Consider the following 56963-nt stretch of genomic DNA (forward strand, 5'->3'; position numbering starts at 1 on the left):
TTCGCGGACAAGAGCAGCGCAGACGCCCACGCCCTGCTGGAAGCGGCCGGCGCGCCGAGCGAGATCGCCCGCGAAACAAGCTGGGTCCGCGAAGCGCTCTGGCAGGACTGGGCGACGGCCAGCAACCGCGTGATCGAGAATTTCGACTCCATGTATGGCCATGTCCGCCAGTTCGGCAGTTTCATGCATTTCAGCCGCACGCCCGGCAGCGCCAAAGGCTCCGCCCCGCGCCTTGGCGAACATACGCGGCAGATATTGGGCGAGATCGGCTATTCGGATGCGGAGATCGACGCGCTGATCGACAGCGGCAAGGCGATGCAGGCTGCGGATGTGAAGGGCCGCATCCAATCCCGCGTCTCCGCCGCCTGACACGATAAAGAGAGGAATCGCCAAGGTGCAACTCAACCTTCGCTACGACATGAACCGCCCGGATTTCGGCGCGCCGCATCCGCTGCTCTACCGCACCGCGATCGAGCAGGCGCAATGGGCCGACGGGCTGGGCTTCACCCAGGTCTTCCTGGCCGAACATCATGGCGCGGAGGGCGGCTATTGCCCGTCCTCCATGATCCAGGCCGCTTCGATCCTTGGCGCTACACAGAATATCGTCGCCCATCTTTCCGCTCTTGTGGTGACGATGCACGATCCGCTGCGCCTGGCCGAAGACCTCGCTGTGCTCGACAATATCGCGCCGGGCCGCATCTGGCTGACGGCAGGCATGGGCTATCGCCCGCATGAGTTCGAGATGTTCGACCGCGACATCGGCAAGCGGCTCGCCATCATGAATGAGGCGATGGCGACGCTGAAGAACGCTTGGACCGGTGAGCCCTTCGAATTTCGCGGCCGCACCGTCCGCGTGACGCCCGCGCCCGCCACGCCGGGCGGCCCGAAAATCTACATGGGCGGCTCGACCGACAAGTCCGCGATCCGCGCAGCCAAGGGCGGCTATCAATATTTCCCCGGCCATCCGGACCTCTTCACGCTCTACAAGGAGGAGCGGGCGAAGGCCGGCTTCGGACCGCCGGAGGAGCTGCGCAAGCCCGCCGCCAGCTTCCTCTACGTCTCGGACGATCCGGATCGCGACTGGCCGCTGGTGGCGCCACATGTCGCCTATGCGACCAACACCTATGCGCAATGGGCGCAGGAACGCGGCACCGGCCAGACCCGCTACAGCGCGGCCGAGACGATCGAAGGGCTGAAGGCCATGCCCAATATCAAGCTGCTGACGCCGGACGAATGTTTCGCTTATCTCAAGGATCTGGGACGCGGCACGGCGGTCACGTTCCACGCGCTGCTGGGCGGCCTGGACCCCGAAGTCTCCTGGCGCAGCCTGCGCCTGTTCGAGAAGGAAGTGCTGCCCCGGCTCAAGGCCGAGCCGGGCCTGCTGGAAATTCCGGGAGAATGAGCATGGAAGGACAGAACCGTCGCGGCACGCTGGCCGCCATGCTGGCCGTTCCTTTCGGACTGGCTGCGGTGGGTCAGGCTTCGGCCGCGCCCGTAAAAGGGAAAGGCAAGCCGATGAGCATGGCCGAGCGTCTGGATGTGATCGAATCCAGGCAGGCGATCACCGAATTGCTCCATGCCTATGCCCGATCCAACGACCGGGCGGACGAGGCTTTGCTGCGTTCGCTCTTCTGGCCGGAATCGACGCATAAACATGGGAAGTTCGAAGGCAAATCCTCCGATTTCGTGGGCTTCGCCTTCAAGATCATCTCGGGACTCAAATATGCCTGCCACCATATCTCGAACGTCTCGGTCGAGGTGAAGGGGGATAAGGCCTTCTCCGAATGCTATTATTTCGCGCAGCATCGCCGCGACCGGAAGGATGGCACGGGGGAGGAGGACGTCTTCTTCCAGGGCCGCTATCTCGACGATCTGGAACGGCGCAACGGCGTGTGGAAGATCATCCGCCGCCGCGGCCTGTCGGACTATACGTCACCCGCTTTCCCGTCGGAAATCCCCTATGCGCAATGGCCGGCGGGGCAGCATAGCGAGAAATATCCGAGCGACGATTATTACAAGATGCGCCAGCAGTTCCTGGGGAGCTGACCGATGCGGGCGCTGCTGTGCGAACATCATGGGCCGCCGGAAGAACTGCATTTCGCCGATGTACCCGTTCCGGAACCGAAGGCGGGCGAAGTCCGCTTCCGGGTGAAGGCCGCCAGCGTCAATTTCCCCGACGCGCTGATGATCCAGAACCTGTACCAGAGGCAGCCGCCCTTGCCCTTCATTCCGGGCAGCGAGGCGGCGGGCATCATCGATGCATTGGGTGAAGGCGTCACGGGCGTTCGCGTCGGTGACAGGGTGGCGACCATCCCCTTCGAAGGCGCCTTCGCGGAATTTGCGATAGCGCCTGCGTTCCGTACCGCCGTGATCCCGGAGGGGATGGGGTTCGACGTGGCGGCGGGCTTCACCATGGTCTATGCGACGGCGCTCCATGGCTTGCGCCAGCGCGGCCGGTTACAGCGGGGCGAGACGCTGCTGGTGCTGGGCGCTGCGGGCGGCGTCGGCCTCGCGGCGGTCGAGGTCGGCAAGCGGATGGGCGCGCATGTGATCGCCGCTGCCTCGACAGAGGAGAAACTGGCCCTTGCCCGCGCCCATGGCGCTGACGAGACGGTCAACTATGCCCAGAACGATCTCAAGCAGGCGGTGAAGGCCCTGGCGGGCGAACGCGGCGTCGATGTGATCTTCGATCCGGTCGGCGGCGCGCTGTCCGAACCGGCCTTTCGCACCATGGGCTGGGACGGGCGCTATCTGGTCGTGGGCTTCGCGGCGGGGACGATCCCGGCAATCCCGCTCAACCTGCCGCTGGTGAAGACGGCGGCCATCATCGGCGTGACCTGGGGCGTGCACAGCCGTGTCGAACCGGACATCCATGCGGAAAATATGGCGCAGCTCTATCGCTGGTATGAGGAGGGCGGCCTGCGCCCCGAAGTCAGCAAGCGCTTCTCCTTCGAGGAAAGCCGCGAGGCGATCCGCTGGATGATGGACCGGAAGGTGCAGGGCAAGATCGTGATCGAGCTGGCGAGCTGAGCTTCCCGACAGAGCGACGTGCTCCTGCCTTTGCGGAAGTATGTCGCTTTAACCCGCAGGCCAGTTCGCCAACGGCAGGCCCGCAATATCCGTCCGCGCCTTCACCACCACGCCGCTTGCCCGCGAGACGACGTAAAGGTCGCGCAAATCCGCCCCGCCCCAGCAAAGATTGGTCGGGCTGGAGAGCATCCTGCCTTCGGGATCATGGACAATATCCACCTTCCGTCCATCCGGCGTGATCGCAACGATCCGATTGGCGAAGGGCAGCGTCACCCAAAGATTGCCCGCCGCATCGAAAGCGATGCCGTCGCAATAACCCAGATCCGCGCGCTCAGCCGCCGCCATAGCGCGAATGTCCTTCGCCTGATGATCGGGGATCACCACGCCCAGTTGCGGCCCATAGTCCTGTGGATCGGCAAGCGAGCCATCCGCCCGCCTCCGCCAGCGCCGGATACGCCCTTCGGCCGTCAGCGAGGCATAGACATGGCGTTCCTCCCGATCCAGGCAGAGGCCGTTCACGCCGCGCAGACCGCGCGCGACGATGGAAGCCCTGCCATCCGGCGCGACCCTGTAGATGAAGCCGGCAGGCGTGGTCGTGCCGATATTCCCGATAGGCCCCCAACTGCTGTGCGTGCAGTAAATGTCGCCATTGCGCGCCGTCGCCGGACCGTTGGAGGCGACCAACTGCCGCCCCTCCAGTTCCGACACCAGCGTCTCGACCGTTCCCGTCGCGACATCGATCCGCTGCAATGGCCCCGGCCCCTTGTTGAGCAGGCCCATATTGGCGACGATGACGCAGCCCTCCCGGTCGACCGCCACGCCATTGGGCGCGAGAGCCTGACCGATCTGCCGCAATGCGCCATCCCGCTCCAGCACGCCGATGGCGCCACCGCCATTGGAGATGAACAGGCGGCCATCGGGGCTGCTCGCTATGCCTTCGGGAGCATCGAGGCCATCTCGGACGAGGGTGAAATCGGTGAGGGTGAAGGGCTTTGGCGGTGTGGCGCGTCCTATCCCAGTCGATGGCGCGCAACTGGCGAGAGTGATGCTTGCTCCGCCCAATAGAATTTCCCGCCGTGTCAGAGAGAGTTTGGATAATTTATCACCACCTCTCCCCGTTCGGGCTGAGCCTGTCGAAGCCCCTTTGTTTCGTGAAGAGAAGTGAAGCCCTTCGACAAACTCAGGGCGAACGGGGGAGAGGTCGGAGAATCGTTTCGTCATTCCTTCATCACCCCCACAGGCGCAAAGCCGGCGATCTTGTGATCCCCCGCCTGCACGGGCTGGAACCGCAACCGCATCCCGCAGCGCGGTTCCACGCCCTCAGCGCCAACCAGCAGCCCCGGCACGCGCACGCCCGGCGCATCGTCCGGCTCGAACAGAACGACGGTGAACGGCACCTCCGCCTTATGATCGCCCGGCAGCAGGCTGCGTATCACGGTGGTGAAGCTATAGGCGCTGCCCTCCGGCGAAACCGGACGCCATTCCAGCACGGCGTCGGGCTTTCCGGGGATGACCTCGGGCGGATACCATATCCATTCCCCCGTTTCGGCATCGGTGGTTATGCGCAGTTCGCCCGCTTCCAGCCCGTCATAATAGCCCTGGAACAGCGGGTCTTCGATCTTGGGAGGATGTATCGGAATGCCCATGGATCAGCTCCGCGCCAATATGGTGGTGGAATGATTGTTGCCGCCCAGCCCAGCAACTGCACAGAGCTTCGCGTCCGGCACCTGCCGTTCGCCCTCTTGCCCGCGCAACTGCCGAACGGCCTCGATCAGCAGGTTCATGCCCGGCACATAGCCGCCCGACATATGCCCGCCGCTGGTGTTGATCGGCATCCGCCCGCCCGGCATCCCATGCCCCGCCGCATAGAAGCGTGGCCCTTCGCCCCGCTCGCACAAGCCCAGCATCTCGGTCTGCACCAGCGCGGAGATGGTGAAGCCGTCATAAATCTGCGCGAGGTCCAAGTCCTTGGGATCACAACCCGCCATGGCATAAGCGAGCTTCGCGGAAACCTCGCCGGGGAAGTCATAGGTGCAGGGCGTCTGGGTGAACAGCACCCCCTGCGGCCAGTTGTTGAAGCCCAGGCCAAGCCCCTGCACGCTCACAACCGGATGCGGCATGTCCCGCGCTTCCTCGACGGCGCTCACCACATAGGCGCCGCCGCCATCGGTGGTGAGGCAGCAATCCGCCGCCCGCAAAGGCGTGGAGATCATGGGCGACTGGCGATAGGCTTCCAAATCCATCGGGTCACGCCGCTGCGCGCTCGGCGTCAGCACCGCCCAGGCGCGATAGGTCATGGGGATGGATGCCTGCTCCTCCTCCGTCATGCCATAGTCATGGGCATAGCGGTTAGCCATGGTCGCGAAATAAGTGGGCTGGCCGAAGAAGCCGACCGGCATTTCGATCCCCGCCTTTTGCGGTTCGCGCGCATGGAAGCCATAGACGCCGCCCGGCTTGGTCGACTGGATCGCATAGGGCACCAGCACATGCCGGGCCAGACCCGCCTCGATCGCCATCTGCGCCAGTTGCAGCGCCTGCCCCGACGTCGCCGTGCCGCCCACGCTGTCGGTGGTGGCGCAGAAACGCTTCTCGCCCGCGCCGATGGCAAAGGCGATCTCGTCCGACCCATGCCCCGCATATTTGTTGGAGATATAGCCGTCTATGTCCTTCGGCGTCAGGCCCGCATCGGCAATCGCCGCCAGACTGGCGCGGGTCATCATCTTCATGACGCCCTCCTCGCCCTTGCGCAGGAAGGGGGTTTCACCGACCCCGGTGATGGCGATGCGGTTGCCTCCAAGGCCCTTCTGAAGTGTCATGCGTCCTTGAACCCCTTGCCCTCAGCCACCAGCCGCTCGATCAGCGGGGAGGGGCTGAACGCCTCGCCATGCGCGGCCTCCAGCGCCTTCAGCTTTTCGAGAACGACCGGCAGACCCTGCAAATCAGCCCAGAACATCGGCCCGCCACGATATTTCGGCCAGCCATAACCCGTGATCCAGACAATATCGATGTCCGACGCTCGCGATGCGATGCCTTCGTCCAGAATCCGCGCCCCCTCATTCACCATGGCGAACAGGATGCGGTCATGGATTTCCTCGTCGCTCACGTCGCGCCGGGCAATGCCCTGTTTCGCGGCGAAATCCTCGATGACCTGCATGGCGACGGTGGAGGGCGTCTGCTTGCGGTTCTCGTCATAGTCATAATAGCCGCCCTTCGTCTTCTGCCCATGACGGCCCATCTCGTTGAGGATTTCCCGCACATTGGCGGAGCTGGTCGCCTCCCGGTTCCAGCCGACATCCAGCCCCACCAGATCGCGCATCTGGAAATGCCCCATGGCAAAGCCGAAGTCATACAGCACCTTGTCCACCGCCCAGGGCGTCGCGCCCTCCAGCACCAATCGGTCCGCCTGTGCATTCCGCGCCGCAAGGATGCGGTTCCCGACAAAGCCGAAACCATTGCCCACCAGCACGCCGATCTTGCCAATGGTCTTGGCGAGCTTCATCGCGGTCACGATGATCTCGGGCCTGGTGTCCTTGGTCCGCACCACTTCCAGCAGCTTCATCACATTGGCGGGCGAGAAGAAGTGCAGCCCGACCACGCTCTCCGGCCGGGAGGTGGCGGCGGCGATGTCGTCAATGTCGAGATAGCTGGTGTTGGTGGCGAGGATCGCGCCGGGCCTGGCGATCCTGTCGAGCTTGCCGAAAACCTCCCGCTTCACGTCGAGATTTTCGAACACCGCCTCGATGATGAGATCACAGTCAGCCAGATCCTCCATCGCCACCGATCCGGTCAGCAGGCCCATGCGGGTGTCGACATCCTCGGGCTTCATCTTGCCCTTCTTCGCGGTGGTTTCATAATTGCCGCGAATGATCTTGAGGCCGCGGTCGAGCGCTTCCTGCTTCGCCTCGACGATGGTCACGGGGATGCCCACATTGGCGAAGTTCATCGCAATGCCGCCGCCCATGGTGCCCGCGCCGATCACCCCCACCTTGGCGATGGGCAGGGTCGGCGTGTCGGCGGCAAGCCCCACGATCTTGGCCGCCTGCCGCTCCGCGAAAAAGACATGGCGCTGGGCGGCGGACTGGCTGTCGGCCTGAAGCTCATTGAACAGTTCGCGCTCATAGGCCATGCCTTCGTCAAAGGGCTTCTCCAGCGCGGCCTCGATGCAGCGGATGATATGCTCCGGCGCCTTGAAGCCCCGGAATTTCTTCGCATTGGCCTTGCGGAAGTCCGCGAAGATTTCCGGCTTGTCGCGCGCTTCGTCCAGTTTCTCGCTACGGTCCCGAACCTTGAGCAGCGGGCGCCCCTCGTCCAGAATGCGCTGGGCGAAACTAATGGCGTCGGCGCGCAGACTGCCCTCCGCCGCCAGTTCATCGACCAGCCCCATCTCCTTCACGGCCCTCGCATCGACCGGCGCACCGGACGTGATGAGGTCGAGCGCCTTTTCCACCCCCACAATGCGCGGCAGACGCTGCGTGCCGCCAGCACCGGGCAGCAGGCCCAGATTGACCTCCGGCAACCCGCATTTGGCCGAAGGCACGGCGATGCGATAATGCGCCACCAGCGCCAGCTCCAGCCCGCCGCCCAGCGCCGTGCCATGGATCGCGGCGATCACCGGCTTGGTCGCATTCTCCACGATCAGTTGCAGGTTGCGCAGCGATGGTTCGACCTGCGGCTTGCCGAATTCGGTGATGTCCGCCCCGGCGAAGAAGGTCCGCCCCTCGCAGATCAGCACCATGGCGCCCACGCCGCTATCCCCGATGGCCGTCTGCACCGCGCCCGCGACGCCCTGCCGCACGGCGTTGGAGAGCGCGTTCACCGGCGGCGAATTGACCGTGATGACCGCGATGGGACCGTCCACCTCATAGGTGACGACGTCATTGACCTTCATTCAAGCCTCTATGTGTCTGGGCGCCCGGCTTGCCTGCGGCTTGCGCAGCCAGCACTTCACGAGCGCGTTGGCGGAAATAATGTTGAAGACCTTCGATCTCTGCGTCGGTCAGTTCTTCGAAGCGCGGCATGCCCCGCTCGCGCAAAATGCCCTTGTGCAGCACCTCCTCGAAACTGCCCTTGTCGATCGGCACGCCCGATTGCAGCAGGTCAGGGGCTGCGCCGCCCGACACGGCATTGGCGCCATGGCAGATGGAACAACGCTGACCGAACACGCCCGCGCCGATGACGGCCTTGGCGGGATCGACGGCTAAATCCGGCATGTCGATCACCGGCGTTTCCACGGGCTGGACGGGCGGCAGGCTGGCCTTGCCATCGAGCGAGAAGGTCAGGACGCGCCATTGCTGCGTGCGATAATTCCATTCCCGCCCCATGCCGGTGGCGCTGGGGAAGCGGGAACCGGCGATCACCGTCACATATTGCCGCCCACGCGCCCTGTAGGTGATCGGCTGCGCCATCACCGCCGTCTGCGCGTCGAAGGACCAGAGCGGCCTGCCGCTGTTCGCCGCATAGGCGACGAACCTGCCCGCCGCATTGCCCTGGAACAGCAGATTGCCCGCCGTCGTCGCGGTGCCGCCGCCGCCTCTGATGCCGGACATGGGCACGCGCCATGCCTCGCTCTGCGTCACCGGATTCCAGGCCAGCAGGAAACTGGTCGTGGGCCGGTCGGGCGCCACGCCCGCAGGCGGCGCGCCCGTGCCGACACTGATCCGCTGGCCGTCCAGATGCTTCCAGCCCTGCAACGGCTCGGCCGGATCGATATAGACCCGTCCCTGATCCATGGCCGGGATGTAGACCAGCCCCGTCCCCGGATTGAACGACATCGCCTCGATATTATGCGCGCCGAAGGGGGAGGGGTAGACGATGGCCGGTTTCCCGCCGGGATAGCGCGCCGCCGGATTCTCGACCGGCCGCCCGCTCTTGACGTCGATGCCGCTCGCCCAGTTAACCGGCACGATATTGCGGGCGGAGATCAGCTTCCCCGTCTCCCGGTCGATCACATAAAAGAAGCCGTTCTTCGGCGCGTGCATCAGCACGTCGCGCTCTTTTCCGCCGATCTTGAGCCGGGCCAGCTCGATGTCCATCGCGCTGTTGAAGTCCCATGTCTCGCCGGGATTGGTCTGATAGTGCCAGACATATTCGCCCGTATCCGCGTCCAGCGCGACGATGGAACAGAGAAAGAGATTATCCCCGCCACCCGGCGAGCGGATCTTCTGGTTCCACGGAGAACCATTGCCGACCCCGATATAGATGCGATTATATTTGGGGTCATAGGCCATGGCGTTCCACGCGGTCCCGCCACCGCCATATTTCCACCACTGGCCGGTCCAAGTCCGGGCAGCCATCGCCATCGCCTTGTTCTCGAACCCCAGCTTGGGATCGCCCGGCACGGTATGGAAGCGCCAGAGCTGCTTCCCCGTCTTCTGGTCATAGGCGGTCACATAGCCCCGGATCGGCGCGAAGTCCGCGCCGCCATGGCCGATGATGACCTTCCCCTTGAACACCCAGGGCGCGCCGGTGACGTAACGCTCGTCATCCTTGCCGATGGTCTGCGCAGTCCAGACGGGATGGCCGGACCTGGCGTTGATCGCGATCAGCCGCCCGTCGATGGTCCCGGTGAAGACCATGCCATTATCATAGGCGATGCCGCGAATGCCCCAGGCGGCGCGCATCTTCTGCCCGGCGACCTTCCAGCTTTGCGGGTCGTAGGTCCATAATTCCCGCCCGGTCGAAGCATCCAGCGCATGAATGACGCTGTAGCCAGAGGCGTAATAGACTACGCCATCCACCGCGATGGGCGCTGAAAGGCTCGACCCGCCACCGCTGATGTCATGATACCAGGCGAGCTTCAGCTTGCCGACATTGCCGTCGTTGATCTCGGTAAGCGGACTATAGTGGTTCTCATCGATCCCGCCATAGCCCGGCCAATCGCTCCCATCGCGCCTCGCCTCATCCGAAGGCGCGCAGGCGGCGAGCAAGAGCAGCAGGGGCAGAACAAAACGCATGAAACTCAACCCCCGATGGTGCGGTCGGAAGGCCAGAAGCGCTGGCGCAGCGCCTTCTTGTTGACCTTGCCCATGACGGTGCGGCCGATGTCGTCGACCATCTCATAGCCGCGCGGGCATTTGTAACCGGCCAGGTTCGCCCGGCAGAAGGCGTTGAGTTCCTCAGCCGTCGGCGGATCGCCCGCGTCCTTGGGAATGACCAGCGCCCGCGCTTCCTCGCCCATTTCGGCGTTGGGCGCAGCGACCACGGCGACGTCCGCGACCTTGGGATGGCGCAGCAGCACATGCTCGGATTCGGCGGGATAGATATTCACCCCACCGCTCACGATCATGTCGGACACCCGGTCGGTGATGAAGAGATAGCCCTCCTCATCGACATAGCCCATCTCGCCCAGCGTGAAGACGCCCGGCGCGATATGCGCAGCAGCGGTTTTCTCATGATCGCCGCGATAGACGATGCCGTAACCGCTGGTGTCGCGGAAATAGACCTGCCCGACCTCATTGGGACCGAGTATCCGCCCATCCTCGCCATAGATCACCGTCTCGAACGGCGCGAGCGCCCTGCCGACGGAGCCCGGCCGCTCCAGCCATTCCTGAGAGGTGATGAAAGTGGTCGACCCTGCTTCGGTCCCGCCATAGGCTTCCACCAGCACCGGTCCGAACCAGTCGATCATCGCCTGCTTCACCGCGCGCGGGCAGGCTGCTCCTGTATGGGCAAGCCGCTGGACGCTCGACACGTCATATTTCGCCCGCACCTCTTCCGGCAGCGCCAGCATCCGCTGGAAATGCGTCGGCACCATCACGGAGCCTTTGACCTTATATTTCTCGATCAGCGCCAGCGTCCTTTCCGCATCGAAATGCTCGACGGTGATGAGGCTCATCCCGCCAAAGACGTTGCGCGCCATGCCCAGCGGCCCGGTATGATAAAGCGGCCCCACGGCAATGCCCGGCGAGGGCGTGATCTTCGGCCGGATCGCCTCGGCCAGCGCCTTCACGGTCGCGACGCGAGGGAAATATTGCGGCGGCGTCTCGGTCGCCTTGGGCCGTCCGGTCGTGCCCGAAGTATAGTGAAGATGCGGCAGCGGCGGCACATCATGGTCTGGCTCGTCAGTCGAAGCCGTCGCCAGCCACTCCTCCCAATGGATGACGCCTTCCCGTTCCGGACAGCGCCAGCCGATCACGGTCCCGACGCCCGCTTCCTCCGCGGCGGCAAGTCCCGCCTCCATCGTCTCCGGCCCGACGAGCAGCGCCACCGCGCCGCTGTCCTTCAAAATATAGGCCGCCTCCGAAGGCGTCAGGTGAAAGCTCACCGGCACGCTCGAAATGCCCGCCTCCAGACAGGCGACATAGGCGATCACCGTCTCCGCGCTGTTGGGCGCGAACACCGCCACCCGCCGTTCGGTCAGGTCCAGCCCGTTCAGCGCATTGGCCGCCCGGTTGAGCCGTTCGTCCAACTGGTGCCAGTCATAGGTCACCCGCTCGTCGGCAAGGGCAAGCTGGTCGCGGCGCGCGGGATCGACCCCGCCGATGGTCAAAGACATCAGACGTCCTTTCGGGAAGCAATGGCCGGCGCGAGGTATCTCAGCGCCATGCGGAAGGAGATGAGGGCAAGGATGGAACTGACCGTGACGACGACCGCCAGCGACCGGCCCAGCGCGCGCTCGTCACGGAACACATATTGGGTCAGCGCCGCGACGATGGCGGGTCCCGCGCCCTGACCCAATATGGTGAAGACGAACAGGAAGGACGCCAGCATCCGAGACCGGATCGTCGCCGGCGCGATCAGCCCCATGACCGAGGAAACATAGACCATGAAAGGCACGGTGATGAACTGCGCCACGCAATAGCAGGCCAGGAACACATAGGGGTTCGTCGCGAAGAACATGTAGGCGATCACCGGCAGGAAACCGAGGATCAGCCAGCCGTAGAAGCGCAGATGCGCGTCCTTCATGCCCCGCGCGAACAGCTTGTCCACGATCCAGCCGTTCACCACCAGCGACACGGCGGACACGATGTTCATCAGGCTAAGCGCAAAGCCATATTGCACCGGCTTCCACCCGAAATGCCGCTCGATATAGGCGGGAACCCAGTTGGTCATGGAATAGCCGCACATGGCGAGGGCGGACGTGCCAACCAGCATCAGCGCCAGCAGCTTCCAGTTCTGCGTGACGAAGGCTTTGATCAGTCCCTTCTGCTCCCCGTTCGCGGCGGTACCGGGCGTCCGGCGGCGGCCCGGATCGGGGAAGGTGAACAGCAGCAGCGCCAGCAATATGCCCGGCACGCCGACCATCATCATGACCAACTGCCAGGGCTGGGCGGGGCCATGGAAGGGAATATGGATGCCGCTATGCGCCGTCGCAAAGGCGATGGCGACGCCGCCCAGAGCAAAGGCGGTGGCCGATCCCACCTTGCCCGCCGTCTGGAAGGTCGATGTGGCGCGGGTCAACAGGTGCGAAGGAAAGGCGTCGGCAATCAGCGAATAGGCGGCGGGCAGCAATGCCGCCTCCCCGATCCCGACGAAGATGCGCCCGATCAGCAGCGCCTCATAGCTTTGCGCAAAGCCGCAGGCCGTGGTCGCGACCCCCCATATCACCACGCCGCCGAAGATGATCCAGCGCCGGGAAAACCGATCCGCCGCCCAACCCAAGGGCAGCCCGAAAATCGCATAGAAGATCGCGAAGGAGGTCGAGGTGATCATGCTGATCTGCACATCGGACAGCAGCAGATGCGCCTTGATCGGCGTCACCAGCATCGACACGATCAGCCGGTCGACCCAGCTCAGCACATAGAGCCCGAACAGAACCGCCACCATCCACCAGGCGCTGCCAAGGCCCGGATTGGTCCGGCTGTCATTCTGGTTCCGGGCGCTCATCAGCATGATCCTCGCCTTTCCGCTCAAAATCTTCAGCGCACCGGCAGTTCGTTCAGTTCAGCGATCTTGAGCTTGCCAAGCTGCGCCATATGCACCTCGTCCGGGCCGTCCGCGAAGCGCAGGTAGCGTGCATTCATGAAGGCGGCGGCGGGCGGGAAATCGCTGGAAATGCCGATGCCGCCGAACACCTGCATCGCGCGATCCGCCACCGTCTGGGTCATGCGCGGCGCGACGATCTTGATCGCGGCGATCAGGTCCTTGGCGACCTTGTTGCCATAGCGGTCCATCGCATCGGCGGCCTTCAACGTCAGCAACCGCGCCTGCTCGATCTCGCAGAAGGAGAGGGCGATGTCCTGCCGGATGCTGCCCTGATCGGCCAGCTTCCGCCCGAAGGCGACGCGGTTTTCCACCCGGCGCGCCATATATTCCAGCGCCCGCTGCGCCTGCCCGATCAGGCGCATGCAATGATGGATGCGCCCCGGCCCCAGGCGACCCTGCGCGATCTCGAACCCGCGCCCTTCGCCCAGGATCAGATTGGCCTTGGGCACGCGCACATCCTTGAAGACCATCTCCGCATGGCCGCTCGGTGAATGAACGGCATTCATGACGTCGAGCGGACGGACGATCTCTATGCCGGGCGTGCCGGCCGGGATCAGTATCTGCGAATGCTGCCTGTGGCGCGGCCCGTCATTGGGCGTCTTGCCCAGCAGGATGAATATCTTCGTATGGGGATCGAGCGCCCCCGAAATCCACCATTTGCGGCCATTGATGACATAATCGTCGCCGTCCGCGATGATGGTGGTGGCGACATTGGTGGCATCCGAGGAAGCGACCTCCGGCTCCGTCATCACATAGGAGGAGCGGATCGTGCCATCCAGCAGCGGCTTCAGCCACTTCTCCTGCTGCTCCGGCGTGCCATAGCGCGCCAACACCTCCATATTGCCCGTGTCCGGCGCGGAGCAGTTGAAATATTCCGAAGACCCGATCACCCGGCCCATGATCTCGGCCAGCGGCGCATATTCCAGATTGGTGAGGCCGGGGCTCCATTCGCCATATTCATGCGGCAGGAACAGGTTCCACAGGCCCGCTTCCTTCGCCTTCGCCTTGATCTCCTCCGTCCCCGGCCAGCGCTTCCAGAGGTTCGCGGGGTCATGGTGGAAATGGTCGCGCTCCTTCTCGATCGGATAGACATGGGCGTCCATGAAATCGATGAGCCGCTCCCGCAGCGCCTTCACCTTGTCGGAATATTCGAAATCCATCGCTCGATCCTTCTCGGATAAATTCAGGTGAGGGTGAGGCCGCCGTCCACGACCAGCGTCTGCCCGCAAATATAACCGGCAAGGGGGGAGGCGAGGAAAAGCGCCACCCCCGCCATTTCCTCCACCGATCCAAAGCGGCCCATGGGTATCCGGGCCAGGGCGCGCTTCCGCCGCTCGTCATTGTCCATCGTCACCTTGGTCATCTTGGTGTCGACCAGGCTGGGCGCGATGCCGTTGACGCGGATGCCGTCGCCCGCCCAGGCAATCGCCAGCGCCCGCACCAGATTGACCGCGCCCGCCTTCGACGCCGCATAGGCCGGATTGCCGAACGTCGCCTTGAACGCGCCGATGGAGCTGACGACGATGATCGTCCCTTTGGCGGCGGCCAGCGCCTCCCGGCAGAGGTTGGAAATATGCAGGATGGAGTCGAGATTGACCGCCATTACCTTGTTCCAGCCCTCGACCTCAAATTCCTGCCGCCGGTAGAGGACCGTGCCCTGCGAATGGATCAGCACGTCCAGCCTGTCGAAAGGCACCGGCGTCGCCGCAATCGCCGCCGCATCGCTGACGTCGACCTGCGTATAGCCGACGCCTTCAAGGTCCGACCCTTCCTCGCCCGCGTAGTCCGCCGCGCTCGCCCGCGTGCCCCAGACATGGACCTGCGCGCCCCGCTGGCGGAAGGCCTGCGCCATGCCGTTGCCGATGCCGCTCGATCCGCCGACCACCAGCACCGTCTTCCCGGTGAAGTCGAGTTCGTTGGTCAAAGGAATTGCCCTTTCATGCATGTCAGCGGATCAGCGCCTCAGCGCGTTCGAAAAGATGAATGGCCCGGCCGTGCAGCCTGTCGCCGGTCTCGCGTGGCGCCTTCCCGGCGCAGGCGCGGGCATGGGTGCCCTCCAGCAATATGCCGAGCTTGTAGCAGGCCAGCACATGATACCAGTCGACCGCAGACAGATCGCGCGCCGACCCTTCGGCATAGCGCGTCACCAGTTCCCCGGCGCTCGGAAAACCGTCCCACGGCCTGACCGATACGGTGCTTTCCGACTTCCCGTCCGGCCAAGTGGCCAGCACCCAACCCAGGTCCAGCAGCGGATCGCCAATGGTCGCCAGTTCCCAGTCGATGATCGCCGCCAGTTCCGGCCCATCCTTGCGATACATCACATTGGCCAGATGATAGTCGCCATGCATGATGCCGGGCGTGAACCGGTCCGGCCTATGCCGCTCCAGCCAGTCCCCGACCGCGCCGACCGAAGGCAGCGCTTGCGGCCCCGTCCACCCGTCAAACTCGCCATAGCCCGCAAGTTGCGACCGCCAGCGATCCACCTGCCGCCCGAGGAAATTCTCCGGCTTTCCGAAATCGCTCAATCCCAGCGCCTGATGATCCTGCGCGCCCAGCGCCGCGATGCCGTCCACCAGCGCCAGCCCCATGGCATGGCGCATCGCGGGGGAACCGGCATGCGGTTCCGGCAATTGCCCGACCGGATTGAAACCGTCCACCGGCTCCATCAGGTAAAAGGCGACGCCCATCACGCTCTCATCGCCGCAATCCGCGATCAGCCCCGGATGCGGCACGTTCGTCCCGGCCAAAGCGCGCAGCAGCCGCGCCTCCCGCCGCATCGTCTCATTGCTGTTCGGGCGGGGATGCGCAGGGGGGCGGCGGAACACATAGTCGCGCCCGTCGCGGCTGAAGCGAAGCAGGATATTCTGTGTCCCTCCCGCGAGCGGCGTCACGTCGGTCAGCGGGCCGGAGCCAAGTCCCCGGTCCGTCATCCACGCCGCCAGCGACTCGATGTCGACCGTCGGTCCCGATGCTGATTCCACGGACGATTTCACTAGGGCATCCCTCGCTTTTCTCGACTGTTCGACCGTCGATTAGATCAATTGGATAATGCACTTGACGAACGCACTTGGCAATGAGAAAAATGCACACATGGTCAGACTTCAACTTGCCAGGGCCGATGATGCCGCTCGCAGCGCCGCTGCCGGGCAGATCAAGAAAGTCGCGTTGCGCCTGTTCGCGGAACGGGGTGTCGACGGCGTCACCGTGCGGGAGATCGCAGCGGCGGCGGGGCAGAAGAATCACGGCGCGGTCGGCTATTATTTCGGCTCGAAGGAAGCCTTGGTCCGCGCCATCGTCATGGACGGCGCGGTGGCGCTGGATCGCGAACGCAATGCTGCGCTGGACTTGCTGGAGGAGCAGGGCGGCCCCCGCACCATCCGGCAGGTGGTGAACATCCTGATAGAGCCAGTGCTGGGCCTGTCGGACGATCATTATGTCCAGTTCATCGTAATCTTCGCCATGACGCACAGGGACATGATGCTGGACGCGATCGATCCGGCATGGAACCGCGCCTATGGCCGCTGTCTCGACCATCTGCGCCGACTGATGCCCCATCTGCCGCCCGCGCTTCAGAATCAGCGCTTCGTCTTCATGGGCGCCTATATCAGCGCCGTGCTTTCCGCGCGGCAGCGCGCCCTGGCCGACCGCAGCCGCGCGCATCCCATGTGGGGCAGCGAATCCAGCCTCGAACATTTCATGCAGTCGCTGGTCGCCCTGCTGGACGCGCCGGCCGATCTTCCGAAGGACATGCTGGCACGGATCGGTGGAGCAGGGGCCGCGATCCCGGAGCCGCCGGGGCCGGTCGGCTGAGAAGGGCGCAAGGACAAGATGATGGAGAGGATGATGACAGGCAGGGACGGAATGAGCGGACAGGCGGCGGCATTGCTGGACATGCCCTTGGCCGACCTGCTCGCCGCCGCTTCGGCGATGCGCGATTGGGGCCATGGCCGGGTGCAGAGCTGGTCGCGCAAGGTCTTCATTCCGCTGACCCAGCTTTGCCGCAATCTCTGCCATTATTGCACCTTCTCGCAGCCGCCCCGGCCCGGCGAGAACGCCTATATGACCCGCGATCAAGTGCTGGCCGTCGCCCGCGCGGGCAAGGCGGCGGGCTGCACCGAGGCGCTGTTCACGCTGGGCGACAAGCCGGAGTTGCGCTTCGCCGCCGCCCGCGCAGAACTGGCGCGGCTGGGCCATGCGACCACCATTTCCTATCTCATCGAAATGGCCGCGCTGGTGCGGGATGAAACCGGCCTGCTGCCGCATATCAATGCCGGGGTGATGACCCGCGAGGAAATGGCTGCGCTCCGCAGCGTATCCGTGTCGCAAGGCCTGATGCTGGAGTCCGTTTCCGACCGCCTCTGCCGGAAAGGCGGCGCGCATTACCGCTCGCCCGACAAGGAACCGGCGGCGCGGCTGGAGACGATCCGGCTGGCGGGCGAACTGCACATTCCCTTCACCACCGGCATATTGATCGGCATCGGTGAAACCCGCGCGGAGCGGATCGAAGCGCTGGACGCGATCCGCGACCTCCACCAGCGCTACGGCCATATCCAGGAAGTCATCGTCCAGAATTTCCGCGCCAAGGAACGCACGGTGATGGCCCATGCGCCCGAACCGGACATGGACGAACTGCTCTGGACCATCGCCGCCGCCCGCCTGATCCTGGGGCCGGATATGAACATCCAGGCGCCGCCGAACCTGTCGGCCGCCGATTTCCCGCGCCTGCTGTCGGCGGGGATCAACGATTGGGGCGGGGTCTCGCCGGTCACGCCCGACCATGTGAACCCCGAAGCGCCCTGGCCCGAAGTCGAACGCCTGCGCATGGCGACCGAAGGGGAGGGGCGGATGCTCGTGGCCCGCCTGCCGGTCTATCCCGCCTATGCGCAGGACAATGCGCACTGGCAGGACAAGGCGATGGTGCGCCATATTCTCGCCCATGCCGATGCGGAGGGCTTCGCTCGCGAGGACAGATGGTCGCCCGGCATAGCGCTGGAGCCCCGCATCACGCGCCCCTCGACCCTGCCGGTCGATCCCAGGATCGCCGCCATCGTCGACCGCGCCATGACTGGCGCGCTGCTGGAAGAGGAGGAGATCGCGACTCTCTTCTCCGCCCGCGAAACCGATCTCGAACATATTTGCGACAGCGCTGACGCCTTGCGCGAACAGGTGATGGGCGACGCCGTCACCTATGTCGTCAACCGCAACATCAACTATACCAATATCTGCCTTTATAAATGCAGCTTCTGCGCCTTCTCCAAGGGCGACAAGGCGGAGCAACTGCGCGGCAAGCCCTATGATCTGGACCTTGAGGAAGTCGTCCGCCGCACACGGGAGGCATGGGATCGCGGGGGCACGGAAGTCTGCCTGCAAGGCGGCATCCACCCCCATTATACCGGCGAGACCTACATCAATCTCGCCAAAGCCGTCCGCGCCGCCGTGCCGGAAATGCACATCCACGCCTTCTCGCCTCTGGAGGTATCGCAAGGCGCGGCGACATTGGGCCTGACGGTCGAACAATTCCTCATCCGCCTCAAGGAAGCGGGTCTCGATACGCTTCCCGGCACGGCCGCGGAGATATTGGACGATGAGGTCCGCGCCATCATCTGCCCCGACAAGCTCAACACCGATCAATGGCTGGACGTCATCGAAACCGCGCACAAAGTCGGTTTCCGCACCACAGCCACCATCATGTTCGGCCATGTCGACACGCCCCGCCACTGGGCGCGCCATCTGATCCGCATCCGCGACCTGCAACGCCGCAGCGGCGGCTTCACCGAATTCGTGCCGCTGCCCTTCGTCCACATGGAAGCGCCCATGGGCCTGCGCGGCGAGGCGCGCCACGGCCCGACCTTCCGCGAAGTCCGGCTGATGCACGCCGTCGCCCGCCTCGCGCTGCACCCGCATATCCGCTCGATCCAGACAAGCTGGGTCAAGCTGGGCGAGGAGGGGGTGAAGGCCTGCCTCACCTCCGGCGCAAACGATCTGGGCGGCACGCTGATGAACGAGAGCATCTCCCGCGCAGCAGGAACGCAGCATGGCCAGGAAATGCCGCCCGCCGCAATGGAGGCGCTGATCCGCTCGCTCGGCCGCACCCCGCGCCAGCGCAGCACCGCCTATGGCGCGGTCGCGCAGCATATTCACGACCGCGGCATGGATGCCGCGGAACTCACGCCCATGATTCTCACGCCTCCGCGCAGGCGTCAAAAAGAACAGGAGAGTATAGCCTATGCAGAATGAAGCTCTGGCGAGCATCGCCGTCCTCGGCGGCACCGGCAAGGAAGGCGGCGGCCTCGCGCTCCGCTGGGCGCATAAGGGCCACAAGGTCATCATCGGCAGCCGTACCGCCGAGCGCGCGCAGGAAGCCGCTGCCCAGATGAACGAAGTTCTGGGCGAGGGCGCCGTCACCGGCGCCGCCAACCCGGACGCCGCCGCGCAGGCCGACATCGTCGTCCTCGCGGTTCCCTATGCTGCGCAGCAATCGACGGTGAAGGACGTCGAACCGGCGCTGGCGGGCAAGATATTGATCGACGTGACCGTGCCTCTGGTCCCGCCGAAAGTCAGCCGCGTGCAACTGCCCGAGGGCGGCTCCGCCGTCGAAGCCGTCCAGAAAATGCTGGGCGAAGGAGTCCGCGTCGTCTCCGCCTTCCAGAATATCAGCGCCCATCACCTGACCAGGCTGGACGAGGAAATCGAATGCGACGTCCTGGTCTGCGCCGACGACAGCGAAGCCGCCGACACGGTGGTCGCGCTGGCGCAGGAAATCGGCCTGCGCGCCTGGAATGCAGGCCCGCTCTGCAATTCGGTCGTGGCGGAGGGGCTGACCTCCGTCCTGATCGCCCTCAACCGCAAATATAAAGTCCCCGGCTCCGGCATCCGCATCACCGGCGTCTGACAGGAGAAAGAATATGGCTGAAGCCTATATCGCCGCCGTCGCCCGCAGCGCCGGCGGCAAGCGGGGCGGCCGCCTCGCCGCCGTCCACCCCGCCGATCTCGCCGGCAAGGTCCTCGCAGGCCTTGTCGAACGATCCGGCATCGACCCCGCCGGCGTGGAAGATGTCATCATGGGCTGCGCCTGCCCCGGCGGCGAGCAGGGCGCGAACATCGCCCGCAACGCCGTCCTTGCGTCAGGCCTCCCCGAATCCGTCCCCGGCACCCATGTCGACCGCCAATGCGGCTCCTCGCAACAGGCGCTGCACTTCGCCGCCGCGACGGTGATGTCCGGCGTGCAGGATGTGGTGATCGCCGCCGGCGTTGAAAGCATGACCCGCGTGCCCATGGGCCTGCCCTGGACGCTTCCCGCCAAGCATGGCTTCGGCTCCTATCGCAGCCCCGGCATCGAGGCGCGCTACCCGAACCAGCCCTTCAGCCAGTTCGGCGGCGCGGAGATGCTGGCGAAGAAATATGGCCTGACCCGCGATGTGCTGGACGCCTATTCGCTCGAAAGCCATCGCCGCGCTGCCGTCGCGACGCAGGCGGGCAAGTTCGATGCAGAGATCATTCCCCTCGAAGTCGTCACCCCGGAAGGCGAAACGGTCGTCCACAAGGTCGACGAAGGCATACGCTTCGACGCCAGCCTGGACAGGATCGCCAGCGTCAAGCTGCTGGCCGAAGGCGGCGTGATCTCCGCCGCCAGCGCCAGCCAGATCTGCGACGGCGCCGCCGCGCTGCTGGTGGTGAACGAACGCGGCCTCAAGGCGCACGGCCTGACGCCGCTGGCCCGCGTGCACCAGATGACGGTGCTCGGCCACGATCCCGTCATCATGCTGGAAGCGCCCATTCCCGCGACCGAAAAGGCGCTTGCCCGGGCGGGGATGAAGCTTTCCGACATCGATCTCTATGAGGTCAACGAAGCCTTCGCCCCGGTGCCGCTCGCCTGGACGCAAGTGCTGGACGCCGATCCCGCCCGGCTCAATGTCCATGGCGGCGCGATCGCGCTTGGCCATCCGCTGGGCGGATCGGGCGCAAAGCTGATGGCGACGCTGGTCAGCGCCCTCCACGACCGGCGCGCCCGCTATGGGCTGCAAACCATGTGCGAAGCAGGCGGCATGGCCAATGTAACCATAGTGGAAAGGCTCTGACGAGGGGGCACGACGGAGTGCGGACGCCCTCCCCCACCCAAAATGCTGAACCGCGAGAGAAAGGCCCCGCATGGCGATGATCGCCAATGCGGTGAACCGAGGCCGTGCGTCGAAACGCTCCGGGAACCAGACGCACGGTTAAGCCGTTCATCTTCCAGAAAGAAATGGAGAGGGCAGATGGACGACGCTCTGAAGCCTGATGCCATGTTCGGCATTTTGTTCGGTCTGTTGGTTTCAATCGAAATATGGTGCTTCGCCGCACTCGTGATCAAGGCGGTCGAGTGACGCCGGATTGAAGCGGCGATCCCCACAGAGGCGGTGGTGAGCCCTGCTGGATTCGAACCAGCGACCTACTGATTAAAAGTCAGTTGCTCTACCGACTGAGCTAAGGGCCCTCATGTCCTGAGGTCCGCACGCACTAGAGGCGGCGATGCGGCTGGTCAACCTCCAGAAACCGCTTTTCGCAGGCGGAAATGCAAATGGCGGATCGAAAGTCGGGACACGGGGTCGCGCCAGCCCGGAGCAATGGCAAGCAGCGGCGTCAGTACGAAGTCCCGCTCGCAAAAAGCCGGGTGCGGAATGCGCAGCGAGCGGCTGTTCCAGCGACCCCCGGACCACAGGATGATGTCGATGTCCAGCCGCCTCGGCCCCCAGCGCCTGAACCGCTGGCGGCCCAGAGCGCGCTCTATCGCCTGCAAGCCGGAAAGCATCTCTTCGGGCGGCAGGGAACTCTCCATCAGCACCGCGCCATTGACGAAGATGCGCCGCGACGGCCCGATAGGCCGGGTCTGCATGACGGGAGCGACGCTGAGAACCGGGCCCAGTTCCGCGATCAGGCGAACCGCGCCGCTCAACAGGCATGCCGGGGTCATCCGCGCCGACAGCGGCCGGTTCGATCCCAGGGCAAGGGCGTAAACATGACGGGTGCTTGTCTTGACCATCGGACAGCGCCTATCCGGTAGCCATGACGCTGCAAAGTCCTATCCCGCACGGCGAAGCGCCGCATGATTGTCCGCTCTGCCCGCGTCTGGCCGCTTTTCGTGAGCAGAATCGCGCGGAACATCCCGGCTGGTGGAATGCGCCGGTTCCGGTTTTCGGTGATCCGCTGGGCCGAATCGCGATCGTCGGCCTTGCGCCGGGCAAGACGGGCGCGAACCGCACGGGCCGGCCCTTCACCGGGGATTATGCGGGCGATCTGCTGTTCGCCACGCTCGCCAAATTCGGCCTGACCCAGGGCGTCTATGAAGCGCGGCCCGACGACGGGCTCATGCTGCGCAACGTCATCATCCTCAACGCGGTCAAATGCCTGCCGCCGCAGAACAAGCCGCTGCCGGAGGAGATCCACAATTGCCGCGCCTTCCTGAAGCCTGCGGTCGCCGCCTTGCCCCATGCGCAGGTCTTCGTCGCGCTGGGCCAGATCGCGCATCAGTCGGCGGTGAAGGTGCTGGGCGGCAAGCTTCCCATGGCGCGCTTCGCCCATCTGGCGGAGCATCGCATGCCCAGCGGCCAGATCGTCATCGATAGCTATCACTGCTCGCGCTACAATCAGAGCACCGGCCGGCTCACCGCCGGGATGTTCGAAGCGGTGTTCGAGAGGGCGGTGGAACTGGCGACGCTTTAGCCGGCGCACAGGCTGGTCGCGCCTGCAGCTTTCGGACTGAACACCAGCCTGAAGCGCGCTGCGCCAAATCGCAGGTCGCGCGCTCTAGAGCGTTTTCCAAGCAGATGGAATCATCTGCTGACTCGGAAAACGCGACAAAACAAAAACTTAGAGCAGTCGAGCCGATGCAATCGGATCGGAATCTGCTCTAGATGTCCTGCGCGATCCGTGCATAAAGCTCCGGCCGCCGGTCGCGGAAGAAGCCCATGCCCGCCCGGTGCATCCTCGCCTGATCCAAATCCAGCGTCGCCACCAGCGCGCCATTGTCCTTGCCGTCGGCATCAGCGGCGAAATCGCCCCACTCATCGGTGATGAAGCTGTGGCCGTAGAATTTCTGGCCGTCCTCCTCGCCGATGCGGTTGGCGGCAATCACGGGCATGCAGTTGCTGACGGCATGGCCGATCATCGCCCGGCGCCACATGCGGCTGGTGTCGAGGTCCGCGTCATAGGGCTCGGACCCGATGGCGGTCGGATAGAAGAGCATCTCCGCGCCCATCAGCGCCATCACCCGCGCCGTTTCCGGATACCATTGGTCCCAGCATATGCCGACGCCGATGGTGCCATATTTCGTCTTCCACACCTTGAACCCGCTATTGCCGGGGCGGAAATAATATTTCTCCTCATATCCCGGCCCATCGGGAATGTGGCTCTTGCGATAGACGCCCATGATCTCGCCCTCATCGTCGATCATGGCGAGCGAGTTGTAATGATGATGGCCGTCGCGCTCGAAGAAGCTGGTCGGGATATAGACGCCCTCGGCCTTCGCCACCTTGCGCATTTCCTGCACGGCGGGATGCTCGTCCACGGGCAGGGCGTTGGCGAAGAGCTCCTCCTCCTCGACCTTGCAGAAATAGGGGCCCTCGAACAGCTCGGGCGGCAGGACGATCTTCGCGCCGCGCGCCGCCGCCTTCACCACATGGCCGGCGACCATTTCGATATTGTCCGCCCGATCGTCGGAAAAGGCGAGCTGGAGCGCGGCGACGGTAACTTTGGTCATCGATAACACCCTAGAGACGAATGCCCATGCGGGCGGCAATGGCGACGGTGAGGAGATAGAGCAGGATCGTGACCGCGCAACCCGCGATCAGCGCCGGCGCGAAGGAAACCCCACGGCGCAACAATATGGGGATCAGCAGGAACATGGGCAGGGAGGGGATGACATAATAGAATGTCGCCTCCGCATGGCGCGCCATGTTCTCCGCATCCGGCCTGTCGTTCCACAGCCAGATCATTCCCAGCACCGAAATCAGCGGCAATGACGCGATCAGCGCGCCCAGCCCCGGATACCGCCGCGACACCACCGACACGATGGCGATGATGATCCCGGAGATCAGCGCCCGCAACGCCAGCATCGCGCTCATTCAGGCGGACGGCATCTGCTGGCTGCAACAATGGAAGCTGCCGCCGCCAGACAGGATCGCGTCGCTGCGCAGCCCGACGATCTCCCGGCCGGGGAAGAAGGGCTTGAGCGCATCCAGAGCCGCCTGATCATTGGGCTGGCCATAGACGGGCACGATGACGGCGGCATTCCCGATGGCGAAATTCATGTAGCTCGCCGGAATGACCTCTCCATCCACGACCACGCGGCCGGGGGAGGGGACGGACGCGACCTCGACCCCGAACGCCCTGGCCCGCTCCCGCGCGTCGGCATAGACGGCCGCATTGGGATCATCGTCCGTGCTCGCCTCCGGCAGCGCCAGAACGCCCGGCGCCACGAAGCGGGCCAGATTGTCGACATGCCCGTCCGTATGATCGTTGAGCAGGCCATCGCCCAGCCACAACATGTCGGAAAGCCCCAGCGATCCCGCCAGCAATGTTTCGATCTTCCCCCGGTCCAGTTCGGGGTTGCGATTGGGATTGAGCAGGCATTGCTCCGTCGTCACGAACAGGCCGGTGCCGTCGGTGTCGACCGCTCCCCCTTCGAACACCCAGTTCTGGGTCGATGTCGGCAGTCCCGTCGTCGCCGCCAGCCGCGCGCCTATGTCCTCGTCGCCCGGCATCCGATATTTGCCGCCCCAGCCGTTGAAGCCGAAATCCACCAGCGCCCTTTCCCTGCCCCGCATCACCGCGATCGGCGCCGTATCGCGCAGCCAGACATCGCCCAGCTTCTGCACGAGGATGGTGACTCCCGGCGCCACCAGCGCCCGGGCGACGTCCGCATCGCCCTCGCTGGCGCAGACCAGCCGCACCTCCTCGCCCTTGCCGCCGGCATGCAGCGCGCTCGCGAACTGCGCGATCTGCCGCCGCGCATCTTCGAACGCGCCGGGCCACTCCTCGGCAGCGGTCGGAAAGCCGATCCATGTCCACTCGTGCGGCGCCCATTCGGCGGGCATACGGAAAGTCATGGGCTTGGCTCCTGATCGAGGGGTGTCCTCAGCGCCCTCTACAGGATCGGGTTGCGCATTCCAGAGGCATTATGACGGTTGACCGATTTGGGTGGGTGGCGGACATTCCCCCTCCCGCAGGCGGGAGGGGGTTAGGGGGTGGGCTGGCGCGACATCAGCGCTGTTTTGCAACGGCTAAGTCAGAAGCTCGCTACGCCCGCGCCCACCCCTAACCCCTCTCGTTTACGGGAGGGGAATGTCTTGTATTGGCCAATTTCAACCGAAGCACTATAGGCGGTGGATCAAAGTCAAAGTCGAGCGCCAAACTGGAAATAATACACCCGGTAAAAAATCATGCAGCCCGCGAGCATCAAGCGTGCAGTGATCAGGCCGGGACCATCGCTCACCCCTACTGCCAAGATGGAATAGTAGGCGGTGACGCCGCCTCCCGCGAATAATAGAAGACCGCACATCAACGACACCGTTGGGAACCGGTCTATCAGGCTCGGAACTTTTATCATCGGTAAACTGTGTCGGCTTTTGAGCTATAGGGCAAACCGTTTGAGCGGCAATTTCTGGTCGCCTCCACCCCAAACGGGACACCTCACGCGGTGCGTGTCCAATCGGCAACAGGTGCTTCCAAAAGCATCCTATTTCTAGATGAAGGCAATTCAGGTCTGTCCTATTCCGCGCCGCCCGGCCTATCTCCGCACCGCTCTTTGAAACGTCCTGCCAATCGCTTCGCCACGCCTACGCGCGCGCAGGCACGCGCGCGCATATGGTGTGAACTTCGGCGCAGGATTTTGCTCGAAATGGCGGAAATCCGTCATTTCGTCGCCCGGCTCCTGTCGCGGATCGCCCGGAACTCGTCGCCCGGCATCCAATTGGGCCAGTCGGTCGTGTTCGCCAGCGCCCGCCCTACATCATAATAGAGCTTCAGGTCGGCCTTCACTCCACTCCAGTCCCATTTGGGATCATATTCATCCTTGGGGCCGTGATAGCGATGCTCTTCATAGTCCTTGGCCGCCTTTGCGCCCGCGGCGGGCCCGCCCTTCACCAGATCCTGCCCCCCTTCGAAATAGAGCATCGGCACGCCATGCTTGGCGAAGCTGAAATGGTCTGAGCGGTAGTAAAAGCCTTTCTCCGGCGTCGGCTCCAGGCTGGCGACCCGCTTCTGCGCCGCCAGCGCGCGGTCGAGATAGGCGTCAAGCTGCGACTTGCCCTTGCCGATCACCACGACATTCTTCGCAGGGCCCGCCATGCTGAGTGCGTCCATGTTGACGCCGCCCACGGTCTGGCTGAGCGGAAAGACGGGATGGTTGCCATAATAGGCCGATCCCAGCAGGCCCGACTCCTCCGCCGTCACCGCGAGAAAGACCTGGCTGCGATCCGTCGCCCCAGCTTTCACATTCGCCTCCGCCAGCGCGACCAGCGCCGCCGTTCCCGTGGCATTGTCGATCGCGCCGTTGCAGATGTCGTCGCCGTCTGGGGCCGCCTCGCAATGGCCCAGATGGTCCCAATGCGCGGCATAGAGCACATATTCGTCAGGCCGCGTCCTGCCGGGAAGGAGGGCGACGACATTCTTCGAACTATGCCTGCGAATGGCGTTGTCGAAGGAGACGCTGGCCTTCACGCCCTTCAGCGGGACCGCCTTGAACCCGCGCTTCTTCGCCGCCGCCGTCAGCGCGTCGAGATTGAGGCCCGCACTCGCCACCAGCGCCGCGGCCTTGTCCTTCTGCATCCAGCCGATGGCCGCCGACTGGTCCGCATTGCCATTGGCGCTGTCCGCGACATGTTGCGCGCCGGTCCAGCTCGACTGCACGACGTTCCAGCCATAGGCGGCCGGCACCGTGTCGTGCACGATGATCGCCGCCGCCGCGCCCTGCCGCGCCGCTTCCTCGAACTTGTAGGTCCAGCGGCCATAATAGGTCATTGCCCGCCCGTTGAACGGGCCGCGGAGCGTGGGCGTCTGGTAATCCGGATCGTTCACCAGGATGAGGACCGTCTTGCCCTTCACATCGACGCCGGCATAGTCGTTCCACTTTTTCTCCGGCGCGTGGATGCCATAGCCGACAAAGACGACCGGACTGTCCTTCACCTCGATATGCGGCTGGCCGGTGCGGTAGGTGGCGATCACCATCTCAGGACCGTAACTGGCCGAAACCGCCGTCTTGCCGCCGGTGAAGCGGAGCGGCGACACATTCTTCGCGTCGATCTCGACCAGCGGCACGTCCTGGAACCAGCTTCCCTTGTTGCCGGGCTTCAGCCCCAGCGCCTCGAAACGCTGCACCAGATAGGCAAGGGTCTTCTCCTCCCCCGCCGTTCCGGGCGCGCGTCCTTCATAGGCGTCCGAGGAAATCTCCTTCACGACCTCCTTCATCGTATCGATCGAAGGACCGCCGTCGGTCGAAGCGGCAATCGCCGCGCCCCCGCTGGCAAGGGCGATGAGAGAGGTCAGGAAAAGCACGCGCATGGCAAGGCCTTTGAAAAGACTGCGAATGCTCCATTGATGCCAGTTGGCCTGCCGTCAAACAAGCCGAGCGGACAAACAAAAAAGGCGGCCCCGAAGGACCGCCTTCCTGAATGTCTCGCCGGAAGCGAAACCGGATCAGCGCGAATAGAATTCGACGACCAGATTGGGTTCCATCTTCACCGGATAGGGCACTTCATCCAGCGTCGGCACGCGGACATAGGTGACCTTGGCAGCGCCGTCCGCGACGACATAGTCGGGAATGTCGCGCTCGGGCAGGCCCTGAGCCTCCAGGACGAGCGCCATTTCCTGTGCCTTCTTGCCCAGCGTGATCTCATCGCCCGGCTTCACCAGACGCGACGCAATGTTGCACTTCACGCCGTTCACATAGATGTGGCCATGCGACACGAGCTGACGGGCCGACCAGATGGTCGGAGCGAACTTGGCGCGATAGACGACGGCGTCAAGGCGGCGCTCCAGCAGGCCGATCAGGTTCTGGCCGGTGTCGCCCTTCAGACGGGCGGCTTCGATATAGGCCTTCTTGAACTGCTTTTCGGTGACGTCGCCATAATAGCCCTTCAGCTTCTGCTTGGCGCGGAGCTGAATGCCATAGTCGGACATCTTGCCCTTGCGGCGCTGGCCATGCTGGCCGGGGCCATATTCACGCTTGTTGACCGGGCTCTTCGGGCGGCCCCAGATGTTCTCGCCCATGCGGCGGTCGAGTTTGTACTTGGCGCTTGAACGCTTCGACATGATATATTCCTAAGACAATTGCTTATAACGTTGTCCCCGGTATCGCCTGCGATCCATATTTCAGGGGCAGGGCCACCGCTTCACCGGGATGCGGAGCCAATCGCGAAGCGGCGCCTATGACGAAGGGCGGGGGGCATGTCAACCCTCGACAGGCCGGTGTTCCCGGCTTAGGTGAGCGGGCCATGAACCCCGAAAGCTACACGACCATGGCCGAAGTCCGCGCAGGCGTGGACGAACTCGACCGCCAGCTTGTCGCCCTTCTCGCCCAGCGTTTCGCCCATATGCGCGCCGCCGCCCGCATCAAGCCGGAGCGTGGCGCGGTCCGTGACGAAACGCGCAAGGCGGAAGTCATTGCAAATGCACGCGCCGAAGCGGAACGGCTGGGCTTGCCCGGGGAGGCGATCGCGAAGCTGTGGGATCAGTTGGTCGAAGCCTCGATCGCGTATGAGATGACTGAGTTCGATCGACGAAACGCTTGATGTGACCTGCGCCTGCCTTGGCAGGAACGGGCTGCGCTCAGCCTTCAGCGCGACCGTGGATTGCCCAATGCGGACAACACTCCGCGCAAAGTCCGCACCTCCAGATGGTTCCAGCCCGGCTTGGTCAGCAGGTTCCGCAAGGTCCGCTTGGTTGCGGGCGCACGGTCCGGCGGGAAGAAATAGCCTGCGCCTTCCAGCAGATTCTCGAACTGCGCGATCATTCCTTCCAGTTCCGACTGCGGCGCCGGTTCGCCCAGATCGACCACCGTCGGCTGCTCCAGGGAGGACTGCTTCGACCATTCATAGGCGCACAGGATCACCGCCTGCGCCAGATTGAGCGATCCGAATTCCGGATTGATCGGCACCGTCAAGATTTTCCGCGCCAGCGCCACATCCTCTGTCTCCAGTCCCGACCGCTCCGGCCCGAACACATAGGCGGAGCGCCCGGCAACGGCGTGGACCTCCCGCGCCGCCTCTTCGGGCGTCACCACCGGCTTGGTCACGCCGCGCTTGCGCACGGTCGTCGCATAGACATGCGCGCAATCGGCCACGGCGTCGGCCAGCGATTCGAACACTTCCGCCTTGTCCAGCACCACATCGGCGCCGGCCGCAGACGGCCCGGCATCCGGATTGGGCCAGCCGTCGCGGGGCGACACCAGCCGCATCTCGGTCAGGCCGAAATTCAGCATGGCCCGCGCCGCCTTGCCGATATTCTCGCCAAGTTGCGGGCGGACGAGCACGATAACGGGCGTGAGGGGCGTAATTTTTTCCATGTTACCGTTCGTCCTGAGTAGGGGCTGAGCTTGTCGAAGCCCCGTATCGAAGGACTTGCGCGCGAGCAGACTGATCATGTCCCAGTCGCCAGCGATCAGCGCTTCCTTTTTCTTCCGCGACCAGCCTTTGACCTGCTGCTCAGCGGACAGTGCTTCTTCGCGAGTTCCGAAATCCTGTTGCCAGACCAGAGACACTGGCCGTCGGTTCTGCGTATATCCTGCAATTTCGCCAGCTTGATGCTGAGCGATGCGGCTTTCCAGATTATCCGCGTGCCCCAGATAATAGCTGCCGTCCGAACAGCGCAGCATATAGGCGTGGAATGTCATGGCAAGGTCCTTCGATACGCCATTTCGACAGGCTCAATGGCTACTCAGGACGAACGGAGGTTGAGGGAGGCATGAGAGCCCTCAATCACTCCCGACCTCCTTCACCGTGGAGGCGAAATCCTCGAAATCCCGAGCATCGGTGAAGTCCTTGTACACGCTGGCGAAGCGGATATAGGCAACGCTGTCGAGGCGTTTCAGCCCTTCCATCACCATTTCCCCAATCGCCCGCGCTGGAACTTCGCCGTCGCCTGACGTCTCCAACTGCCGCTGGATGCCGGAGATCAGCTTCTCCAGCCGACTGGGATCGATCGGCCGCTTCCGGCAGGCGATGCCGATGGAGCGCGCCAGCTTGTCCCGGTCGAAGGCTTCCTTGCGTCCCTCGCTCTTCACCACCCAGATGTCGCGGAGCTGTATCCGTTCGAAGGTGGTGAAGCGCGCGCCGCAGGCTTCGCACTGACGCCGGCGGCGGATGGCGGCGCCATCCTCCGTCGGGCGGCTGTCCTTCACCTGGCTGTCGTCATGGGCGCAGAAGGGGCAACGCAAGGGCGCTTACCCTTCGTAGATCGGGAAACGGGCGCAGAGGGCGAAGACGCGGTCGCGCACATTGGCTTCCACGGCTGCGTCGCCATGCTCGCCATGATCGCGCAGCCCCTCCAGAACGTCCGCGATCATGTCGCCAATGGCCTCGAACTCCGCAACGCCGAACCCGCGCGTCGTTCCCGCAGGGGAACCAACCCGAATACCGCTGGTCTTGGTCGGCGGCAGCGGATCGCCCGGCACGCCATTCTTGTTGCAGGTGATGAAGCTGCGTTCCAGCGCCTCGTCCGCATCCTTGCCCGAAATGCCGTAGGGGCGCAGGTCGATCAGGGCGAGATGCGTGTCGGTGCCGCCGGAAACGACCGCAAGGCCGCGCTGCTCCAGCTTCGAAGCCAGCGCCTTTGCATTGGTGACGATCGCCTGCGCATAAGTCCTGAATTCAGGACGCAGCGCCTCGCCGAAGGCAACCGCCTTCGCCGCGATCACATGCATCAGCGGCCCGCCCTGAAGGCCGGGGAACACCGCCGAATTGATCTTCTTCGCAATGGCCTCGTCATCGGTCAGGATCATGCCGCCACGCGGACCGCGCAGGGTCTTGTGCGTGGTGGTGGTCACGACATGGGCATGGCCAAATGGCGTCGGATGCGCCCCGCCAGCCACCAGTCCGGCAAAATGCGCCATGTCCACCATCAGCAGCGCGCCGACCTTGTCCGCGATCGCGCGGAAGCGGGCGAAGTCGAGGTGGCGGGGATAGGCCGAACCGCCCGCGATGATCAGCGTGGGCTTTGCTTCGATCGCCTGCGCCTCCAGCGCGTCATAATCGATGAGGTGCGTATCCTCGCGCACGCCATATTGCACGGCATTGTACCATTTGCCCGACAGCGCGGGCTTCGCGCCATGGGTCAGGTGACCGCCTGCATCGAGCGACAGGCCCATGATGGTGTCGCCCGGCTTGGTCAGCGCCAGCATCACCGCGCCGTTCGCCTGCGCGCCCGAATGGGGCTGCACATTGACGAAGCCACAGTTGAAGATTTCCTTCGCGCGGTCGATGGCCAGCTGCTCGACCTCGTCCGACGGGGCGCAGCCCTGATAATAGCGCTTGCCGGGATAGCCTTCGGCATATTTGTTGGTGAAGACCGAACCCTGCGCCTCCAGCACCGCCCTGGATACGATATTTTCCGAAGCGATCAGCTCGATCTGGTTCTGCTCGCGCTTCAATTCCCTGGTGACGCCCGCGAACACCGCCGGATCGGCATCGGCCAGGCTGCGCGTGAAATAGCCTTCGGAGCGGATGTCCGACAGGTCGGGCTGGGTGAGGGTAGCGGTGCTCATAGGGCAGGCTCCTTAAAGCGCGGGATGGGAGAGCTTTTCAACGCGGCCGGCATGGCGGCCACCGCCGAAATCGGTGGAAAGGAAGGCGGAGACGCAGGCCTTGGCCATGTCGACGCCGGTCAGGCGCGCGCCCATGGCGAGGACATTGGCATCATTATGCTCGCGGCTGAGCGCGGCCGACAACGGCTCCGACACCAGAGCGCAGCGGCAGGCGGGGTTGCGGTTCACGGCGATGGAAATGCCGATGCCCGATCCGCAGAGCGCAATGCCGCGTTCGGCGGCGCCGGACGCCACCGCCTTCGCCAGCTTGTAACCGAAATCGGGATAATCCACGCGGTCGGCAGTCGCTGGACCCAGATCGTCGACCTCATGCCCTTCGCCGCGCAGCCAGTCGGCAAGTTCCGCCTTCAGATCGACGGCGGCATGGTCGGAAGCGATGGCGATTTTCACGATAAGGTTGTCCACTCACGCAAAAGGTGATTCGTTCCCGCGCCTCATAGGGGCAGCGCCGCGATATTGCCACAGTCCACCGGCCGACCTATGGCCTGCTTCATGGCTGGCACGATTTTATCCATATTGATGCTCGCAGGCATGGCGCTGACCGGCGGCGGCGCCTACGCCATCGTGAAGAAGGGCGACCGTAAACGGGGCACGCTGATGATCCTCGCCGGACTGGTGATGTTCGGCAATGTCGCCATCTCCGCGATTCCCGGGCCGGACCTGCCGGTGCTGGAAAACGCCCGCTAGGCCCGAAAGGCCATCGCCGTCAGCAGGTCGGTCTGGGTAACTAGGCCGCATAGCCGCCGATCGTCATCGACCACGATCGCCTCGCGCCGGGCACCGCTGGTCAATGGCCGCAGCAGAGCCGCCACGGGCGTATCCGCATGCACGATATAGGGCTCGGACGCGATGTCCTGCACCCGCCCGCCTTCTCTCGCCAGATCCAGCGGGCCCACCACGCCTTGAACACGGCCGGCATCGTCCAGCACGGGAAGCGACAGCAGCCGCCGATCGTGCAGCAATTGCCGCGCCGCGGCCACCGGCTGGCCCGCCCGCACGGTGACGACATCGCGCGACATGATCTCGCCGCACGTCAGCCTGCCATGCGCCCGCTCGGCCGCCCGCATTTCCGCATCGTGCAGCACCGCCTGCAAGTCGGCCGCATTCACGTCCAGCCTGTCGCCATAGGCGTTCAGCGCTTCCTCCACGTCCTGTTCGGACGGCGTGCGCAGGATCGGCGCGGGGTCGCTGGTGCCATGGGTGGTCGCCGCCTTGGCCGCGACATGGGGATAGCTGTGCCCGGCCAGCCGGTGGAAGAGGATTGCGACGGTCACGAGCAGCGCCGTGTTCACGCCGACAGGCACGATCGCGAACATATAGCTCGGCGCGCCATGCGTCGCGCCCAGTACGGCGGAGAGGGCGACGGCGCCTCCGGGCGGGTGGAGGCAGCGCAGCACCGACATGGCGCCGATCGCGCAGCCTACCGCCAGCGCGGCGGCGATGGTGGGATCGGGGATCAGCCGGACCACCATGACTCCGACCAGTGCCGATATGATATTGCCGCCCAATACCGGCCAGGGCTGGGCCAGTGGACTGGCGGGCACGGCAAAAAGCAGCACTGCCGATGCGCCCATGGGGGCGACCAGCAGTGGATGGGCGATCCCGTTTCCCAGCATCAGTCCGCAGAGCAGCCCGGTAACGGCGATGCCGCCAATGGCGCCGCTCGCCGCCTTCAGCCGGTCCAGGAAGCCGGGACCGGCGGGAGCGGGGACGAAGGCGCTGTAATAGCGGCTCCAGATCAGGCGGACGTCGTTCTTCGGATCGGTCATGGGGCGCTGCCGCTAAAGCCCGCATGCCGACGGGCCAAGCGCAAAATTCCTCAGCCGCCTCAACCGCAGCTTCCATTCCCTTGCCGGAGGACCATGTACGATGGGCCAAAAAGAAAAGGGGCCGCCGCAGCAGCCCCTCCACCTCGAACAGCGGCAATCGCCTTATCGGATCGGAGAATCCGGCGACAGGCGCATGTCGAGATAATTGTCGACCGACTTCATAAGCTGGTCCAGTTCATGCTCGAAAAAATGGTTCGCGCCACGGATTTCGTCATGGTGGATGGTGATGCCCTTCTGCGTGCGCAGCTTGTCCACCAGCTTCTGCACGGCGCTTGCCGTCACGACCTCGTCCGCCGTCCCCTGCACGATGATGCCGGAGGAGGGGCAGGGCGCCAGGAAGGAGAAGTCATACATGTTCGCCGGCGGCGCCACCGAGATGAAGCCCCGGATTTCCGGACGGCGCATCAAAAGCTGCATGCCGATCCACGCACCGAAGGAGAAGCCGGCGATCCAGGTTGTCTGCGCCTCCGGATGGAAGCTCTGCACCCAGTCGAGCGCAGCGGCGGCATCCGACAGTTCGCCAATGCCGTTGTCGAACGTGCCCTGGCTGCGCCCGACGCCCCGGAAGTTGAAGCGCAAGGTGGCGAAGCCGCGCCGCACGAAGGTCTTGTAGAGCGCCTGGGTGATGCGGTCGTTCATCGTGCCGCCGCCCTGCGGGTGCGGATGCAGGATCATCGCGACGGGCGCGCGGGGGCGGGGCGGCGGGCTGAAGCGGCCTTCGAGGCGACCTTCGGGTCCGGGGAAAATAACGTCGGGCATGGCACCTGTTATGGTTCTGGGCGGCCCAACCCGAAACCGGGCGAGCCGCGAATGGAGAGGGCGCAGCAGCCAGTGCTGGCGCTGCGCGACAGACCGCCTATATAGAAGTCGCCACCATTTCCGCAATCAATGAGTCTTCCCAAATCCGTGGCTTCCGACCGTCTCTATCTGGATCACGCCGCCACCACGCCGATCCTGCCCCAGGCAAGGGCAGCGATGGTCGAGGCGATGGAGAACTGGTCCAACCCGTCCAGCCCCCATGGCGACGGCCGCGCCGCCCGCGCCCTGCTGGAGGATGCCCGGCGGCGCATCGGCGCGGCGCTGGGATGGGGCGGGCAGATCATCTTCACCTCCGGCGCGAGCGAAGCCATCGCCATCGCGCTGGGCCGCGCCAGCTTTGACCGCATCCTGACCTCTCCCGTCGAACATGATTCGGTCCTGCGCGTCACGCCCCAGGCCGAGCGGCTTCAGGTGGACGCAAATGGCCTTCTCCTTGGTCCTTCCCCCCTTTGCGAGGAGGAGGGGCATGAGACCATCCTTGCCATCCAGCATGTCAACAACGAAACCGGGGTCATCCAGCCTCTCGACGCGATAGACCGCAAGGGTGCCGTCCTTTTCGCGGACTGCGCCCAGAGTGCAGGCAAACTCCCCCTCCCGGATGCCGACATGATCGCGATCAGCGCGCATAAATTCGGCGGTCCTCCGGGCACGGGCGCGCTTCTGATCAAGGATCTTGCGCTGATCCGCCCGAGCGGCGGTCAGGAGCAGGGCTATCGCCCCGGCACCGAAAACCTGCCCGCCATCCTCGCCATGGCGGCGGCGCTCGACGCGCGCACGGACTGGCTTTCCAAAGCCGCGATCCTTCGCGCGCGGCTCGACGCCGCCATCGAAGCGGCCGGCGGAGAGATCGTCGCCCGCAATGCCCCGCGCATCCCGACCATCGCCAGCTATCGCATGCCCGGCCTTTCCGCCCGCGCCCAGCTTATCCAGTTCGACCTCGCCGGCATTTCCGTTTCCGCCGGCAGCGCCTGTTCTTCGGGTTCGCTCAAGACCAGCCATGTCCTCCATGCCATGGGCTGGGACGATGCGCGGGCGGGCGAAGTCGTCCGGGTCAGCTTCGGCCCGGATACGAGCGAGAAGGATCTGGATCGCTTCGCCGCGGCCTGGACCCGGATGGCGGGGCGGGCCCGGTGACGATCTATCTCGATTATCAGGCGACGACGCCTCTCGCGCCCGAAGCCTTCGATGCGATGGTCCCCCTGCTCCGCGACCAGTTCGCCAATCCGCACAGTGCCCACAGGCTGGGCCGCGCCGCCACCGCGCAGGTCGATCTTGCCCGCGCGGAAATCCTGAAGCTGCTGCCCGATGGCGGCCGCCTGATCTTCACCTCCGGCGCGACCGAGGCGCTCAACATGGCGATCCAGGGCGCTCCGCCGGGCGGCATCGTCACCATCGCCACCGAACATGCCGCCGTCCTCGACACGGTCGACGCGCTGCGCCGGACGGGTCGGGACGTCACGATCCTGCCGGTCGGTCCCGACGGGATCGTCGACCTTGAAGAAGCCGCCAGGGCGATCCGTCCCGGCACGGCGCTCGTCGCGGCCATGCTGGTCAATAACGAGATCGGCGTCATCCAGCCTGTTGCGGAGCTGGCCGACCTTGCGCACAGCGCAGGCGCGCTGTTCCTCTGCGACGCCGTGCAGGGCTATGGCCGCGTGCCCATCGCGCCCCGCTGCGACATGATCGCGATCAGCGCCCACAAGATCCATGGGCCGAAAGGCATCGGGGCGCTCTGGCTGCGCGAGGACGTGACTCTCACGCCGATCATCCACGGCGGCGGCCAGGAGGGCGGCCTGCGTTCGGGCACCCTTTCGCCGGCTCTGTGCGCGGGTTTCGGGGCCGCCGCCCGGCTGATGCGCGAACGCGCGGAAAGCGACCGCCTGCATGTGGAAGCGCTCTGGAGCGCCGCCCATGGCCTCTTCTCCCAATGGACGGTCAACGGCAGCGAGGATTTGCGCTATCATGGCAATCTGAACCTCCGAAGGGCAGGAGTCGACGGCGCGCGGTTGTTGTCGGAATGCCGCGATGTCGCTTTTTCGCTCGGCAGCGCTTGCGCAAGTGGGTCCGGGCGGCCTAGCCATGTGCTGCGCGCACTCGGCCTTTCAGACGCGGAGGCGCGCGGATCGGTGCGGATCGGCTTCGGCCGGTACACGACACTGGCCGAATTGGGGGATGCGGCGGAGGCAGTGAACAGGGCAGCCCAAATATGGGCGCCATGAAGCGTCGTGCGAAAGAGCGGAAGACCGTTTTTCGCATCATGCGGCAACAGAGAGCGGGGAACGCATATCATGACCAGGGTCGTCTTCATCAGCGCCGATGGAGAACATAAGCAGGAGGTCGAAGCGCCGACAGGCGCCGTGTTGCTGGAGGTCGCGCAGGCAGCGGGCCAGCCGCTCGAGGGAACCTGCGAGGGGCAGATGGCCTGCTCCACCTGCCATGTCATCGTCGATGCCGCCGACTTCCCGAAGCTGAAGCGGGCGAGCGAGGATGAGGAGGACATGCTGGACCTTGCCGCCGCCGCGACCCGAACCAGCCGCCTGTCCTGCCAGATCGTGCTGGACGAAAAGCTGGACAGCCTGACGGTCCGCATTCCGGGCGAATCCTATAATATGCAGGGAATGTAGGCTTGTCGAAGCGCCTGATCCTTGCGGCCCTGCTGCTCGCCGCGCCGGCTTTCGCGCAGCAGGAGGCGCCGCGACCTTCGCTCCTGCCGCCAGCGCCCCGCTACATGGTGAGCGAATCCGCTTTGGCATCCGTGCGCAATCCCAAGGAGATAGAGAGCGCGACCGGCGGCCGGCTGGGCGTCGCGCTGGTCGACAGCAAGGGCGTTTTGATGCTGGGCTTCAACCGGGACGAGCGCTTCGCCATGTGTTCGACCTTCAAGGCCCCGCTCGCCGCCGCCGTGCTGACCGGTGCGGAAGGCGGCAAGTTCGGGTTGGAGGGGCAGATCAGCTTCACCAGGTCCGATCTCCTGGACTATGCTCCGGTCGTCAGGAAGAATGTGAAGCGCGGCCGCATGTCGATGGAGGAACTGGCGGCGGCAGCCGTGGAGGTCAGCGACAACAGCGCCGCCAACCTGCTGCTGCCGATGGTCGGCGGGCCGGAGGGCCTGACCCGCTTCATCCGCGCCCATGGCGACATGGTGACGCGGCTCGACCGCAATGAGCCCTCGCTCAACGAGAATGTCGAGGGCGACGAGCGCGACACCACCAGCCCCGCCGCCATGGCCGGCCTGATGGGCCGCCTGGTCTTCCGCGACCTCGCGCCGGAAAGCGCCGAAAAGCTGCGCGGCTGGCTCAATGCCAGCACAACCGGCGCCAACCGGATCAAGGCGGGCCTGCCCAAGGGCTGGACATCGGGCAGCAAGACCGGAAGCTGCGGCACTGCCTATAATGACGTGGCGCTTGTAAAGGCCCCGTCAGGCGAGGAATATATCCTCGCCATCTATCTCGACCGCCCGACCATCGACGCCAGGGCCGCCGAAGCCGCCATAGCCGAAACCGCCCGCGCGGCGCTGGATTTCGTCGGGAAGGCGCAGAAGACGGGGCTGGAATAAAGCCGCGACCTTGCAGGGAATACAGCTCTCTTCTGGCGATCCCTCTCCTTGGCCCCTTGCCATAACCGCCACCTTTCGCCATATGCCGCGCCGGGAGTCGGGCGGACGTAGTCGTCGCGAACCTGGTCAGGTCCTGACGGAAGCAGCCACAGTGATTTCGCTGCGGGTCGTTCCGGCTCCCACCTCCAAACAGCATCCGTTCGGACCGGGCCTGACGGCGTCCACTTCTTCTTTCGATGTTGGAACGATGAAGGCTGCCCTTCGGGTCGCCAAGCCCCGTACGAACGGCTAGAAGATTCGCATGTCCGATTCCCCCCAGCCCTATCGCGTGCTCGCGCGCAAATATCGCCCGCGCAATTTCCGGGAACTGATCGGGCAGGACGCGATGGTCCAGACGCTGGGCAATGCGATCCGCCGGGGACGCCTGGCCCATGCCTTCCTGATGACCGGCGTGCGCGGCGTGGGAAAAACCTCAACCGCGCGCCTCATCGCCAAGGCGCTGAACTGCATCGGCCCGGACGGGCAGGGCGGTCCCACCATCGATCCCTGCGGCGTCTGCGAACCCTGCATGGCCATTGCCGAGGGACGCCATATCGACGTGGTCGAAATGGACGCCGCCAGCCATACCGGCGTCGACGATGTGCGGGAAATCATAGAGGCGGTGCGCTACGCCGCCGTTTCGGCCCGCTACAAGATCTATATCATCGACGAAGTTCACATGCTGTCCAAGAACGCCTTCAACGCGCTTCTGAAGACGCTGGAGGAGCCGCCGGCGCATGTGAAATTCCTCTTCGCCACGACGGAAGTGAACAAGGTGCCGGTGACGGTGCTGTCGCGCTGCCAGCGCTTCGACCTGCGCCGCATCCACGCCGAACTGCTCGCCGCCCATTTCGCCCATGTGGTGGAGGCGGAATCGGTCGCCGCCGAAGCCGATGCGCTGGCGCTGATCGCCCAGGCCGCCGAGGGTTCGGCCCGCGACGGGCTGTCCATCCTGGACCAGGCCATAGCGCATGCGGAAATGGGCGAAGGCGCCCCGCTCGTCACCGCCATGCAGGTTCGCGACATGCTGGGCCTCTCCGACAGGGGCGCCACACGCCGCCTGCTGGGCCTGCTGCTCGAAGGCGACACCGGCGCGCTGCTTGGCGCGGTGCGCGATCAATATGCGCTTGGCGTGGAGCCGCTCTCGCTGATGCGTGGCCTGCTGGAACTGGTCCATGCGGTGACGCTAGTGAAGGCGGGCCGCGACATCGCCAATCCCGGCCAGTCGGCGGAGGAGCGCGAGGCTCTGGCGGATTGGGCCTCGCAACTCGGCTTCGCGCCGCTGCACCGGCTATGGCAATTGCTGCTGAAAGGCCATGAAGAGGTTGCCAGCGCGGCATTGCCGATCGAAAGCTGCGAAATGGCGCTGCTGCGCGTGATGCACGCCGCGACCATGCCCGACCCCGGCGAGATCGCCCGCCTGCTGCGCGAAGGCGCGCCTGCGGCCGCCGCTCCGGGGCAGGCGCCCGCCGCCATACCCTCCGGATCACCTGCCGCGAAACTTCCGGCCAGCTTCGAAGAGCTGATCGAAGCCTTCTGGCAGCGCGGCAAGGGGCAACTTGCGCAGGAAATGCATGATTGCATCGGCCTTGTCCGCTATGCCGCGCCGGAACTGGACTATGCCCCGACGTCTTCCCTGTCGTCCGATTTCCTTGCCCGCCTGAACCCGGCGCTGCGCGAGGTGACCGGCACGGCCTGGCGCGTCAGCGCCGTCGACGGTCCTGCTGCGCCGACCCTGCTGGAACAGGAAATGCGCAAGGCGGCGGATGCCCGTGCGGAAATCATGGAAACCCCGGTGGTCAAGGCGGCGTTGGCTGCTTTCCCCGATGCCGAGCTTGGCGACGAGCTCGAACAATGGAGTGCAGAGCGATGAAGGATCTGAACGAAATATTGGGCATGGCGAGCCGCGTGCAGGAGGAACTGCAACGCGCCCAGGAAAATCTCGACAAGCTGGAGGTGGAGGGCAGCGCTGGCGGCGGACTGGTCAAGGTCCGCGCCTCGGCCAAGGGGCGCATATTGGGCGTCGCCATCGACGACAGCCTGCTCGCCGTGTCGGAAAAGCAGATGCTGGAGGACCTTATCACCGCCGCGTTCAACGATGCGCGCAAGAAGGCGGATGAAGTGTCCAGCGCCGAAATGGGCAAGATGACCGCCGGCCTGCCGCTGCCGCCCGGCTTCAAACTGCCTTTCTGATCGTGAGCGTGCCGGGGATCAGCCTTTATTCATCATTGCGATCCCATAACGCATGATTGAACCATGCGGCGACCATCCCCATAAAGGCGATGAACCGCATGACTGGGTGGAATGTCACCCCGGAGAGTGAATGACTACGCAATATCCCCTGCTTCCTTTGCGCGACATCGTCGTCTTCCCGCAGATGATCGTGCCGCTGTTCGTGGGCCGCGACAAGAGCGTGGCCGCGCTCGAATCGGCGATGGAAGGCGACAAGGAAATCTTCCTCGTGTCGCAGCTCGACCCGGCGGAGGATGATCCGGGCCAGGATTCGCTCTACGACACCGGCGTCATTGCCGTGGTGCTGCAATTGCTGAAGCTGCCCGACGGCACCGTTCGCGTGCTGGTGGAGGGCAAGCAGCGCGCCCGGCTGGACGGCATCGGACAGGCCGACGGCCATATGGTCGCGGATGTGACGGCGGTCGAGGAAATCGACGCCGAAGGGCCGGAGGCCGCCGCGCTGATGCGTTCGGTGGCGGAGCAGTTCGAAAATTACGCCAAGCTCAACAAGAAGCTGCCGGCGGAAACCCCCGTGCAGTTGCGCGAGATCGAGGATGCGGGGCGTCTGGCCGATGCCGTCGCCGCCAACATCAACGTCAAGGTCGCCGACAAGCAGTCGCTGCTGGTCGAAGCCGACCCGGTCAAGCGCCTCGAAATGGTCTTCGCCTTCATGGAGGGCGAATTGGGCGTGCTCCAGGTGGAGAAGAAGATTCGCGGCCGCGTGAAGCGGCAGATGGAGAAGACTCAGCGCGAATATTATCTCAATGAGCAGTTGAAGGCGATCCAGCGCGAACTGGGCAATGGCGATGGCGAAGAAGGCGACGAACTCGCTGAACTCACCGAGAAGATCGCGAAGGCCAAGCTGAGCAAGGAAGCCCGCGCCAAGGCGACGGCGGAGCTGAAGAAGCTCAAGGGCATGCAGCCCATGTCCGCCGAAGCCACGGTGGTGCGCAACTATCTCGACGTGCTGCTGGGCCTGCCCTGGGGCAAGAAGGGCAAGGTCAAGACCGACCTCAAAAAGGCGCAGGCGATCCTCGATGAGGATCATTTTGCGCTGGAAAAGGTCAAGGACCGGATCATCGAATATCTCGCGGTGCAGGCGCGCACCAACAAGCTGAAGGGCCCCATCCTGTGCCTCGTCGGGCCTCCGGGCGTCGGCAAGACCTCGCTCGGCCGTTCGATCGCCAAGGCGACCGGGCGGGACTTCGTGCGCCAGTCGCTGGGCGGCGTGCGCGACGAAGCGGAGATCCGGGGGCACCGCCGCACCTATATCGGTTCGTTGCCGGGCAAGATCGTGACCAACCTCAAGAAAGCCGGGACGATGAACCCGCTCTTCCTGCTGGACGAAATCGACAAGCTGGGACAGGATTTTCGCGGCGACCCCGCCTCTGCGCTGCTGGAGGTGCTGGACCCCGAACAGAACAGCAAGTTCCAGGATCATTATCTGGAGATCGACGTCGACCTTTCAGACGTCATGTTCGTGACCACCGCCAACTCTTTGAATTTGCCGCAGCCTTTGCTCGACCGCATGGAGATCATCCGGCTCGAAGGCTATACGGAGGATGAAAAGGTCGAGATCGCCCAGCGGCATCTGCTGCCTAAGCAGATCGACGCCCACGGCCTCAAGGAAGGCGAACTCGACGTCACGGAGGAGGCGGTTCGCGATCTGATCCGCTACTACACCCGCGAAGCCGGCGTCCGCACGCTGGAGCGCGAAGTGGCGCGCCTCGCCCGCAAGGCGCTGCGCAAGATCCTCGAAGGCGCCTATGACAAGGTGACGATCACGCCGGATAATCTGGCCGACTATGCCGGCGTGCGTAAATTCCGCCACGGCGTGGGTGAGGAAGAGCATCAGATCGGCGCGGTGACGGGCTTGGCGTGGACCGAGGTGGGCGGCGAACTGCTGACCATCGAAGCGGTGACCGTGCCCGGCAAGGGCGCGATCAAGACCACCGGCAAGCTGGGCGAGGTCATGAACGAGTCGGTCCAGGCCGCCTTCTCCTATGTGAAGGCGCGCTCGCCCGGCTATGGGATCAAGCCCAGCATTTTCACCCGCAAGGACATCCACATCCACCTTCCCGAAGGCGCGGTGCCCAAGGATGGCCCCTCGGCAGGCATCGGCATGGTGACGACCATCGTGTCGACCCTGACCGGCATTCCGGTGCACAAGGATGTGGCGATGACCGGTGAAGTCACGCTGCGGGGCCGCGTCCTTCCTATCGGCGGCCTCAAGGAAAAGCTGCTTGCGGCGCTGCGGGGCGGCATCAAGACGGTGTTGATCCCCGCGGAAAACGAGAAGGATCTGGCGGAGATTCCGGCCAATATCAAGGAAGGGCTGGAGATCGTTCCCGTGTCCCATGTCGATGAGGTGCTGGCCCGCGCACTGATGAGCAAGCCGGAAGCGATCGCGTGGACCGAGGAGGATGACCTTGCCGCCCAGCCGAACCCGGCGCAGGGGCGGGACGGGGAAGCGTCCATTCGGCACTGAGCTGACTAATGAAAGCGGCGTCGCACGGCTATTCAGCAAGCTTTTACCATAAAATCTTGCTTGACCGGCCGCCGACGCCGCTTTCCCTTTGACAAGGCCCGAAAGCTGGGCCTTATTGCGCCGCCTACGCCGCGATTCCTAAACTATCCAAACAGCTAGAAGGGGGTTCCCAAGGCATGAACAAGCAGGATCTTATCAGCGCAGTCGCTGAAAGCAGCGGCCTTTCCAAGAGCGACGCCAGCAAGGCCGTCGAGGGTGTTTTCGACGCCATCACCGGAGCCCTGAAGAAGGGGGATGAGGTTCGTCTGGTCGGTTTCGGCACTTTCTCCGTTTCGCAGCGCAAGGCCTCGACCGGCCGCAACCCGCGCACGGGCGAGACGATGACGATCAAGGCTTCGGCCCAGCCCAAGTTCAAGGCCGGCAAGGGCCTGAAGGACTCGGTCAACTAAGGATTTTCAAGGGGCGCTCCCCGGCGGAGCGCCTCGGTCCGTTTTCGAGCCGGCATCGCGGTTGGCGGAATTTTTATCGGAGAGAGACTGCCGGATTTGAGCGCGGCAGCAGGGAGCGGGGCTCTCATGCGCGCTGATCTTCCAGGGCATGAAAAGGGGTGGGGGCATCACGCTTCTCACCCCTTTTCTTTTTATTTCGGCATTGCGGCTTTTTCCGCATCAGGCCGCTTGACGGCGCGGGAAGGGCCGCATATGTGGCCCTTCTCTCAAGGGGCACAGCCCCTGTGGCGATCGTAGCTCAGTTGGTTAGAGCGCCGGTTTGTGGTACCGGAGGTCGCGGGTTCGGATCCCGTCGATCGCCCCATTTTCCTTCTTCGCTGGATGAATTTGCGTGAGGGGCGCCCGGTCGCCTTCGAACTTGGTTCGCGCTCAGCCAGTCGAAACTGCTCTCCTTCTTTCCCGCGACGGCTCTTCATCATTCAGGGCTTCGCATGAGCGCCACCGCCCTCTATAGCCGCCTTCATGGACGAAGCACGTGACCGGGGCCTGACCCTCAATCCCAAATATGACAAGGACGGCCTGATCACAGCCGTCGTGACCGATGTGGACAGCGGGGAACTGCTGATGGTCGCGCATATGAATGCGGAGGCGCTTCGGCTTACCCGCGATACCGGCCTTGCGCATTTCTGGTCGCGCAGCCGCCAGTCGCTCTGGAAGAAGGGCGAGACGTCCGGCCATATGTTGCAGGTGCGCGATCTTCGCATCGATTGCGATCAGGACGCTGTCTGGGTGAAGGCTCTACCCGCCGGTCCCACCTGTCACACCGGCGCGCGCTCCTGCTTCTTCCGCCGCATCGGCCCGGAAGGCCTGACAGCTGTCGATGCGGCCGACTAGCCTTGCCGCATTGCTGTTGCTCGCGGCGTGCCAGCGTGAGGCTGCGCCCACGCAGGGGCCGCGCGAAACCGGCATGCAGATCAGTTCCGGCCTCGAACGCGCAGCGATCGAAACCGGCGTGATCGCTGATGCGGCCAAGGTGCCTGCCATCGGCCTCTACCAGCGCAATCACGAAGCCGGTCGCGATGCGCTTTGCGTGATCCCGGCCAAAAACGGTGACTATCGCTTCGGCCTGGAGGCGACCTTCGGGGAGGATCAGAGCTGTGCGGGCAGGGGCTCCGCGCGGCCAGCGGGCGACAAGCTGATCCTCAGCTTCTCCCATAGCGATCATTGCATCGTGGTGGCCCAATATGACGGCGATCAACTATCGCTGCCGGGCGTTGTCGACATGAATTGCGCGAATGTCTGCAAGGGAAGGGGCTCCCTCGAAGGCGTCAGCTTCCCCCGCGTGGCGAGCGACGCCGCATCGGCTTTCCAGGCCCGCGACAGTGGTGGCGGGCTGCTATGCGAGTCGGACTAGACGCTTCGGACCCTGTCATGCTCCGGCGAACGGCGGAACGCGGGATGTTGAAGGACTTACTCGCAGGCTACCGCCGCCAAGCGCAAGGACCTTTGGCGCAGGTTCAAGGCCAGCAGGAAGACCGCCAAGCCACCCAAGGCCAATCCCGCGCCGATCCACCCGGTCGATGTCAGGCCGTAGCCGGCCGAGATCGCGAGCCCGCCAAGCCATGGTCCCAGCGCATTGGCGACATTGAAGGCGCCGTTATGCGCCGCCGCCGCCAGCGTCTGCGCATCGCCCGCCACGTCCATCAGCCGGGTCTGCAACACGCTGCCCAGGCCCCCGCCGCAGCCGATCAGGAAGATCACCAGCGACAGGCTCCAGATATTGCCGGCCATCAGCGGGAACAACGCCAGCGACGCCGCGCTCCACAGCAGCACGCCGATAGCGGTCCGATTCGGCGCCCGGTCCGCTGCCGATGCCGCAACCAGATTGCCGATCGTCAGGCCTATGCCGAAGATCGCCAGCACCACCGGCACCAACTCCTCGGACACATGGGTCACGGAAATCATCGTCGAGGCGACATAGGTGTAAACCGCGAACAGGCCGCCGAAGCCGATAGCGCCGGTCAGCAGCGTCAGCAGCACCTGCGGTTCGCGCAACGCGCCCAGTTCGCGCATCGGGCTGGCCTCCGGATCGCCGGCGTCGCGCGGCGCATAGATCGCCACCAGCGTCACCGTGATCACCGCCAGCAACGCCACGATGCCAAAGCCCCAGCGCCACCCCAGCGCCTGCCCCGTCCAGTTCGCCACCGGCACGCCGACGACGGTGGCGACCGTCAGGCCCGTCATCACCTGCGCCACCGCCAGCGCGCGCCGGTCATTCGGCACCAGGGACGCCGCCACCAGCGCCGCGACGCCGAAATAGGCGCCATGGGGCAGACCGCTCAGGAAGCGGAACAACAGCATGGTCGTATAGTCGGGCGACAGGGCGCTGAGCGCATTGCCTATCGCGAACCATGCCATCAGCCCGATCAGCAGCTTCCGCCGGGGCAGCCGCGCGCCCAGCACGGCGATCAGCGGTGCGCCCACCACCACGCCCAGCGCATAGGCGCTGATGGCATGGCCCGCCATGGGTTCGCTGATACGCAGATCGCCCGCGAAAAAGGGCAGCAGGCTCATCGCCGCGAATTCGGTCGTGCCGATGGCGAAGGCGCCCATGGAGAGCGCGAGAATGACGAGAGCGGGGTGAACCGCGCGGCTGGCCTGCGCCATCGGTTGCTCCATGTTGCGATGCGATAGGAATGCCGTCCGCACATGATAGAGTTGCGGATTGAAATCAAGTTATGTTCACATGACTTTATTGCAATTACGCCAATAAGTTGCGCAACTCACATGGCTTGTCGGGCCTGGCTGGTGTCCAGCATCCTGCCATTGGTGATGACGACCAGGTCGCCCACCTTGGTCACGCCGAACAGCTTTTTCGCGAACGGCTTTGGCACGCCGATGCAGCCATGGGTGGCATTGCCCCACTGGACGTCGCTGCCGTGGATCGCCACGCCGTCGCTGGTCAGGCGCAGCGTGTAGGGCATGGGCGCGTTGTTGTAGGTCCGCGAATAATGATCGGCGTCCTTTTCCGTGATCGGGAACGCGCCAAGGGGACTGGGCTTGTCGTCCGCGCCATAGAGGATGACCGCCGATCCGATCTCATAACCGGCGCGGAATACCGACAATGTCTGCGCCTTGAGGTCAACGGTGATGATGACCCGTCCGGTCGCCGGCGCGCCGCTTTCGTCCCAGACATAATCGCCATGGCGGAAGGGGCCTTCGATGGGGAGCACCCGCCTGACCATCAGGGCGTGCGGATCGACCGCGAGGGGCTGGGCGCGGGTGCGCTCGACCTGTGGGGATGACCTGGCCGGCTTCGGCGCTTCACTCCTTTGAGCGCTTGTCCTGCCCTGCGGAGGGAGATCGCGCCCGCGGCCGAACGACAGGCCCAGCAACAGCATCACCGCCGCCGCACCGCCGCCGATCGCCAGCTTCACCCGCGTCGAAACCCGTCCCGCCATGAACCGTCCGTTACCTCAGATCGTCGTCATCCGCGCGGAGGCGGGGATGACGACCAGTAGCAGCCCAAGCCATTGCAGAAAAAGGTTAAGGCTTCAGCCTTCCCGTTCCACCTCCGCCGCGGCTATGGCGGTAAGGTTCAGGATGCCGCGCGCCGTCACGCCGGGCGTCAGCACATGGATCGGCTGCGCCAGACCGACCAGCATCGGCCCGACCGTGGGCGAACTGGAGGAAGCCGACAACGCCGTCAGCGTGATGTTCGCCGCGTCGAGATTGGGCATGACCAGCAGGTTGGCCGGCCCCTCGAACCGCGAATCCGGGATCAGCCGCTCGCGCAATCCCTGGCTGAGCGCTGCATCGGCATGCATCTCGCCATCGACCATCAGTTCCGGCGCGGCCTTCTTCACCAGCTTGAGCGCCTCCCGCATCTTGCGGGCGCTGGGGGAATGGGACGCGCCGAAATTGGAATGCGACAGCAGCGCCACGCGCGGCGTCAGCCCGAAATGCTTGAGTTCAGTCGCGCCGAGCAGCGCCATTTCCGCAATCTGGTCGGGCGTGGGATCGGGCACCATATGGGTGTCGGTGATGAACAGCGCGCCCGCGTCCAGGATAAGGCCGGAAAGCGCATAGACCCGGCTGTTGCCCGGGGTGCGGTCGATGATGCGCAGCACATGCTCGACCTCGCCCCAATATTCGCTGTTGCCGCCCACCAGCGCCGCATCGACCCGTCCGGTGCGCAGCAGCATGGCCGCGGTGACGCTGGGCCGGCGGTAGACATGGCGCACGACCTCTGCCGAGGAAACGCCGCGCCGCGCGGCGACGGCGCGATACGCCTCGACCAGTTCGCCCATCAGCAGATGGTCCGTTTCGGGATCGACCACCTCGACATCGCGATCCAGCGCGAAGCTGAGGCCGAGGTCGGGCAGTTTCTGGTTCAATATGCGCCGGCGCGCCACGATGATCGGGCGGACGATGCCTTCGTCCAGCGCATCCTGAATGGCGCGCAGCACGCGCTCATCCTCGCCCTCGCCATAGGCGATGCGCCGCTGCGTTCCCCGCGCTGCCTCGAACACCGGCAGCATCAACTGGGCCGACCGCGTATTCTGCTGCGTGAGCTGTCGCTTATAGGCTTCCAGGTCGAGCTGCCGCTTGGCGACGCCGCTGTCCATGGCCGCCTTTGCCACGGCGCAGGCGATCTCCGCGATCAGGCGCGGGTCGAAGGGGGTGGGGATGATATAGTCCGGCCCGAACACCAGCTTGCGCCCGCCATAGGCCTGGGCGACGCTGTCATGGGCGGGCATGCGGGCGAGATTGGCGATGGCGTCGGCGGCGGCGACCTTCATCGCCTCGTTGATCTCGGTCGCCCGCGCATCCAGCGCGCCCCGGAAGATATAGGGGAAGCACAGGACGTTGTTGACCTGATTGGGATAATCCGACCGCCCAGTGGCGATGATCGCGTCGGGCCGCGCCTCCCGCGCCACTTCGGGGCGGATTTCCGGCTCCGGATTGGCGAGCGCGAAGATCAGCGGATTGGGGGCCATCAGCGGCAGCCATTCGGGCTTCAGCACGCCGGGCGCGGAAAGGCCCAGGAACAGGTTCGCCCCCGGCAGCACGTCGGGCAGGGTCCGCGCATTGGTGGTGCGGGCATAGCGGGCCATGTTCGGCAACATGCCCTCGCGCTCCGAATGGATGACGCCGTCCTTGTCGGTCAGCGTGACATTCTCTTGTCGAAGGCCCATCGACACCAGCAGGTCGACGCAGGCCAGCGCCGCCGCGCCCGCGCCGGAGGTGACGAGCTTGGCATCCGCCAGCGTCTTGCCCTGCAACACCAGTGCATTGCGCACCGCCGCCGCTACCACGATGGCGGTGCCATGCTGGTCGTCGTGGAAGACCGGAATGTTCATCCGCTTCTTCAACTCCGCCTCTATGGCGAAGCATTCCGGCGCCTTGATGTCCTCCAGATTGATGCCGCCGAAGGTCGGTTCCAGCAGGGCGACGGCGTCTACGAATTTCTCGGGATCGGTGGTGTCGACTTCGATGTCGAATACGTCGATGTCTGCGAATTTCTTGAAGAGGACGGCCTTGCCCTCCATCACCGGCTTGGAGGCCAGCGCACCGATGGAGCCCAGGCCCAGCACTGCCGTTCCGTTGGAGATCACCGCGACCAGATTGCCCCGCGCGGTATAGTCCATCGCCTTTTCGGGATCTGCGGCAATGTCGACGCAGGGCGCGGCGACGCCGGGCGAATAGGCCAGCGCCAGGTCGCGCTGGTTGACCATGCGCTTGGTCGGTTCGATCCTCAGCTTTCCGGGTTGCGGATAGCGGTGATAGTCTAGGGCGGCGCGCCGGGTGTTTTCGTCCATGAAATGGCCCTTAAAGCCGCTTTTCCGCGCGGGCAATGCCCGACCGCTCCCATGGCGGGCTGGGGGCATATAGTCCGACAAGAAAATCAATGAAGGCGGTGATGGCGAGTGGCGGATTATTCTGTGGCAGATGAACGGCATAGAGGCCGACATCCGCCGATCCCTCATGATCCGGCATGATCTGCCGAATATCGCCCCGCTCCAGGGCGTCGCTCACGTCCCAGAGCGAGCGCAGGGCGACGCCCACCCCGGAAAGCGCCAGTTCCCGGACCATTTCGCTGCTATTGGTGCGGACATGGCTGTCGCCCTCGATCAGGACCGGGCCCCTGGGTCCGAGCAGGCGCCAGGGCAACTGTCCCTCCGCCGCCAGCAGGCGGTGCTTGCGAAGATCGGCGGCGGTCTGCGGCATGCCGAAGCGCGTCAGATAATCGGGGGCAGCGCATAGCACGCGCCGGTTGGTCGCCAGCCGATGAGCGGCAAGGCCCTGGCCTGGATCGGCCGTGATGCGGATGGCCAGGTCCGCGCGGGTCGCCAGCAGGTCGGCATAGTCGTCCGACAAATCTATCTGCATCCGGACTTTGGGGTGCGCCTCCAGAAACCGGCCCAGATAGGGTGCGACGTGCATGCGCCCGAAGGATGTCGGCGCGGATACCCGTAGCGTCCCTGTCGCCTCCGCCGAAGCGCCGGAGACGCGCCGCTCCGCCGCGTCCAGCGCGGCCATGATCGCGCGCAGGTCTTCATGCAGCCGTTCGCCGGCCGGAGTCAGCGCCAGCCGCCGCGTCGTCCGGTGGATCAGCCGGGTGCCCAGCCGATCCTCCAGCCGGACCAGCCGCTTCGACACCATGGCGGGCGAGACATGCAATCTTCGTCCCGCCGCCGCCATGCCGCCTTCGTCCACGATCGTCGCGAAAAGATCATAATCCGGGTCCATCATTTGTTTCACCAGAGGAAAATCTGAATTCGAATAATATCATCTACCGCGCATAATGCGCCCCGTCTATGGTCCCGCCCAAAGGAGACCATCCCATGACCAGCATGACCGATCGCGCGGGCCTCAAGGTCGCGCAGCAACTCGCCACCTTCATCGAGGAGCGCGCGCTTCCCGGCACGGGCATCGATGCCGGTGCTTTCTGGCGTGGCGCCGCCGCGATCTTCGCGCAATTCGCGCCGGAAAATGCGGCGCTGCTGGCCAAGCGCGACGCGATCCAGGCGCAGATCGACGGCTGGCATCGGGAAAGGGCGGGCCAGCCTGTTGACGCTGCCGCCTATCAGGCATTCCTGCGCGACATCGGCTATCTCGTCCCCGAACCTGCGCCGTTTCAGATCGGCAGCGAAAATGTCGATGAGGAAATAGGGCGCCTCGCCGGACCGCAGCTGGTCGTTCCCATCCTCAACGCCCGTTTCCTGCTGAACGCCGCCAATGCGCGCTGGGGCAGCCTCTACGACGCGCTCTACGGCACCGACGCGATTCCCGGCGCGGCGGCCGGCAAGGGCTATGACGCGCAGCGCGGCGCGCAGGTCATCGCCTGGGCGAAGGCTTTCCTGGATGAAGCGATACCGCTCGCCAACGGCTCCTGGGCCAAGCTTGCCAGCGACGACATTCAGCTTGCCGATCCCGGCCAATATCTCGGACGGAGCGAGAAGGGCCGACTCTTCCGCCATAACGGCCTGCACATCGAAGTGGTCTTCGATCGCGCGCACCCCATCGGCAAGGACGATCCAGCGGGCATAGCCGACGTCATCCTCGAATCCGCGCTCACCACCATCTGCGATCTCGAGGATTCCGTCGCCGCCGTCGACGCGGAGGACAAGGTCGCCGCCTATTCCAACTGGCTCGGCCTGATGCAGGGCGATCTTACCGACACGTTCGAGAAGAACGGCGCCATGATGACCCGCGCCCTCAACCCCGACCGCGGCTATACCGCGCCCGACGGCGGCACCTTCACCCTGCCGGGCCGCAGCCTGCTGTTCGTCCGCAATGTCGGCCATCTGATGACCACGCCCGCCGTCCTGCTCGCCAACGGGCAGGAAGCGCCCGAAGGCATTCTCGACGGCATCGTCACCACGCTGATCGCCCTGCATGATCTGAAGCGTGAAGGCGGCAACAGCCGCACCGGCAGCGTCTATATCGTCAAGCCGAAGATGCACGGTCCCGAAGAAGTCGGCTTCACCAACCGCCTGTTCGACGCCATCGAAGACCTTCTGGGCCTCAGCCGCCACACCCTGAAGGTCGGCGTCATGGATGAGGAGCGCCGCACCTCCGCCAATCTGGCCGCCTGCATCGAGGCGGTGAGGAACCGCATCGTCTTCATCAACACCGGCTTCCTGGACCGCACCGGGGACGAGATGCACACATCGATGCGCGCCGGCCCGATGATCCGCAAGGGCGAGATGAAGACCAGCGACTGGATCACGGCTTACGAGGACCGCAACGTCCAGATCGGCCTCGCCTGCGGCCTGTCGGGCCGCGCCCAGATCGGCAAGGGCATGTGGGCCGCGCCGGATCGCATGGCCGACATGCTGGACCAGAAGGTCGGCCATCCCAGGAGCGGCGCCAACACGGCCTGGGTTCCGTCCCCCACGGCGGCGACGCTGCACGCGACTCATTATCACCGCATCGACGTCTTCGCCCGCCAGGCGGAACGCAAGGCCGAGGCCATCGCACCCCTCGACAAGCTGCTGGCCATTCCGGTCGCGCAGCCGGGCCGCAACTGGTCGGAAGAGGAAATCGCCCAGGAACTGGACAATAATGCGCAAGGCATCCTTGGCTATGTCGTCCGCTGGATCGATCAGGGCGTCGGCTGCTCCAAGGTTCCCGACATCCATGACATCGGCCTGATGGAGGACCGCGCCACGCTGCGCATCTCCTCGCAGCATATGGCGAACTGGCTGCTTCACGGCGTCTGCACGACGGAACAGGTCGACGCCGCCTTCACCCGCATGGCCGCCAAGGTCGACGCCCAGAATGCGGGCGACCCGCTCTACCGGCCGATGAGCGGCAACCCGGACAGCCTTGCCTGGCAGGCGGCCCGCGCCCTGGTCTTCGAGGGCGTGGCGCAGCCCAACGGCTACACCGAACCGCTGCTCCACAAATATCGGGCATTGGCCAAGGCGACGGCTTGAGGCTGTGGGATTGAGGCGGATGGCTCATCGCGCCGCCCGTCCTGCCAGCAGCACATAGCCCTTTTCAGAATTTCCTGCCCAGCTATGTTGGGCAGGAGCCGGCGGCGTTCTATCAAGTCATTTTCATCCAACCCTGCCTGGTGGGACGCCGATCTGCTCATGGACTTGCCCGCGATCATTGCCGACATCGTCGCTCATGCTGCGAGCCGGGAAGATCGCGGCACGGTCGCCAGCTATATTCCGGAACTGGCCAAGGTCGATCCCGGCCAGTTCGGCATCGCTGTCGCAACCGCCGATGGCCGGTTGATCGAGGGAGGCGACTGCGCCACCGGCTTTTCGATCCAGTCCATCTCCAAGGTGTTCGCCCTGACGCTCGCGCTCGGCAAGATAGGCGATCAGCTTTGGCAGCGGGTAGGGCGGGAACCGTCCGGCAACGCCTTCAATTCCATCGTTCAGTTGGAGCAGGAACAGGGCATACCGCGAAATCCCTTCATCAACGCGGGCGCCGTCGTCGTCGCGGACGTCAATCTGGGCGGTCATCAACCCCGCGTCGCGATTGGAGAAATGCTGCGCTTCGTCCGCTATCTGGCGGGCGACGACGGCATCGCCATCAATGAAACCGTCGCGGCGTCGGAAACGGCGACCGGCTTTCGCAATATGGCGCTGGCCAATTACATGCGCGCCTTCGGCAATATCCGTCATTCGGTCGATCTGGTGCTTGGCACCTATTTTCACCAATGCGCGATCGAGATGAGTTGCCGTCAACTCGCACTTGCGGGCCGCTATCTGATGCTCGATGGCCGGCATCCCGAGGGCGGACGGGTCGTTTCATCCAGCCGGGCCAAGCGGATCAACGCCCTGATGTTGACCTGCGGCCATTATGACGCTTCGGGCGATTTCGCCTTCCGCGTCGGCATTCCGGGCAAGTCGGGGGTAGGCGGCGGCATATTGGCGATCGTGCCGGGTCGCGCGTCCATTGCCGTCTGGTCGCCTGGCCTGAACGAAAATGGCAATAGCCAGCTTGGCACGCTGGCGCTCGAAGAACTGGCCCATCGCACCGGCTGGTCGGTTTTCAGCCCACCGCAAGGTCCGTCCTAAGGCACCTCATCGGCCCGCAGCCGCCGCAGCTTGGGCGCGGTTTCGAGCTGCGCGGCATCCTTGATGCCCATGCGCAGATCCTCCCGCGTCTGGTGGATGGAGGCGATCACCGGTCCCATCGCCACGCCCAGGTCGACCAGCGCGGTCTCCGCCAGTTGGAGCGAACTTTCGAGCGTCTCCGGAACCGCATCGCTGGCCCCGGCGCGATAGAGCTGGGCCGCATGATCGGTGTCCCGTGCGCGCGCGATGATCGGCAGATCGGGCACCCATCCCCGCACACGCTTCGTCACACGAACCGACAGGACAGGATCGTCCATCGTCAGGATCAGGGCCCGTGCATGGCCGAGACGAAGCTTGTCGAGCATTTCGGTGCGGGACACGTCGCCGAACAATATGGGATACCCCCCGCGCCGAGCTTCCGCGACGACGTCCGGGTCGGATTCCACGACGATGAAACGCTGCTTGTGCAGGTTGAGCAGGTCGCAGATCATGCGCCCCACGCGCCCGAAGCCGATTACGACGGCGGCCGCCTCGGCATGGTCTTCGTTGATTTCCGGCGCCTCTTCGCCCAGCGCCATTTCCAGCCGCCGCGCAATGTCATGTCCCAGCCGTGCGAGCAGCGGCGTGATGGTAAGGCCGATAGCGGTCACGATCTGCCAGAAAGCCGCGGTGGAAGGAAGGATCAACTGGGCCGCAGCGGCGGCGGACAATACGATCAATGTGGTTTCCGAAGGGCTGGACATCAGCACGCCGACTTCCAGCGCCACGCCCTTCCTCGCGCCCGACAGGTAGAGCAGGGCCGCGGTGACGATCGTCTTGGCAAGGACCACGCCCACCATCGCCAAAATGAGCGTAGGCCAGTTGGCCAGGATGACGCGCACGTCAAGGCCCATGCCGACGGTGATGAGGAAGACCCCGAGCGCCAGTCCCTTGAACGGCGCGGTCATGACCTCGACCTCGCCATGATAATCGGTTTCCGCGATCAGCAGCCCGGCGAGGAGCGCGCCGACGATCGGAGACAGGCCGGCGATCGAGGTCGCCATGCTGGATATGATGACGACCAGCAGGCTGGCGGCCAGGAACACCTCCGGGCTCTTGGTGCGGGCGGCCTGGCTGAAGATATGCGGCAGGCAGAGGCGGCCAAGGACCAGCATGATGGCGATGGTGATCCCGCTTTTGATCAGCGTGTCGGCCAGTTCGCCCCACGGGCCGTCCGGACTGGCAGCGACCGAGGGCGCAAGCGCGCCCAGCATGAAGATGATGGGGACGAGGGCCAGATCCTCGAAAAGCAGCATGGAAAAGGCCGCGCGGCCGACGGCGCTTTGCGTGCCCACCATCGGCAGCACCACGGCCGTGGACGACAGCGCCAGCGCAAGGCCCAGGCCGAAAGCGCCTGCCGGTGGCTGGCCCAGCAAGTAAAGGCCAAGTGCAATCAGCGTACCGCCGCCGATCAATTCTGCCGCGCCGACGCCGAATACTTGTGTCCGCATGGTCCAGAGACGACGAAAACTGAGTTCGAGTCCGATGGAAAAAAGCAGCAGGATGACGCCCAGTTCGGCAAAAGGCTCTATCGCCGCCCTGTTGGAAATGGTGACATGATAGAGCCAGGGATATTGGCCCACCAAAGCGCCCAATCCCGACGGCCCCACCGCCAGCCCGACGAGGATGAAGCCGATGACAGGGCTGATCCGCAGCCGCGCGAAGCCGGGGATGACGAGCCCCGCGGCCCCCAGGATGACGAGGGAATCGCTGAAGCTCTGTGGGTTGATCGCGCCGGCCATGACCGATCATCGCCACAAATGCAGCGGATATCCAGCGATAAGCGCTGGAAACCGGAAAAGATGCCGTGAAAGGCTGTGGTGCGGACGGCGGGACTTGAACCCGCATTCCCAGGGGGAGGCGGATTTTAAGTCCGCTGCGTCTACCGATTTCGCCACGTCCGCTTGAGGCCGTTACCCCCTGAAGGCTAACGACGCACAGGTCAAGGATGTGGTTGGATCAGTGGGCAGCTTTGCCGTTCAGCCGTTCCCGCATTTCCTTTCCGGGTTTGAAATAGGGAACCCGCTTGGCGTCCACCGGCACCTGCTCACCGGTGCGCGGATTGCGGCCGGTACGCGCGTCGCGCGCCCGTGTCGTAAAGGCGCCGAAGCCCCGAAGTTCCACTCGCCCGCCGCTGGAGAGGCGGTCGACTATTTCCTTGAAGAAAAGATCGACGATCCTTTCCACTTCCTGGAGGTTGAGGTTTGGATTTTCCTCAGCCAATTTCTGAATCAGTTCCGAGCGTATCATTGGTCCTCCAGACTCCCCCTTCTGGTTCCCTGTTTATTTATAATGAATCCTCATGGCTGTGACAATCAGCCAATATCGGTATGTCATTCTCATTTTGGGAATAGAAAAAGCCCGCCGGAGTTAAGTTCCGGCGGGCCATATTACTTAAGTTAGATACCGAAGGAGGGCTTAGCCCTCGCTCTTGGCCTTGAGCGCTTCGCCCAGGATGTCGCCCAGCGAGGCGCCGCTGTCGGACGAACCATATTGCGCCACAGCCTGCTTCTCTTCAGCGATCTGAAGGGCCTTGACAGAGAAGGTCGGCTTCTTGGCGCGGTCGAAACCGGTGACCATGGCGTCGAACTTCTGGCCGATCTGGAAGCGTTCCGGACGCTGTTCGTCGCGGTCGCGGCCAAGGTCGCTGCGCTTGATGAAACCGGTGGCGCCATCTTCGCCGGCCTGGACTTCCAGGCCGCCGTCGCGGACTTCCAGAACCGTGACGGTGACCGTCTGGTTCTTGTTGAGGCCAGCGGCAGCGGCGGTGGTGCCGCCAGCGGCCGGGCCGCCACGCTCAAGCTGCTTCATGCCAAGGCTGATGCGCTCCTTCTCGACGTCGATGTCGAGAACGACGGCCTGGACGGTCTCGCCCTTGCGGTGCAGGGCCAGCGCGTCCTCGCCCGAAATGCCCCATGCGATGTCCGACATGTGGACCATGCCGTCCACGTCGCCGTCCAGGCCGATGAACAGGCCGAACTCGGTGGCATTCTTGACTTCGCCCTCGACGGTCGAACCGATCGGGTGACGTTCGGCGAAGCTGTCCCAGGGGTTGTTCTGGGCCTGCTTGAGGCCGAGCGAGATGCGGCGCTTTTCCGGATCGACTTCCAGGACGATGACGTCGACTTCCTGGCTGGTCGAAACGATCTTGCCGGGGTGGACGTTCTTTTTGGTCCAGGACATTTCCGAAACGTGGACCAGACCTTCGATGCCCGGCTCCAGCTCGACGAACGCACCATATTCGGTGATGTTCGTGACGCGGCCCGACAGCTTCGCACCGACCGGATATTTGGCGGCGGCGCCTTCCCACGGATCGCTTTCCAGCTGCTTCATGCCAAGGCTGATGCGCTGGGTGTCGCGGTTGATGCGGATGATCTGGACGCGAACGGTGTCGCCGATGTTGATCATCTCGTTCGGGTGGTTGATGCGCTTGTAGCTGAGGTCGGTGACGTGCAGCAGGCCGTCGATGCCGCCCAGGTCAACGAACGCACCATAGTCGGTGATGTTCTTGACGACGCCCTCGATGATCTGGCCTTCGGCCAGCGTCTGGATGAGGCCCGAGCGCTGTTCGGCGCGGGTTTCTTCCAGGATGGCGCGGCGCGACACGACGATGTTGCCGCGGCGGCGATCCATCTTCAGAATCTGGAAGGGCTGCGGGATGTCCATCAGCGGGGTGACGTCGCGAACCGGACGAATATCGACCTGGCTGCCGGGCAGGAACG

52 protein-coding genes, 3 tRNA genes and 1 other RNA gene (2 of these 56 running past the window's edge) are annotated in these 56963 nt (G+C 64.6%); 25 read left to right on the top strand and 31 right to left on the bottom strand.

Going from position 1 to position 56963, the window contains the following annotated elements; translation table 11 throughout:
- The 4 genes in view from H5V43_RS05070 to H5V43_RS05085 are tightly spaced (at most 25 nt apart) and all read left to right on the top strand, a layout consistent with a single transcriptional unit that may run on beyond the window.
- On the top strand, nt 1-369 hold the end of the coding sequence (locus tag H5V43_RS05070; RefSeq protein ID WP_025548099.1) for a CaiB/BaiF CoA-transferase family protein. 2028 nt of this gene lie to the left of the window's left edge; 369 of the gene's 2397 nt are visible here — the last part of the coding sequence; its start codon lies beyond the left edge, outside the window; its stop codon occupies nt 367-369.
- 25 nt (nt 370-394) lie between these two features.
- Nucleotides 395-1402 carry an LLM class flavin-dependent oxidoreductase gene (locus tag H5V43_RS05075; RefSeq protein ID WP_025548101.1) on the top strand — a complete coding sequence of 336 codons (1008 nt, stop codon included), beginning with the start codon at nt 395-397 and terminating at the stop codon, nt 1400-1402.
- Nucleotides 1403-1404: 2 nt separating this feature from the next.
- Nucleotides 1405-2046: a nuclear transport factor 2 family protein gene (locus tag H5V43_RS05080; protein WP_025548103.1), complete on the top strand. Its 642-nt coding sequence runs from the start codon at nt 1405-1407 to the stop codon at nt 2044-2046.
- A 3-nt stretch (nt 2047-2049) separates the two neighbouring features.
- Nucleotides 2050-3030, top strand: coding sequence for an NADPH:quinone oxidoreductase family protein (locus H5V43_RS05085; RefSeq protein WP_025548105.1), 981 nt, complete (start codon nt 2050-2052; stop codon nt 3028-3030).
- A gap of 48 nt (nt 3031-3078) precedes the next feature.
- Here the strand turns inward: H5V43_RS05085 and H5V43_RS05090 are convergent, their stop codons facing one another.
- From H5V43_RS05090 to H5V43_RS05135, 10 genes are all read right to left on the bottom strand, one after another.
- A complete protein-coding gene (locus tag H5V43_RS05090; protein WP_244968668.1) occupies nt 3079-4092 on the bottom strand; it encodes an SMP-30/gluconolactonase/LRE family protein in 1014 nt (337 codons plus the stop codon).
- Between the two features lie 155 nt (nt 4093-4247).
- Nucleotides 4248-4676 (bottom strand): Zn-ribbon domain-containing OB-fold protein, encoded by a 429-nt coding sequence (locus H5V43_RS05095; protein ID WP_025548108.1) that lies wholly within the window; start codon nt 4674-4676, stop codon nt 4248-4250.
- Nucleotides 4677-4679: 3 nt separating this feature from the next.
- Nucleotides 4680-5846 (bottom strand): thiolase family protein, encoded by a 1167-nt coding sequence (locus H5V43_RS05100; RefSeq protein ID WP_025548110.1) that lies wholly within the window; start codon nt 5844-5846, stop codon nt 4680-4682.
- Nucleotides 5843-7918 (bottom strand): 3-hydroxyacyl-CoA dehydrogenase NAD-binding domain-containing protein, encoded by a 2076-nt coding sequence (locus H5V43_RS05105; protein ID WP_025548112.1) that lies wholly within the window; start codon nt 7916-7918, stop codon nt 5843-5845. Before H5V43_RS05105 ends, H5V43_RS05100 begins: the two co-directional genes overlap by 4 nt.
- On the bottom strand, nt 7905-9983 hold the full coding sequence (locus tag H5V43_RS05110; protein ID WP_037481889.1) for a PQQ-dependent dehydrogenase, methanol/ethanol family: 2079 nt from the start codon (nt 9981-9983) through the stop codon (nt 7905-7907). Before H5V43_RS05110 ends, H5V43_RS05105 begins: the two co-directional genes overlap by 14 nt.
- 5 nt (nt 9984-9988) lie before the next feature.
- Entirely contained in the window at nt 9989-11524 is a 1536-nt protein-coding gene (locus tag H5V43_RS05115) for an AMP-binding protein (protein WP_025548115.1), read from the bottom strand.
- Complete coding sequence (locus H5V43_RS05120) at nt 11524-12855, bottom strand: MFS transporter (RefSeq protein WP_128830703.1); 1332 nt, start codon at nt 12853-12855, stop codon at nt 11524-11526. Before H5V43_RS05120 ends, H5V43_RS05115 begins: the two co-directional genes overlap by 1 nt.
- A gap of 32 nt (nt 12856-12887) precedes the next feature.
- Nucleotides 12888-14114 (bottom strand): acyl-CoA dehydrogenase family protein, encoded by a 1227-nt coding sequence (locus H5V43_RS05125; RefSeq protein WP_025548118.1) that lies wholly within the window; start codon nt 14112-14114, stop codon nt 12888-12890.
- Nucleotides 14115-14137: 23 nt separating this feature from the next.
- Nucleotides 14138-14878, bottom strand: coding sequence for an SDR family NAD(P)-dependent oxidoreductase (locus H5V43_RS05130; RefSeq protein WP_025548120.1), 741 nt, complete (start codon nt 14876-14878; stop codon nt 14138-14140).
- Between the two features lie 22 nt (nt 14879-14900).
- Complete coding sequence (locus H5V43_RS05135; RefSeq protein WP_025548121.1) at nt 14901-15935, bottom strand: phosphotransferase family protein; 1035 nt, start codon at nt 15933-15935, stop codon at nt 14901-14903.
- 109 nt (nt 15936-16044) lie between these two features.
- Here H5V43_RS05135 and H5V43_RS05140 point away from each other — a divergent pair, with 109 nt between their 5' ends.
- Genes H5V43_RS05140 through H5V43_RS05155 form a run of 4 tightly spaced genes read left to right on the top strand, consistent with a single transcriptional unit; the run spans nt 16045 to nt 21032 of the window.
- On the top strand, nt 16045-16764 hold the full coding sequence (locus tag H5V43_RS05140; protein ID WP_025548123.1) for a TetR/AcrR family transcriptional regulator: 720 nt from the start codon (nt 16045-16047) through the stop codon (nt 16762-16764).
- 33 nt (nt 16765-16797) lie between these two features.
- Nucleotides 16798-19191 carry a 5-amino-6-(D-ribitylamino)uracil--L-tyrosine 4-hydroxyphenyl transferase CofH gene (gene cofH / locus H5V43_RS05145; RefSeq protein ID WP_244968681.1) on the top strand — a complete coding sequence of 798 codons (2394 nt, stop codon included), beginning with the start codon at nt 16798-16800 and terminating at the stop codon, nt 19189-19191.
- Complete coding sequence (gene npdG / locus H5V43_RS05150; RefSeq protein ID WP_025548126.1) at nt 19181-19846, top strand: NADPH-dependent F420 reductase; 666 nt, start codon at nt 19181-19183, stop codon at nt 19844-19846. Before cofH ends, npdG begins: the two co-directional genes overlap by 11 nt.
- A 13-nt stretch (nt 19847-19859) precedes the next feature.
- The gene (locus tag H5V43_RS05155; protein WP_025548128.1) at nt 19860-21032 is read left to right on the top strand and encodes an acetyl-CoA C-acetyltransferase; all 1173 of its coding nucleotides are present in this window, start codon (nt 19860-19862) and stop codon (nt 21030-21032) included.
- 319 nt (nt 21033-21351) lie between these two features.
- On the opposite strand, the gene H5V43_RS05160 is transcribed toward H5V43_RS05155, so the two are convergent.
- Together H5V43_RS05160 and folK are read right to left on the bottom strand one after the other, a co-directional pair.
- A tRNA-Lys gene (locus H5V43_RS05160) sits at nt 21352-21427 on the bottom strand.
- A 45-nt stretch (nt 21428-21472) separates the two neighbouring features.
- A complete protein-coding gene (gene folK / locus H5V43_RS05165; RefSeq protein ID WP_025548130.1) occupies nt 21473-21973 on the bottom strand; it encodes a 2-amino-4-hydroxy-6-hydroxymethyldihydropteridine diphosphokinase in 501 nt (166 codons plus the stop codon).
- Between the two features lie 23 nt (nt 21974-21996).
- Between folK and H5V43_RS05170 the strand changes: the two genes are divergently transcribed.
- The gene (locus H5V43_RS05170) at nt 21997-22653 is read left to right on the top strand and encodes a uracil-DNA glycosylase (RefSeq protein WP_025548131.1); all 657 of its coding nucleotides are present in this window, start codon (nt 21997-21999) and stop codon (nt 22651-22653) included.
- 187 nt (nt 22654-22840) lie between these two features.
- Here H5V43_RS05170 and aguB read toward each other — a convergent pair whose 3' ends face one another.
- The 5 genes from aguB to rpsD all read right to left on the bottom strand — a co-directional run bounded on the left by aguB (nt 22841) and on the right by rpsD (nt 28239).
- Complete coding sequence (gene aguB / locus H5V43_RS05175) at nt 22841-23689, bottom strand: N-carbamoylputrescine amidase (RefSeq protein WP_025552288.1); 849 nt, start codon at nt 23687-23689, stop codon at nt 22841-22843.
- Nucleotides 23690-23699: 10 nt separating this feature from the next.
- Entirely contained in the window at nt 23700-24044 is a 345-nt protein-coding gene (locus H5V43_RS05180; protein WP_025552289.1) for a DUF3147 family protein, read from the bottom strand.
- 9 nt (nt 24045-24053) lie between these two features.
- Complete coding sequence (locus H5V43_RS05185) at nt 24054-25037, bottom strand: agmatine deiminase family protein (RefSeq protein WP_099185796.1); 984 nt, start codon at nt 25035-25037, stop codon at nt 24054-24056.
- 805 nt (nt 25038-25842) lie between these two features.
- Nucleotides 25843-27489 carry a M28 family metallopeptidase gene (locus tag H5V43_RS05190; RefSeq protein ID WP_025549842.1) on the bottom strand — a complete coding sequence of 549 codons (1647 nt, stop codon included), beginning with the start codon at nt 27487-27489 and terminating at the stop codon, nt 25843-25845.
- 135 nt (nt 27490-27624) lie between these two features.
- Nucleotides 27625-28239, bottom strand: a complete 615-nt coding sequence (gene rpsD / locus H5V43_RS05195; protein ID WP_025549841.1) for a 30S ribosomal protein S4 — start codon at nt 28237-28239, stop codon at nt 27625-27627.
- A gap of 182 nt (nt 28240-28421) precedes the next feature.
- Here rpsD and H5V43_RS05200 point away from each other — a divergent pair, with 182 nt between their 5' ends.
- On the top strand, nt 28422-28718 hold the full coding sequence (locus H5V43_RS05200; protein WP_025549840.1) for a chorismate mutase: 297 nt from the start codon (nt 28422-28424) through the stop codon (nt 28716-28718).
- Between the two features lie 44 nt (nt 28719-28762).
- Here the strand turns inward: H5V43_RS05200 and H5V43_RS05205 are convergent, their stop codons facing one another.
- The 4 genes from H5V43_RS05205 to rpiB all read right to left on the bottom strand — a co-directional run bounded on the left by H5V43_RS05205 (nt 28763) and on the right by rpiB (nt 32137).
- Nucleotides 28763-29818: a TrmJ/YjtD family RNA methyltransferase gene (locus H5V43_RS05205; RefSeq protein ID WP_099185794.1), complete on the bottom strand. Its 1056-nt coding sequence runs from the start codon at nt 29816-29818 to the stop codon at nt 28763-28765.
- A gap of 81 nt (nt 29819-29899) precedes the next feature.
- Nucleotides 29900-30361, bottom strand: a complete 462-nt coding sequence (gene nrdR, locus H5V43_RS05210) for a transcriptional regulator NrdR (protein WP_013040447.1) — start codon at nt 30359-30361, stop codon at nt 29900-29902.
- A gap of 6 nt (nt 30362-30367) precedes the next feature.
- Nucleotides 30368-31687: a serine hydroxymethyltransferase gene (gene glyA / locus H5V43_RS05215; RefSeq protein ID WP_099185793.1), complete on the bottom strand. Its 1320-nt coding sequence runs from the start codon at nt 31685-31687 to the stop codon at nt 30368-30370.
- Nucleotides 31688-31699: 12 nt separating this feature from the next.
- On the bottom strand, nt 31700-32137 hold the full coding sequence (rpiB, locus tag H5V43_RS05220; protein ID WP_025549838.1) for a ribose 5-phosphate isomerase B: 438 nt from the start codon (nt 32135-32137) through the stop codon (nt 31700-31702).
- A 102-nt stretch (nt 32138-32239) separates the two neighbouring features.
- Here rpiB and H5V43_RS05225 point away from each other — a divergent pair, with 102 nt between their 5' ends.
- Nucleotides 32240-32434 (top strand): hypothetical protein, encoded by a 195-nt coding sequence (locus H5V43_RS05225; protein WP_025549837.1) that lies wholly within the window; start codon nt 32240-32242, stop codon nt 32432-32434.
- On the opposite strand, the gene H5V43_RS05230 is transcribed toward H5V43_RS05225, so the two are convergent.
- Both H5V43_RS05230 and H5V43_RS05235 read right to left on the bottom strand, forming a co-directional pair.
- The gene (locus tag H5V43_RS05230) at nt 32431-33516 is read right to left on the bottom strand and encodes an HPP family protein (RefSeq protein WP_025549836.1); all 1086 of its coding nucleotides are present in this window, start codon (nt 33514-33516) and stop codon (nt 32431-32433) included. The two genes, H5V43_RS05225 and H5V43_RS05230, sit on opposite strands and share 4 nt — an antisense overlap.
- 162 nt (nt 33517-33678) lie before the next feature.
- Nucleotides 33679-34335 carry an alpha/beta hydrolase gene (locus tag H5V43_RS05235; RefSeq protein WP_013040443.1) on the bottom strand — a complete coding sequence of 219 codons (657 nt, stop codon included), beginning with the start codon at nt 34333-34335 and terminating at the stop codon, nt 33679-33681.
- Between the two features lie 147 nt (nt 34336-34482).
- Here H5V43_RS05235 and H5V43_RS05240 point away from each other — a divergent pair, with 147 nt between their 5' ends.
- The 12 genes from H5V43_RS05240 (at nt 34483) to H5V43_RS05295 (ending at nt 44573) form a co-directional block, all read left to right on the top strand.
- Entirely contained in the window at nt 34483-35529 is a 1047-nt protein-coding gene (locus H5V43_RS05240) for a cysteine desulfurase family protein (RefSeq protein ID WP_025549835.1), read from the top strand.
- Nucleotides 35526-36614: a cysteine desulfurase family protein gene (locus H5V43_RS05245; RefSeq protein WP_025549834.1), complete on the top strand. Its 1089-nt coding sequence runs from the start codon at nt 35526-35528 to the stop codon at nt 36612-36614. Before H5V43_RS05240 ends, H5V43_RS05245 begins: the two co-directional genes overlap by 4 nt.
- Before the next feature lie 69 nt (nt 36615-36683).
- A complete protein-coding gene (locus tag H5V43_RS05250) occupies nt 36684-37019 on the top strand; it encodes a 2Fe-2S iron-sulfur cluster-binding protein (protein WP_025549833.1) in 336 nt (111 codons plus the stop codon).
- 14 nt (nt 37020-37033) lie between these two features.
- Complete coding sequence (gene blaSGM, locus H5V43_RS05255) at nt 37034-37951, top strand: SGM family class A beta-lactamase (protein ID WP_373278246.1); 918 nt, start codon at nt 37034-37036, stop codon at nt 37949-37951.
- An 89-nt stretch (nt 37952-38040) separates the two neighbouring features.
- Nucleotides 38041-38138: signal recognition particle sRNA small type (gene ffs / locus H5V43_RS05260), an RNA gene on the top strand.
- A 114-nt stretch (nt 38139-38252) separates the two neighbouring features.
- On the top strand, nt 38253-39863 hold the full coding sequence (locus tag H5V43_RS05265) for a DNA polymerase III subunit gamma/tau (protein WP_025549831.1): 1611 nt from the start codon (nt 38253-38255) through the stop codon (nt 39861-39863).
- On the top strand, nt 39860-40183 hold the full coding sequence (locus tag H5V43_RS05270; RefSeq protein WP_025549830.1) for a YbaB/EbfC family nucleoid-associated protein: 324 nt from the start codon (nt 39860-39862) through the stop codon (nt 40181-40183). Before H5V43_RS05265 ends, H5V43_RS05270 begins: the two co-directional genes overlap by 4 nt.
- A 130-nt stretch (nt 40184-40313) precedes the next feature.
- Entirely contained in the window at nt 40314-42710 is a 2397-nt protein-coding gene (gene lon / locus H5V43_RS05275; RefSeq protein ID WP_025549829.1) for an endopeptidase La, read from the top strand.
- Between the two features lie 176 nt (nt 42711-42886).
- Nucleotides 42887-43159, top strand: coding sequence for an HU family DNA-binding protein (locus tag H5V43_RS05280; protein WP_007688799.1), 273 nt, complete (start codon nt 42887-42889; stop codon nt 43157-43159).
- A 287-nt stretch (nt 43160-43446) separates the two neighbouring features.
- Nucleotides 43447-43523, top strand: a tRNA-His gene (locus H5V43_RS05285).
- Between the two features lie 158 nt (nt 43524-43681).
- Entirely contained in the window at nt 43682-44053 is a 372-nt protein-coding gene (gene hisI / locus H5V43_RS05290; protein ID WP_025549828.1) for a phosphoribosyl-AMP cyclohydrolase, read from the top strand.
- Nucleotides 44040-44573 carry a hypothetical protein gene (locus H5V43_RS05295; RefSeq protein ID WP_025549827.1) on the top strand — a complete coding sequence of 178 codons (534 nt, stop codon included), beginning with the start codon at nt 44040-44042 and terminating at the stop codon, nt 44571-44573. The genes hisI and H5V43_RS05295 overlap by 14 nt, the downstream gene beginning before the upstream one ends.
- 56 nt (nt 44574-44629) lie before the next feature.
- On the opposite strand, the gene H5V43_RS05300 is transcribed toward H5V43_RS05295, so the two are convergent.
- From H5V43_RS05300 to H5V43_RS05315, 4 genes are all read right to left on the bottom strand, one after another.
- On the bottom strand, nt 44630-45826 hold the full coding sequence (locus H5V43_RS05300; RefSeq protein WP_025549826.1) for an MFS transporter: 1197 nt from the start codon (nt 45824-45826) through the stop codon (nt 44630-44632).
- A 116-nt stretch (nt 45827-45942) separates the two neighbouring features.
- Nucleotides 45943-46620, bottom strand: coding sequence for a L,D-transpeptidase family protein (locus H5V43_RS05305; protein ID WP_025549825.1), 678 nt, complete (start codon nt 46618-46620; stop codon nt 45943-45945).
- Nucleotides 46621-46713: 93 nt separating this feature from the next.
- Complete coding sequence (locus H5V43_RS05310; protein WP_025549824.1) at nt 46714-48981, bottom strand: NADP-dependent malic enzyme; 2268 nt, start codon at nt 48979-48981, stop codon at nt 46714-46716.
- Nucleotides 48982-48991: 10 nt separating this feature from the next.
- Nucleotides 48992-49915, bottom strand: coding sequence for a LysR family transcriptional regulator (locus H5V43_RS05315; RefSeq protein ID WP_025549823.1), 924 nt, complete (start codon nt 49913-49915; stop codon nt 48992-48994).
- Nucleotides 49916-50007: 92 nt separating this feature from the next.
- On the opposite strand from H5V43_RS05315, the gene H5V43_RS05320 reads away from it, so the two are divergent.
- Together H5V43_RS05320 and H5V43_RS05325 are read left to right on the top strand one after the other, a co-directional pair.
- A complete protein-coding gene (locus tag H5V43_RS05320) occupies nt 50008-52104 on the top strand; it encodes a malate synthase G (protein WP_193666788.1) in 2097 nt (698 codons plus the stop codon).
- 159 nt (nt 52105-52263) lie between these two features.
- Complete coding sequence (locus H5V43_RS05325; protein ID WP_025549822.1) at nt 52264-53202, top strand: glutaminase; 939 nt, start codon at nt 52264-52266, stop codon at nt 53200-53202.
- On the opposite strand, the gene H5V43_RS05330 is transcribed toward H5V43_RS05325, so the two are convergent.
- The 4 genes from H5V43_RS05330 to rpsA form a co-directional block, all read right to left on the bottom strand.
- On the bottom strand, nt 53199-54983 hold the full coding sequence (locus H5V43_RS05330) for a cation:proton antiporter domain-containing protein (protein ID WP_044662091.1): 1785 nt from the start codon (nt 54981-54983) through the stop codon (nt 53199-53201). The two genes, H5V43_RS05325 and H5V43_RS05330, sit on opposite strands and share 4 nt — an antisense overlap.
- A gap of 76 nt (nt 54984-55059) precedes the next feature.
- Nucleotides 55060-55145: transfer RNA gene (locus H5V43_RS05335), tRNA-Leu, on the bottom strand.
- Between the two features lie 55 nt (nt 55146-55200).
- Nucleotides 55201-55491 (bottom strand): integration host factor subunit beta, encoded by a 291-nt coding sequence (locus H5V43_RS05340; protein ID WP_025549821.1) that lies wholly within the window; start codon nt 55489-55491, stop codon nt 55201-55203.
- A 168-nt stretch (nt 55492-55659) separates the two neighbouring features.
- A protein-coding gene (rpsA, locus tag H5V43_RS05345; RefSeq protein WP_044662092.1) for a 30S ribosomal protein S1 crosses the window boundary here: on the bottom strand, nt 55660-56963 show its 3' portion. The gene runs 409 nt beyond the window's last position; the window shows 1304 of its 1713 coding nt (coding positions 410-1713); its start codon lies off the right edge, out of view — the gene reads right to left on this strand; it ends in the stop codon at nt 55660-55662.

Source organism: Sphingobium fuliginis (assembly GCF_015074805.1).
GTDB classification, from domain to species: Bacteria; Pseudomonadota; Alphaproteobacteria; order Sphingomonadales; family Sphingomonadaceae; genus Sphingobium; species Sphingobium fuliginis.

Coding starts and splice junctions, on each gene's coding strand:
- H5V43_RS05330 (WP_044662091.1), bottom strand. CDS start 54,983: ATGGCCGGCGCGATCAACCCACAGAGCTTCAGCGATTCCCTCGTCATC.
- H5V43_RS05305 (WP_025549825.1), bottom strand. CDS start 46,620: ATGGCGGGACGGGTTTCGACGCGGGTGAAGCTGGCGATCGGCGGCGGT.
- cofH (WP_244968681.1), top strand. CDS start 16,798: ATGACAGGCAGGGACGGAATGAGCGGACAGGCGGCGGCATTGCTGGAC.
- H5V43_RS05270 (WP_025549830.1), top strand. CDS start 39,860: ATGAAGGATCTGAACGAAATATTGGGCATGGCGAGCCGCGTGCAGGAG.
- H5V43_RS05155 (WP_025548128.1), top strand. CDS start 19,860: ATGGCTGAAGCCTATATCGCCGCCGTCGCCCGCAGCGCCGGCGGCAAG.
- H5V43_RS05200 (WP_025549840.1), top strand. CDS start 28,422: ATGAACCCCGAAAGCTACACGACCATGGCCGAAGTCCGCGCAGGCGTG.
- H5V43_RS05180 (WP_025552289.1), bottom strand. CDS start 24,044: ATGCTGGCGTTGCGGGCGCTGATCTCCGGGATCATCATCGCCATCGTG.
- H5V43_RS05100 (WP_025548110.1), bottom strand. CDS start 5,846: ATGACACTTCAGAAGGGCCTTGGAGGCAACCGCATCGCCATCACCGGG.
- aguB (WP_025552288.1), bottom strand. CDS start 23,689: ATGACCAAAGTTACCGTCGCCGCGCTCCAGCTCGCCTTTTCCGACGAT.
- H5V43_RS05205 (WP_099185794.1), bottom strand. CDS start 29,818: ATGACATTCCACGCCTATATGCTGCGCTGTTCGGACGGCAGCTATTAT.
- H5V43_RS05110 (WP_037481889.1), bottom strand. CDS start 9,983: ATGCGTTTTGTTCTGCCCCTGCTGCTCTTGCTCGCCGCCTGCGCGCCT.
- npdG (WP_025548126.1), top strand. CDS start 19,181: ATGCAGAATGAAGCTCTGGCGAGCATCGCCGTCCTCGGCGGCACCGGC.
- H5V43_RS05120 (WP_128830703.1), bottom strand. CDS start 12,855: ATGAGCGCCCGGAACCAGAATGACAGCCGGACCAATCCGGGCCTTGGC.
- lon (WP_025549829.1), top strand. CDS start 40,314: ATGACTACGCAATATCCCCTGCTTCCTTTGCGCGACATCGTCGTCTTC.
- folK (WP_025548130.1), bottom strand. CDS start 21,973: ATGGTCAAGACAAGCACCCGTCATGTTTACGCCCTTGCCCTGGGATCG.
- H5V43_RS05315 (WP_025549823.1), bottom strand. CDS start 49,915: ATGATGGACCCGGATTATGATCTTTTCGCGACGATCGTGGACGAAGGC.
- H5V43_RS05080 (WP_025548103.1), top strand. CDS start 1,405: ATGGAAGGACAGAACCGTCGCGGCACGCTGGCCGCCATGCTGGCCGTT.
- H5V43_RS05340 (WP_025549821.1), bottom strand. CDS start 55,491: ATGATACGCTCGGAACTGATTCAGAAATTGGCTGAGGAAAATCCAAAC.
- H5V43_RS05310 (WP_025549824.1), bottom strand. CDS start 48,981: ATGGACGAAAACACCCGGCGCGCCGCCCTAGACTATCACCGCTATCCG.
- H5V43_RS05115 (WP_025548115.1), bottom strand. CDS start 11,524: ATGTCTTTGACCATCGGCGGGGTCGATCCCGCGCGCCGCGACCAGCTT.
- H5V43_RS05140 (WP_025548123.1), top strand. CDS start 16,045: ATGGTCAGACTTCAACTTGCCAGGGCCGATGATGCCGCTCGCAGCGCC.
- H5V43_RS05325 (WP_025549822.1), top strand. CDS start 52,264: ATGGACTTGCCCGCGATCATTGCCGACATCGTCGCTCATGCTGCGAGC.
- H5V43_RS05185 (WP_099185796.1), bottom strand. CDS start 25,037: ATGACTTTCCGTATGCCCGCCGAATGGGCGCCGCACGAGTGGACATGG.
- glyA (WP_099185793.1), bottom strand. CDS start 31,687: ATGAGCACCGCTACCCTCACCCAGCCCGACCTGTCGGACATCCGCTCC.
- H5V43_RS05170 (WP_025548131.1), top strand. CDS start 21,997: ATGACGCTGCAAAGTCCTATCCCGCACGGCGAAGCGCCGCATGATTGT.
- H5V43_RS05320 (WP_193666788.1), top strand. CDS start 50,008: ATGACCAGCATGACCGATCGCGCGGGCCTCAAGGTCGCGCAGCAACTC.
- H5V43_RS05235 (WP_013040443.1), bottom strand. CDS start 34,335: ATGCCCGACGTTATTTTCCCCGGACCCGAAGGTCGCCTCGAAGGCCGC.
- H5V43_RS05295 (WP_025549827.1), top strand. CDS start 44,040: ATGCGGCCGACTAGCCTTGCCGCATTGCTGTTGCTCGCGGCGTGCCAG.
- H5V43_RS05095 (WP_025548108.1), bottom strand. CDS start 4,676: ATGGGCATTCCGATACATCCTCCCAAGATCGAAGACCCGCTGTTCCAG.
- H5V43_RS05085 (WP_025548105.1), top strand. CDS start 2,050: ATGCGGGCGCTGCTGTGCGAACATCATGGGCCGCCGGAAGAACTGCAT.
- H5V43_RS05225 (WP_025549837.1), top strand. CDS start 32,240: ATGGCTGGCACGATTTTATCCATATTGATGCTCGCAGGCATGGCGCTG.
- H5V43_RS05250 (WP_025549833.1), top strand. CDS start 36,684: ATGACCAGGGTCGTCTTCATCAGCGCCGATGGAGAACATAAGCAGGAG.
- H5V43_RS05300 (WP_025549826.1), bottom strand. CDS start 45,826: ATGGCGCAGGCCAGCCGCGCGGTTCACCCCGCTCTCGTCATTCTCGCG.
- H5V43_RS05230 (WP_025549836.1), bottom strand. CDS start 33,516: ATGACCGATCCGAAGAACGACGTCCGCCTGATCTGGAGCCGCTATTAC.
- H5V43_RS05190 (WP_025549842.1), bottom strand. CDS start 27,489: ATGCGCGTGCTTTTCCTGACCTCTCTCATCGCCCTTGCCAGCGGGGGC.
- H5V43_RS05280 (WP_007688799.1), top strand. CDS start 42,887: ATGAACAAGCAGGATCTTATCAGCGCAGTCGCTGAAAGCAGCGGCCTT.
- H5V43_RS05265 (WP_025549831.1), top strand. CDS start 38,253: ATGTCCGATTCCCCCCAGCCCTATCGCGTGCTCGCGCGCAAATATCGC.
- hisI (WP_025549828.1), top strand. CDS start 43,682: ATGGACGAAGCACGTGACCGGGGCCTGACCCTCAATCCCAAATATGAC.
- H5V43_RS05125 (WP_025548118.1), bottom strand. CDS start 14,114: ATGGATTTCGAATATTCCGACAAGGTGAAGGCGCTGCGGGAGCGGCTC.
- H5V43_RS05105 (WP_025548112.1), bottom strand. CDS start 7,918: ATGAAGGTCAATGACGTCGTCACCTATGAGGTGGACGGTCCCATCGCG.
- rpsD (WP_025549841.1), bottom strand. CDS start 28,239: ATGTCGAAGCGTTCAAGCGCCAAGTACAAACTCGACCGCCGCATGGGC.